Source organism: Streptomyces poriticola (assembly GCF_036689765.1).
Taxonomy (GTDB): Bacteria; Actinomycetota; Actinomycetes; order Streptomycetales; family Streptomycetaceae; genus Streptomyces; species Streptomyces poriticola.
In genome coordinates this window covers 516,977-561,762 of the sequence record NZ_JBAGKH010000003.1, presented here as the reverse complement: position 1 = coordinate 561,762, position 44,786 = coordinate 516,977, and the positions used below count along the sequence as shown (strand labels likewise).

Annotated in this window: 45 protein-coding genes and 1 pseudogene (1 of these 46 cut by a window edge); 31 read left to right on the top strand and 15 right to left on the bottom strand. The window is 72.4% G+C overall.

The window, feature by feature from the left end; genetic code table 11:
• The first annotated feature begins 639 nt into the window (after positions 1 to 639).
• The 7 genes from V5O46_RS07675 (at position 640) to V5O46_RS07645 (ending at position 11,223) form a co-directional block, all read left to right on the top strand.
• A complete protein-coding gene (locus V5O46_RS07675; protein WP_332883673.1) occupies positions 640 to 1,251 on the top strand; it encodes a hypothetical protein in 612 nt (203 codons plus the stop codon).
• 923 nt (positions 1,252 to 2,174) lie between these two features.
• Entirely contained in the window at positions 2,175 to 2,435 is a 261-nt protein-coding gene (locus V5O46_RS07670) for a hypothetical protein (RefSeq protein ID WP_332883672.1), read from the top strand.
• A gap of 16 nt (positions 2,436 to 2,451) precedes the next feature.
• The gene (gene eccD, locus V5O46_RS07665) at positions 2,452 to 3,834 is read left to right on the top strand and encodes a type VII secretion integral membrane protein EccD (protein WP_332883708.1); all 1,383 of its coding nucleotides are present in this window, start codon (positions 2,452 to 2,454) and stop codon (positions 3,832 to 3,834) included.
• Positions 3,835 to 4,273: 439 nt separating this feature from the next.
• Positions 4,274 to 5,236, top strand: coding sequence for a type VII secretion protein (locus tag V5O46_RS07660; protein WP_332883671.1), 963 nt, complete (start codon positions 4,274 to 4,276; stop codon positions 5,234 to 5,236).
• Entirely contained in the window at positions 5,233 to 9,393 is a 4,161-nt protein-coding gene (gene eccCa, locus V5O46_RS07655) for a type VII secretion protein EccCa (RefSeq protein ID WP_332883670.1), read from the top strand. Before V5O46_RS07660 ends, eccCa begins: the two co-directional genes overlap by 4 nt.
• Complete coding sequence (locus tag V5O46_RS07650) at positions 9,390 to 10,715, top strand: DUF6177 family protein (RefSeq protein WP_332883669.1); 1,326 nt, start codon at positions 9,390 to 9,392, stop codon at positions 10,713 to 10,715. The genes eccCa and V5O46_RS07650 overlap by 4 nt, the downstream gene beginning before the upstream one ends.
• Before the next feature lie 124 nt (positions 10,716 to 10,839).
• Complete coding sequence (locus tag V5O46_RS07645) at positions 10,840 to 11,223, top strand: VOC family protein (RefSeq protein WP_332883668.1); 384 nt, start codon at positions 10,840 to 10,842, stop codon at positions 11,221 to 11,223.
• 14 nt (positions 11,224 to 11,237) lie between these two features.
• Here the strand turns inward: V5O46_RS07645 and V5O46_RS07640 are convergent, their stop codons facing one another.
• The 5 genes from V5O46_RS07640 to V5O46_RS07620 form a co-directional block, all read right to left on the bottom strand.
• Positions 11,238 to 12,686, bottom strand: a complete 1,449-nt coding sequence (locus tag V5O46_RS07640) for a sensor histidine kinase (protein ID WP_332883667.1) — start codon at positions 12,684 to 12,686, stop codon at positions 11,238 to 11,240.
• Positions 12,683 to 13,444 (bottom strand): response regulator transcription factor, encoded by a 762-nt coding sequence (locus V5O46_RS07635; RefSeq protein ID WP_332883666.1) that lies wholly within the window; start codon positions 13,442 to 13,444, stop codon positions 12,683 to 12,685. The genes V5O46_RS07640 and V5O46_RS07635 overlap by 4 nt, the downstream gene beginning before the upstream one ends.
• Positions 13,445 to 13,521: 77 nt before the next feature.
• Entirely contained in the window at positions 13,522 to 14,616 is a 1,095-nt protein-coding gene (locus V5O46_RS07630) for a S1C family serine protease (RefSeq protein WP_332883665.1), read from the bottom strand.
• Between the two features lie 173 nt (positions 14,617 to 14,789).
• The gene (locus V5O46_RS07625; protein WP_332883664.1) at positions 14,790 to 15,812 is read right to left on the bottom strand and encodes a LacI family DNA-binding transcriptional regulator; all 1,023 of its coding nucleotides are present in this window, start codon (positions 15,810 to 15,812) and stop codon (positions 14,790 to 14,792) included.
• A 152-nt stretch (positions 15,813 to 15,964) separates the two neighbouring features.
• Positions 15,965 to 16,768, bottom strand: coding sequence for a response regulator transcription factor (locus V5O46_RS07620; RefSeq protein WP_332883663.1), 804 nt, complete (start codon positions 16,766 to 16,768; stop codon positions 15,965 to 15,967).
• Between the two features lie 279 nt (positions 16,769 to 17,047).
• On the opposite strand from V5O46_RS07620, the gene V5O46_RS07615 reads away from it, so the two are divergent.
• From V5O46_RS07615 to V5O46_RS07585, 8 genes are all read left to right on the top strand, one after another.
• Positions 17,048 to 17,962, top strand: a complete 915-nt coding sequence (locus V5O46_RS07615) for an alpha/beta hydrolase family protein (protein ID WP_332883662.1) — start codon at positions 17,048 to 17,050, stop codon at positions 17,960 to 17,962.
• A gap of 65 nt (positions 17,963 to 18,027) precedes the next feature.
• A complete protein-coding gene (locus V5O46_RS07610; protein WP_332883661.1) occupies positions 18,028 to 18,282 on the top strand; it encodes a MoaD/ThiS family protein in 255 nt (84 codons plus the stop codon).
• A gap of 4 nt (positions 18,283 to 18,286) precedes the next feature.
• Complete coding sequence (locus V5O46_RS07605) at positions 18,287 to 19,546, top strand: hypothetical protein (RefSeq protein ID WP_332883660.1); 1,260 nt, start codon at positions 18,287 to 18,289, stop codon at positions 19,544 to 19,546.
• Positions 19,547 to 19,705: 159 nt separating this feature from the next.
• The gene (locus tag V5O46_RS07600) at positions 19,706 to 20,440 is read left to right on the top strand and encodes an LmeA family phospholipid-binding protein (protein WP_332883659.1); all 735 of its coding nucleotides are present in this window, start codon (positions 19,706 to 19,708) and stop codon (positions 20,438 to 20,440) included.
• 165 nt (positions 20,441 to 20,605) lie between these two features.
• Positions 20,606 to 20,758 (top strand): putative leader peptide, encoded by a 153-nt coding sequence (locus V5O46_RS31825; protein ID WP_408648928.1) that lies wholly within the window; start codon positions 20,606 to 20,608, stop codon positions 20,756 to 20,758.
• 139 nt (positions 20,759 to 20,897) lie between these two features.
• Positions 20,898 to 21,743, top strand: coding sequence for a sulfurtransferase (locus tag V5O46_RS07595; protein ID WP_332883658.1), 846 nt, complete (start codon positions 20,898 to 20,900; stop codon positions 21,741 to 21,743).
• A gap of 60 nt (positions 21,744 to 21,803) precedes the next feature.
• Positions 21,804 to 22,091 (top strand): DUF1416 domain-containing protein, encoded by a 288-nt coding sequence (locus tag V5O46_RS07590; protein ID WP_332883657.1) that lies wholly within the window; start codon positions 21,804 to 21,806, stop codon positions 22,089 to 22,091.
• Positions 22,092 to 22,230: 139 nt separating this feature from the next.
• On the top strand, positions 22,231 to 22,491 hold the full coding sequence (locus V5O46_RS07585) for a DUF3099 domain-containing protein (RefSeq protein WP_332883707.1): 261 nt from the start codon (positions 22,231 to 22,233) through the stop codon (positions 22,489 to 22,491).
• A gap of 83 nt (positions 22,492 to 22,574) precedes the next feature.
• Here the strand turns inward: V5O46_RS07585 and V5O46_RS07580 are convergent, their stop codons facing one another.
• Positions 22,575 to 22,937 carry a DsrE family protein gene (locus tag V5O46_RS07580; RefSeq protein ID WP_332883656.1) on the bottom strand — a complete coding sequence of 121 codons (363 nt, stop codon included), beginning with the start codon at positions 22,935 to 22,937 and terminating at the stop codon, positions 22,575 to 22,577.
• Positions 22,938 to 23,041: 104 nt separating this feature from the next.
• Here V5O46_RS07580 and V5O46_RS07575 point away from each other — a divergent pair, with 104 nt between their 5' ends.
• The 6 genes from V5O46_RS07575 to ygfZ all read left to right on the top strand — a co-directional run bounded on the left by V5O46_RS07575 (position 23,042) and on the right by ygfZ (position 27,869).
• Positions 23,042 to 23,947, top strand: a complete 906-nt coding sequence (locus V5O46_RS07575) for a hypothetical protein (RefSeq protein ID WP_332883655.1) — start codon at positions 23,042 to 23,044, stop codon at positions 23,945 to 23,947.
• A complete protein-coding gene (locus tag V5O46_RS07570) occupies positions 23,944 to 24,753 on the top strand; it encodes a hypothetical protein (protein WP_332883654.1) in 810 nt (269 codons plus the stop codon). Before V5O46_RS07575 ends, V5O46_RS07570 begins: the two co-directional genes overlap by 4 nt.
• Before the next feature lie 53 nt (positions 24,754 to 24,806).
• A complete protein-coding gene (locus V5O46_RS07565) occupies positions 24,807 to 25,616 on the top strand; it encodes a hypothetical protein (RefSeq protein ID WP_332883653.1) in 810 nt (269 codons plus the stop codon).
• A 233-nt stretch (positions 25,617 to 25,849) separates the two neighbouring features.
• The gene (locus V5O46_RS07560) at positions 25,850 to 26,425 is read left to right on the top strand and encodes an FABP family protein (RefSeq protein ID WP_332883652.1); all 576 of its coding nucleotides are present in this window, start codon (positions 25,850 to 25,852) and stop codon (positions 26,423 to 26,425) included.
• A gap of 31 nt (positions 26,426 to 26,456) precedes the next feature.
• On the top strand, positions 26,457 to 26,894 hold the full coding sequence (locus tag V5O46_RS07555; RefSeq protein ID WP_332883651.1) for a Fur family transcriptional regulator: 438 nt from the start codon (positions 26,457 to 26,459) through the stop codon (positions 26,892 to 26,894).
• A gap of 9 nt (positions 26,895 to 26,903) precedes the next feature.
• A complete protein-coding gene (gene ygfZ, locus V5O46_RS07550; protein WP_332883650.1) occupies positions 26,904 to 27,869 on the top strand; it encodes a CAF17-like 4Fe-4S cluster assembly/insertion protein YgfZ in 966 nt (321 codons plus the stop codon).
• A 101-nt stretch (positions 27,870 to 27,970) separates the two neighbouring features.
• Here ygfZ and dtd read toward each other — a convergent pair whose 3' ends face one another.
• The gene (dtd, locus tag V5O46_RS07545; protein ID WP_332883649.1) at positions 27,971 to 28,396 is read right to left on the bottom strand and encodes a D-aminoacyl-tRNA deacylase; all 426 of its coding nucleotides are present in this window, start codon (positions 28,394 to 28,396) and stop codon (positions 27,971 to 27,973) included.
• A 169-nt stretch (positions 28,397 to 28,565) separates the two neighbouring features.
• On the opposite strand from dtd, the gene V5O46_RS07540 reads away from it, so the two are divergent.
• The 3 genes from V5O46_RS07540 (at position 28,566) to V5O46_RS07530 (ending at position 31,829) form a co-directional block, all read left to right on the top strand.
• A complete protein-coding gene (locus V5O46_RS07540) occupies positions 28,566 to 29,192 on the top strand; it encodes an RsiG family protein (RefSeq protein WP_332883648.1) in 627 nt (208 codons plus the stop codon).
• 85 nt (positions 29,193 to 29,277) lie between these two features.
• Positions 29,278 to 30,318 (top strand): asparaginase, encoded by a 1,041-nt coding sequence (locus V5O46_RS07535; protein WP_332883647.1) that lies wholly within the window; start codon positions 29,278 to 29,280, stop codon positions 30,316 to 30,318.
• A gap of 254 nt (positions 30,319 to 30,572) precedes the next feature.
• The gene (locus V5O46_RS07530) at positions 30,573 to 31,829 is read left to right on the top strand and encodes a GNAT family N-acetyltransferase (protein WP_332883646.1); all 1,257 of its coding nucleotides are present in this window, start codon (positions 30,573 to 30,575) and stop codon (positions 31,827 to 31,829) included.
• A 256-nt stretch (positions 31,830 to 32,085) separates the two neighbouring features.
• On the opposite strand, the gene V5O46_RS07525 is transcribed toward V5O46_RS07530, so the two are convergent.
• Positions 32,086 to 32,271, bottom strand: a complete 186-nt coding sequence (locus V5O46_RS07525; RefSeq protein WP_332883645.1) for a hypothetical protein — start codon at positions 32,269 to 32,271, stop codon at positions 32,086 to 32,088.
• Between the two features lie 189 nt (positions 32,272 to 32,460).
• On the opposite strand from V5O46_RS07525, the gene V5O46_RS07520 reads away from it, so the two are divergent.
• Positions 32,461 to 33,372, top strand: coding sequence for a FadR/GntR family transcriptional regulator (locus V5O46_RS07520; RefSeq protein ID WP_332883706.1), 912 nt, complete (start codon positions 32,461 to 32,463; stop codon positions 33,370 to 33,372).
• 6 nt (positions 33,373 to 33,378) lie between these two features.
• Here V5O46_RS07520 and V5O46_RS07515 read toward each other — a convergent pair whose 3' ends face one another.
• Positions 33,379 to 33,567 carry a hypothetical protein gene (locus V5O46_RS07515; RefSeq protein ID WP_332883644.1) on the bottom strand — a complete coding sequence of 63 codons (189 nt, stop codon included), beginning with the start codon at positions 33,565 to 33,567 and terminating at the stop codon, positions 33,379 to 33,381.
• Between the two features lie 146 nt (positions 33,568 to 33,713).
• Between V5O46_RS07515 and V5O46_RS07510 the strand changes: the two genes are divergently transcribed.
• The 3 genes from V5O46_RS07510 (at position 33,714) to V5O46_RS07500 (ending at position 37,723) form a co-directional block, all read left to right on the top strand.
• Positions 33,714 to 34,637 carry a GntR family transcriptional regulator gene (locus tag V5O46_RS07510; protein ID WP_408648927.1) on the top strand — a complete coding sequence of 308 codons (924 nt, stop codon included), beginning with the start codon at positions 33,714 to 33,716 and terminating at the stop codon, positions 34,635 to 34,637.
• On the top strand, positions 34,637 to 35,380 hold the full coding sequence (locus V5O46_RS07505; RefSeq protein ID WP_332883643.1) for an HAD family hydrolase: 744 nt from the start codon (positions 34,637 to 34,639) through the stop codon (positions 35,378 to 35,380). Before V5O46_RS07510 ends, V5O46_RS07505 begins: the two co-directional genes overlap by 1 nt.
• A 114-nt stretch (positions 35,381 to 35,494) precedes the next feature.
• The gene (locus V5O46_RS07500; RefSeq protein ID WP_332883642.1) at positions 35,495 to 37,723 is read left to right on the top strand and encodes a phosphotransferase family protein; all 2,229 of its coding nucleotides are present in this window, start codon (positions 35,495 to 35,497) and stop codon (positions 37,721 to 37,723) included.
• A 37-nt stretch (positions 37,724 to 37,760) separates the two neighbouring features.
• Here V5O46_RS07500 and V5O46_RS07495 read toward each other — a convergent pair whose 3' ends face one another.
• Positions 37,761 to 38,654, bottom strand: a complete 894-nt coding sequence (locus V5O46_RS07495; RefSeq protein WP_332883641.1) for an NAD(P)-dependent oxidoreductase — start codon at positions 38,652 to 38,654, stop codon at positions 37,761 to 37,763.
• Positions 38,655 to 38,704: 50 nt separating this feature from the next.
• Between V5O46_RS07495 and V5O46_RS07490 the strand changes: the two genes are divergently transcribed.
• Positions 38,705 to 39,055 carry a winged helix-turn-helix transcriptional regulator gene (locus tag V5O46_RS07490; RefSeq protein WP_332883640.1) on the top strand — a complete coding sequence of 117 codons (351 nt, stop codon included), beginning with the start codon at positions 38,705 to 38,707 and terminating at the stop codon, positions 39,053 to 39,055.
• A 233-nt stretch (positions 39,056 to 39,288) separates the two neighbouring features.
• On the opposite strand, the gene V5O46_RS07485 is transcribed toward V5O46_RS07490, so the two are convergent.
• The 3 genes from V5O46_RS07485 to V5O46_RS07475 form a co-directional block, all read right to left on the bottom strand.
• Positions 39,289 to 40,476: a GDSL-type esterase/lipase family protein gene (locus V5O46_RS07485; RefSeq protein ID WP_332883639.1), complete on the bottom strand. Its 1,188-nt coding sequence runs from the start codon at positions 40,474 to 40,476 to the stop codon at positions 39,289 to 39,291.
• 30 nt (positions 40,477 to 40,506) lie between these two features.
• Entirely contained in the window at positions 40,507 to 41,103 is a 597-nt protein-coding gene (locus V5O46_RS07480; protein WP_332883638.1) for a TetR/AcrR family transcriptional regulator, read from the bottom strand.
• Positions 41,104 to 41,205: 102 nt separating this feature from the next.
• Positions 41,206 to 42,120 (bottom strand): aminoglycoside phosphotransferase family protein, encoded by a 915-nt coding sequence (locus tag V5O46_RS07475; RefSeq protein ID WP_332883637.1) that lies wholly within the window; start codon positions 42,118 to 42,120, stop codon positions 41,206 to 41,208.
• Positions 42,121 to 42,510: 390 nt separating this feature from the next.
• On the opposite strand from V5O46_RS07475, the pseudogene V5O46_RS07470 reads away from it, so the two are divergent.
• Positions 42,511 to 42,991: pseudogene (locus V5O46_RS07470) on the top strand (phosphodiesterase); the annotation flags it as partial.
• A gap of 39 nt (positions 42,992 to 43,030) precedes the next feature.
• On the opposite strand, the gene V5O46_RS07465 reads toward V5O46_RS07470, so the two are convergent.
• A complete protein-coding gene (locus V5O46_RS07465; RefSeq protein WP_332883636.1) occupies positions 43,031 to 43,909 on the bottom strand; it encodes a GNAT family N-acetyltransferase in 879 nt (292 codons plus the stop codon).
• Between the two features lie 232 nt (positions 43,910 to 44,141).
• On the opposite strand from V5O46_RS07465, the gene V5O46_RS07460 reads away from it, so the two are divergent.
• Entirely contained in the window at positions 44,142 to 44,708 is a 567-nt protein-coding gene (locus V5O46_RS07460) for a DUF6817 domain-containing protein (protein WP_332883635.1), read from the top strand.
• Here V5O46_RS07460 and V5O46_RS07455 read toward each other — a convergent pair.
• Positions 44,699 to 44,786: the end of an eCIS core domain-containing protein gene (locus V5O46_RS07455; protein WP_332883634.1), read on the bottom strand. It continues 1,358 nt past the right edge of the window; the window shows 88 of its 1,446 coding nt (coding positions 1,359-1,446); the start codon falls outside the window, past its right edge; its stop codon occupies positions 44,699 to 44,701. The genes V5O46_RS07460 and V5O46_RS07455 overlap by 10 nt on opposite strands.

The window sequence follows — 44,786 nt, the reverse complement described above, 5'->3', positions numbered from 1 at the left end:
AGTGTGGCAGGTGTGCGCAGTCCGGACGTGTTGGATTTGCCCGACGGGTCGAAACTGATCACCGAGAACGGTCGGATTGTCCAAGTGGGCGCCGACCAGCAGGTCATCGGGGACTCGGTGGCCAGGACGCAGTCTGCTACGAGAGAGTCGCAGTTGGCGGGGATCGGATCGACATCGCGTCTCGGGCACCCTGCTGCAAGAACGGATGGAATCAATCCACCCGAGCAACGTGGCCCGACCTACTCCGGGCAAGGTAGTGAACAAGCTTCTCACGCAACCGGGAACGGCCTAGGCGGTGACGTCGGTCGCGGTGCAGATTCACACACGCTCGGTCGGGATACTGAGCAGGCTAGGAACACCCGGACCGGCGGGGCCTCCGCGCAGCCCGGAGATGGAATCCCGTCAACGCCGCACAGCGGAGGAAGTGGCGGCGGTGACGCTGAGACCTTCCACCGGAGAGGTGAGGCCGGTGGCGAGGCGGCGGCAGGCAGCGGTCGGAACGAACCATCCGACGGCACCAATCCACCTTCGCCCTACCAGGGCGGTGGGGCAACAGGCAGACCGTTCACCCCATTCGATGAGATCTCCACGGATCGATATACCCGTGGAGCGGAGACCGCTAGTGCACGGTCCGAGCCGATGCATCCCGAGCAGCGAGATAGCGTCGTTGATGAGCTCGGCAGAGCGAAGATTGCGCCTCAGGACCAAGCTCGTGTAATCAAGACGCTCAGTAAGGAGCCGTTCGGCGCCGACGTTGCAAACTTGATCGCTCGTGGTCATCTCCGAGACGTCGAGAATTACAAAGAAATACTCAGCATGTGTAAGCAGGGGAAAACTGGGTCGAACGACAGCATGATCCCCGCAGCGTACATGGCCCTTCAGCATGCAACCGAACTTCAAGAGCGGGGGTTCTTGAATCTTGCCTTTGAGCTCAAGGATGACGTTACAGGTCTCGATCTGGACGTTGTGACACTCCATGCGGATGGTGCTCCGCACTATGGCTATCAACTCAAGGATGTCAACACGATCGAAGGGATCAAGAGTGCCGCCAGGAAGGCTGCGAAGCAGCTCAAAGGTGGTACAGCTGATGCCAAGATCGCTATCCTTGATGTGCATCAGTCGATGGCAGATCTCAACAGTAAGATGTTCAAGGAGGCGGAGTTCCAGGCCAGAAGGGCAGGAGCTACGTTCCATCTGCGCTTCAGCGACGGGACTGTCACGGTCCCGCCCAATGGCCCTCTCTTTCCGTAAGGAACTATCATGTCGACTTTGATGCGGGCTCCGCGAGAATGCGGCTCGTGGTTCTGGGACCTCGATGACGTGGCTGAACCGGGTCTGGACTCTGCCCTGGAGCTGGCGGCGCGAATGGTAGAGGTCCTTCGGCGGGATGAGCTTCTTATCCCCCACCGGCTCGAATATGACTGGATTGTTCTTGATCGCGGAAGTGTTGGTGTCACCACTGGGTTGGCGCTGACTACACCTCTTGGCGATCCGAAACTTCCCTGCAGGATTCATGACAGTCGGCCTTCAGGGTTTCCGACCGCGGAAGTCGACGACATTCACGTGGTCGGGGTCGGTGTATGGATCGATGCTGAAGGGAGACCGCATCGGGAACCTCGATTGCTGGAGTTGTCCGTTTCCCCAGCTTCTGTCGGTATCTCGGCCGAACTTGCTGTCCATCACGACGTCTGGGCATGGTTTGACTTTTCCGGTCGGCCTCAGCCAGACGTGCACCAGCGCAATGCTCCACGGCTCGCGGCTGCACTGCAAGGCCTCAACTCTGAGCTGGGAGTAAGAGGTGAACCAGGTGAGGTGACATACTTCGGTTTCGCTACGGACCTCGGACTTGGTGTTCCGGACGCTCTTGACGATGGATCCGGTCCGGATGTGACGGACAGACTCTGACGTAGGCTCGGCTTGATCGCCTGAAGCTGGACGGCGGGACCGTTCTTCAGGGCACTACCGGAACGGTCTTCGGCCCGGTGGAGGTCTTCGAAGGGGATGCATCGAGGGTGCTTGCGGGTGAGGAACTGCAGCGATGAGTGCGGGACCGAGGGGGCAATCTGATGGTTGTCGAGCCACGGCGTCGGCGGTGACGGAGTGCAGGAAGGCGCCGGGGTGTTGGAGATTCTTGAGATGATGCTGCATCTGTCCGCTGGAACTGGTGGAGATCTGTGACCGCCCACGACTACGACATCCAACTCCTCGAATCCGTCTCCGTCCGGCGGCGGCGGCTTCGGGATGCCTTGCTGTTCGGGGGGCAGCGGCAGCGGCGGACGTTGGACGAGCGGATGGGGAAGGTGTTCGCCGGGATCGTGATCGCGGCCGTGGTGTGTGCCGGGTGTGTGGGGTGGTCGTTCGTGGAGAACAGGATCATGGGGCGGGATCCGTACGGGGCTTCCCCGTCGCCCTCCGTGGTCGTGCCCTCTCGGTGATAGGTTCGAACGCGTGATGTCCACGGGGTCGTTGAGCCGTTCCGCGGCGTCCGGTCGCACGGTGTTCAGCAGGGTCACCCTGGTCGGTGACCGGCGGCGGGTCGATGTCGTCCTCCCCTCACAGGAACCGGTCGGTGTGCTGCTGCCCGAGGTCATGAGGGTGCTCGACGACCGGGCCGGGGAGCGGCCCGAGTTGCGGCATCTCGTCGCGGCGGACGGGTCGGCTCTCGCGCATGACGGCACGCTGGAGTCCGCGGGCGTCCGGGACGGCGCCGTGCTGCGGCTGGTGCGGGCCGAGGACGCGCCCTCCGCGCCCGTTGTCCACGACGTCACCGATGTCGTCGCCGACGACCTGGGGGTGCGGGCCTGGCGGTGGCGGGCCTCCGTGCGACGCGTTGTCGCCGGGGGCGCGGCTGTCGTTTTCGCGCTGGTGTCCGCGTTCTTCGCCCGGCGGGAGTTCGACAAGTCCGGCGTCGGGCTCGCGCTGCTCGGTGTCGCCGCGGTGGCCGCACTGGCCGGCGCCGTGTGTGCCCGCGCCCGGCGGCAGGCGCTCGCCGCCGCCCTCGTCGTCACCGCCGCGGCCCTCGCCGTACTCGGCGTCTGGACCTGCGCCGACGCCGCCGCATGGTCCGGCGTGCTGCGGCTGGCCGGAGTCGCCGTGGTCGTCGTGGTCGCGCTGCTGCTCGCCGGGTGGGTGACCCCGCTCGGACGGGGGGCGTTGATCGGGGCCGGTGCGGTCGGCGCCTGTCTCGTCGCGTGGGAGGCGGCCCTCGGGCTGCAGGGCGGGGGACGGACACCCGAGGAGCAGAGCCTGGCCGCCGCTCTTGTGGTCGTCGTCTGCGTCGTCGCCCTCGGTGTGCTGCCGCGGCTGGCGCTGATGGCGTCGGGGCTGACGGGGCTCGACGACCGGCGGACCGGCGGGGCGACCGTCGCCCGGTACGACGTGCGCACCGCGCTCGCCGCCACGCATCGCGGGCTGGCGTTCGCCACCGCCGCCCTCGCCGTCTCCGCGGGCGCTGCCGGGGTGCTCGTTCTGCGCACGGTGTCGGTGTGGACGGTGCTGCTCGCCCTCGCCGCGGCCATGGCACTGGCCCTGCGTGCCCGTGCCTTTCCGCTCGCCCCGGAGGTCGTGGTGCTGCTGACCGCGGCGGGAGTGGTCGCCGTACGGCTCGTCGAGGTGTGGGTGGTGGAGCGGGGTGCACCCGCCGGAGGCCTCGGGGCGCTCGTGGTCCTCTCCGTCGTACCGCTGCTCGTGCTCGCCGTCGAGCCGGCCGAGCATGTGCGGGTGCGGCTGCGCCGCGCCGGTGACCTGCTGGAGTCCGTGGCCGTGATCGCCCTGTTCCCCCTCCTCATCGGCGTGTTCGGGGTGTACGGGCGGCTGCTCGGCACCTTCGCCTAGGGAACGGACGGGGCGGGGAATGAGCCGGGGAGCCGACTGGCAGCGCGATCTGCTGCGGGAGTTGACCGACCAGGGGGGTTCTGACCGGGCGGGCGCCGGCCCGACGGATGCGAACGCGTCGGGCGCCATACCGAGCGGCAGCGGTGCGACGGGCTCCGGTCCGGCGCGCCCCGTGTCGAATGTCCCGGGCCCCGCCGGGACCGACGTATCCGGCACCGATCCGGCCGGGGTCGCCCGGTCCGGGACCGACGTATCCGGCACCGATCCGGCCGGGGTCGCCCGGTCCGGGACCGACGCACCGCCGCCGTCAGTCTCTCCGGCGTCTCCGGCCATTCCGAACGCCCCCGAGTCCACACCAGCCCCGCAGCCGACCCCCGCCCCGGCCCCCGAACCGCATTCCACCGCCGAGGCACCGCGCGCTCCCGCGCCGCCCACGCCCATGCCCGCGCCCCGCGCCGACCGCGACCCCCGCCTCCCCACCCCCGTCCCCGAGTCCCTCCCCACCGTCGACCCCCGCCTCGCCCTCGCCCTCGGCCGCCCGCGGCACGGTGACTCCGCGGCCCGGCGCGCCGGGGGCGGGCTGCGCAGGCTCACCGGGTCCGCCAGCGCCGAGGTCGCCGAGCAGACGCGGCTGGCCCAGGAGCTGCAGCAGCCGGTGACGACCGGCCGGGTCGTCGCCGTGACCTCCATCCGCGGTGGCGTCGGCAAGTCCACCGTCGCCGCGCTGCTCGGCCGTACGTTCAACCACTACCGGCACGACCCCGTCCTCACCCTGGAGGCGGACGCCGCACTCGGCACGCTCCCGGTGCGGATGGGCGCGGAGACCGTGCGCTGGTGCGCCGCCGACCTCGCCGGCATCCTCACCCCGGCCATGCAGCTCACGGACGTCACCGGCTATCTGGTGCCGGTCGCCGACGGCGGCTGGCTGCTGCCCGCGGGGCAGGGGCGGGTCGGGGCCCCGCTGGACGTACGGACGTACCGCACGGTGACGCTCGCGCTGCGCCGGTACTTCGCCGTCACCGTCGTCGACTGCGAGACGCTGCCCGGCGACGTGGCCCGTACCGCGATGGACACCGCGCACGCGCGCGTGGTCGTCGCGCCGATGACCGCCGAAGGCATTCACGGCACCCGGCAGGTCCTGGACTGGCTGGGGCAGTTGCCGCACTCGGCGCTCGGCACCACCGTCGTCGCCCTCACCGCCCAGACCCCGGACGCCACCGTCGACGCCGGGACCGCCGCCGCGCATCTGCGCGAGCCCGGTGTGCCCGTGGTCCGGCTCCCCTACGACCGTCACCTCGCCCAGGGAGGCCCCATCCACACCGCCATGCTGGGCCGGAGTACCCGCGACGCGGCCGTCCGGCTGGCCGCCGAGGCGATCCGGCGGGCGGTGCGGGTGCGATGACCCAGCACGTCACGCACCGGCCCGCGCGGTCCACGCGTCCGCTCGCGCCCGTCCATGAACGCACCGTCGAGGCACCGCCCAACCTTCCCGAGGGCAAGGTCGGCAGCGCGGCGACGGCCCTGCTTCCGATGGCGGGCGTGATGAGCTCCGTCGTGCTGATGACCGTGGTCCGCAACAGCCGGTTCGCGGTGATCGGCGCGGTCGTGCTGGTCGCCGCGTTGTTCGGGGCCGTGGCGCTGTTCCTCTCCCAGCGCGGGAAGGCACAGCGCACCCGGCGGGTGCAGCGGGAGCGGTATCTGGAGTACCTGGAGGAACTGCGGGAAGTGCTGGCCGCCGAGGAACGGGAACGTCGGCAGGCCGCCCGCGAGCTGAACCCGCCGCCCGAGGCGCTCTACGACCTGGTGCGCGACCCCGCGCGGCGGTGGGAGCGCCGCCGCCGGGACGCCGACTTCCTGCATCCGCGCGTCGGCACCGGCGACATCCCCGTGCAGAACCTGGGCATCGGCCAGAACGCGGCCGGTGGGGTGCTCACCCCGCCCGATCCGTTCATGCTGAACGAGGCACGGGCGCTGCAGCACCGCTTCCGCACCGCCGCCGACTTCCCGCTCACCGTGCCCCTGGACCGGGCCGGGAACGTCAGCGTCATCGGCGAGCGCGAGGACGTATTGCGCGTCGCCCGCGCGCTGCTGCTGCAGACCGCGGTCACCCATGCGCCCGACGACGTCGCCCTCGCCGTCGCGAGTGCCGACGAGCCCGGCTGGGCCTGGGTCAAGTGGCTGCCGCACATCCTCGACGCGCACACCTACGACGGTCCGGTCCCGGCCCGGCGGATCGCCCCCGACCTCGCCCGCCTCGCCCGGCAGTGCTCACCCGACCTGCGGCAGCGCGCCGCGTACGCGGCCGAGGTGCGCCGGGGGCTGTCCGGCCGGGACGCGCTGCGGCTGACCGGCCGGCTGCTGGTGGTCAGCGACACGCACGGCGACATCGCGGCCGAACTGCCGCTTCCGGACTCGGCCGTGGGGCCCGGGGACATGGGCGTCACCGTGCTGCACCTGCTGCGGGAGCAGGTGCACGAGCCGGGCGAGGTCGCGCTGCGGATCGTCGTCGACGGGGACCGTATCGTCGTGGAGGACCTGCGCGGAGCCGCGCCGCACGGTACGGGCGACGGGCCGGCCCCGACGCAGACGGCGGGCGACCGGGCCACCGCCCACGGCCCCGTCACCCAGGCCGCCGTCATCCAGGCCCCTGTCGTCCGCGGCACCGTCGACCATGTAACCGCCGCCGGTGCCGAGGGCCTCTCCCGCCTGCTGGCGCCGCTGCGGCTGTCCGCCGAGTCGGCCGCCGAGGGCGCCCCGGTGTCGGGGCCGGTCGACTTCCCGGCCCTGCTCGGCATCGACGACCCGGCCGACCTGGACCTGAAGCGGCTGTGGGCGCCGAGGAGCGAGCGGGACTTCCTGCGGGTGCCGATCGGAGTCACCGACCGGCACGAACCCGTGCTGCTGGACCTGAAGGAGTCCGCGCAGCTCGGCATGGGCCCGCACGGGCTGTGCGTGGGCGCCACCGGCTCCGGCAAGAGCGAGTTGCTGCGCACTCTCGTCCTCGCGCTGGCCGCCACCCACTCCCCCGAGGACCTGGCCCTGGTCCTGGTGGACTACAAGGGCGGCGCCACCTTCGCCCCGTTCGCGCGGCTTCCGCATGTCGCCGGTGTGATCACCAACCTGGAGAACCAGGCCGGCCTCGTCGAGCGCGTCCACGCCAGCCTGGCCGGCGAGGTAAAGCGCCGCCAGCAGGTGCTCAAGGACGCCGGGAACGTCGCCGACATCGGCCACTACGCCACGCTGCGCGCCACCGAGCGGCCCGACCTCGAACCGCTGCCGCATCTGTTCGTCGTCATCGACGAGTTCGGCGAACTGCTCACCGCCAGACCCGACTTCATCGACCTGTTCCTGTCCGTCGGCCGGATCGGCCGCTCCATCGGCGTGCATCTGCTGCTGTCCAGTCAGCGGATCGAGGGCGGCAAGCTCAGGGGTCTGGACACCTACCTGTCGTACCGGCTGGGGCTGCGCACCTTCTCCGCCGACGAGTCGCGCACCGTCCTGGACACCACCGACGCCTTCCATCTGCCGCCGCTGCCAGGCTTCGGCTTCCTGAAGGTCGACACCTCCACCTACGAGCGGTTCAAGGCGGGTTATGTCTCCGGCGCCCACCGGGGACCGGCCCGTCGGGACGAGACCGACGACGAGCCGCTCGCCCGGCCCTACCCGACGTACCACGCGTCGCAGGAGACGAGGGCTGTCTCCGAGCTGTCGGGGCCGTCGGGGCCGTCCGGGCTGTCGGGGCCGTCCGGGCCGTCGGATCCGGAGCCGGAGCCGGAGCCGCAGCCCGCGGCGACCCGTCCGGAGACCGGACCGACCGTACTGTCCGTGATGGTCGGCCAACTCGCCGACGCCGCCCCGCCCGTGCGGCGGATCTGGCTGCCCCCGCTGCCCGAGGCCACCACCCTGGACCGGGCCGCGGGCCCGCTGCGCGCCGACGCCGACGGCGTCCGCCTCGACCGGCGCGACGGGCCGCTGCGCATACCGATGGGCGTCCTCGACGACCCGGCCCGGCAGTGGCAGCAGCCCTGGCTGCTGGACCTCACCGTCGCCGGCGGCCACGCCGCGCTCATCGGCGGTCCGCAGTCCGGCAAGACCACCCTGCTGCGCACGCTCACCCTCTCCCTGGCGCTCACCCACCGCCCGCACGACGTCGCCGTGTACGGCCTGGACCTCGCGGGTGGCGGTCTGTCGGCGCTGGCCGGGCTGCCGCACGTGGGCGGCATCGCCTCCCGCGCCGACCACGAGCGGGCCGCCCGCACCGTCGCCGAGGTGCGCGGCATGCTGGCCCGGCGGGAGGAACTCTTCCGCGAGCACGGCATCGACTCCGTAGACCGGCTGCGGCAGTTGCGGACCCAGGGGCGGTTGCCGGAGCTGGGAGCCACCGAGGTCGTTCTGCTGGTCGACGGATTCGGCGCGCTGCGCGACGAGTTCGCCGAACTGGAGGACGCCGTCACCGACCTGCTCAAGCGGGGCGGCGGTTACGGCGTCCACGTCGTTGCCGGGATGCTGCGGTGGAACGACGTCCGGATCGCGGCGCAGTCGATGTTCGGCACCCGTGTGGAGCTGCGGTTGAACGACCCGGCCGACTCCTCCGTCGACCGCAAGCTGTCCGAGACCCTCGCTCCGGACACGCCCGGTCGGGTGCTGACCGGCAGCAGGCTGTTCGCCCAGGCCGCGCTGCCGCGTATCGACGGACGGGCCGCGACGGACGACCTGGGGCCCGCCCTCGAGCGCGCCGTCCGTACCGTCCGGGCCGCCTGGCACGGCGATGTCGCCCCGCCCGTCCGGGTCCTGCCCACGCTCTTGCCCGCCACCGCGCTGCCCTCGCCCGACGCGGAGCCGACCCGGCTGCCGATCGGCGTCGACCAGGACGCCCTCGCCCCCGTCCTGCTGGACCTCTTCGACCAGGACCAGCACCTGCTGATCCTCGGCGACAACGAGTGCGGCAAGACCAACCTGCTGCGGCTGATCGCGGCGGGACTGGTCGAGCGCCACTCGGACGAGGCACTCGTCTTCGGCGTCTACGACCCTCGCCGAGGACTGCGCGGCACCGTCCCCGAGCCCTATCGCGGCGGCTACGCGCACAACGCCAAGCTCGCCTCTGCCCTGTCCACCGGCATCGCCGCCGAACTGGACAAACGCCTGCCGGAGAGCGTGGACCCGGATGCCGACCCCGCCACCGAGGCGGCCTTCACCGGTCCCCGCATCGTGATCCTCGTCGACGACTACGACATCCTCACCACCGCGGGCCAGCAGCCCCTGGCCCCCTTCCTGCCGTACGTCTCGTCCGCTCAGGACATCGGTCTGCACTTCGTCGTCGCCCGGCGCGCCGCCGGGGCCTCCCGAGCCCTGTACGAACCGCTGCTGACCACCCTGCGGGAGACCGGTACCGCCGGGCTCGTCATGACCGGCGAACGCGGCGAGGGCCAGCTCTTCCCCGGCCTGTACCCGTCCGCACAACCGCCGGGCCGGGGGACGCTCGTGCGCCGGGGCCGCCCCCGTCAGCTGATCCAGACCGCCCTCCTGACCGAGCAGCCCGAGACTCAGGGGATGGTGTGACCAAGGACGTCGTCGCCCTCACCCCCACCATGCCCGACCTGCACACCCTGCTGGCAGGCCTGTTCGCCGGCGGCCCGGACCTCGGCGTGGGCACCCTCGCCGACGGAGCCGTGGTGCAGCTCTGCGCGCCCGACGGCCGACCGCTCGTCTCCGTGGAGGCGCCCGTACTGGTGCAGGTGCCCGGCGAGACGGCCCGGCTGCTGGGCGTCGGAGCCGGGGCCGGCGGATCCGGCGGAGGCGTCTGGTGGACCGAGGCCCGCGCCTCCACGGCGGTGGCCGAGGCCGGGCGGATCGCGGGCTCCTTCGCCGGGCGGCTGGCCACCGTGCTCGGCGGCACCGTGTGGCCGCCGCAGGCCGCCACCACCGAGGTCGTGCCGCTGACCACCGACCTCTCCGCGGTGCCGGTCCCGGCCACGGCAGCACCCGCCGTGGACGTCCTCACATCCGCCGCGGCCGTGGTCATCCAGGACCGCCCGCTCGTCCCCCTGACCAGCTGGCTGTCCGACGCCCTGCGCAGCGCCGCCGAGCAGGACCGCGCCCTGCAGATCGTCACCCCGCCCGGCGCCCGCCTCACCCTGCCCACCCGCACCGCCCTGCGCGGCCTGCCCAACCGCTGGGTCGTCCAGGACCCCCGGCACGGCTACTACGACGGCCTGTCCGGCGCCGTACTCCACTGGAGGGACGGCACCTTCACTCCGGCGCGCGACGACAGCGGGGTCACCCCGGTCGCCGAGGTCTTCGGCACGGGCGCCGAAGGCGACACCGGCGAACGCCAGCTGATCCTCACCCTGCGCACCCGCCACGCACCCGACGCGGAACTGGTCCTCGGCGGCGCCCTCGAGGCGGCCTTCCGGCGGCTGACCGGTTCCCCGCCCGCCGGGTGGAGCACCGCCGAGCCGGTCAACCTGCCCTGGTCCCCCCGGGAGCTGACCGAGCTGGCCCGTGCCCGGGCACCCCGGCCCACCTGGCTCGTCGCTGTCGGCCACCCCGACCGCCCGGCGCTGGCCACGGTGCGGGTGCTGCGCACCCCGGCGGGAGTGGAGGAGGACATCACCCTCGCCGTCGGCTACGGCGCGGGCGAGTCGGTGCCGCTCGACGCCACCGATGACCTCACCGCCGGGTACGGGCTGGTCAGCGCGCTCACGTCGCTCCGCACCGCCCGCCGGGACCTCACCGTCCCCGCCCACCTCGAGGCCCCGCCGAACCCGGTCACCTTCACGCGGGGACGGCACCACCACCGCCTCGGCGACGGGACCGATCCCGGCGCCTGGGACCGGCTGCGGGAACTGCTGCGCCGGGTCCGTCCGGAGGAGGACCGGTGACGGCACGAGGAAGGCGGCCCGGGCCGCCCGCCCCGACTGCGACCGGCACTGGAAGCGGGCCATCGCCGTGCTGCTTCTGATCGTCTGATCACGCCTGACGGGGTGTCTGCATACACTGCCGGTCATGGCATGCCGCATCAGTGAGCTGGTCATCGACTGCGCCGACGCCGAACGGCTCGCCGTGTTCTGGAGCGAGGTCCTCGGCTACGTCGAACTCGGCCGGGAGGACGACGGAAGCATCGAGATCGGACCGCCCGGCGCCGGCTTCGGCGGCCCGCAGCCCACCCTGATCCTCAGCCCCAGCGGTGATCCGCGGACCGGGAAGCTCCGGCTGCACATCGACGTCAGTCCCACCGACCGCGACCAGGACGCCGAGCTGGAGCGGCTGTTCGCGCTCGGTGCCAGGACCGTCGACGTCGGTCAGACCGGCGCCGAGAGCTGGCACGTCCTGGCCGATCCGGAGGGCAACGAGTTCTGCCTGCTGCGCGCCCGGATCCAGACCCTCTGACCACGTCCGGCTCGCTACCCCGCCACGCCGTCCAGCCCGGTCGCGTCCGGTGGCGGAACCGGTGCCCCCGGCAGTCGTACCGTCGCGACCGTTCCGCCGGCGCCGTCCGGGGCCGGGGAGAGGATGACCTGGCCGCCCGCCTGCTGGATGGTGCGGGCCACGATGGACAGGCCGAGGCCGGAGCCGGGGAGGGAGCGGGCGGACGGGGAGCGCCAGAAGCGGTCGAAGACGTGGGGGAGTTCGTCGGCGGGGATACCGGGGCCGTGGTCGCGGACGGTGAGGACGCCGTCGGCCAGCCGTACGTCGACGGTGCCGCCCTCGGGGCTGAACTTGACCGCGTTGTCCAAGATGTTGACCACCGCCCGCTCCAGGGCGGCGGGTTCGCCGCGGACGTACCAGGGGCGGACGTCCGCGTGGATCGTCAGCTCGGGGCCGCGCAGGCGGGCCCGGCGCAGCGCCGACTCGACGATGTCCTGCCAGGCGATGATCCGGGTGCGGCCGGAGTACTGGCCGATGTCCGGGCGGGACAGCTCCTGCAGGTCGCCGATGAGCGCGGCCAGCTCGGACATCTGCGCCTTCACCGAGGCGAGCAGCGCCTTGCGGTCGGCCTCCGGGATCGGGCGGCCGGTCTCCTCGCTGCGGGTGAGGAGTTCGATGTTGGTGCGCAGGGAGGTGAGCGGGGTGCGCAGTTCGTGGCCCGCGTCCGCGATCAGCTGCTGTTGGAGGTCGCGGGAGCTGGCCAGGGACGACGTCATCGAGTTGAAGGAGCGGGAGAGGCGGGCGATCTCGTCGTCGCTGTCGTCGTCCACGGGGATGCGGACCGCCAGATCCTCGGTGCGGGCGACGTGCTCGACGGCCTCGGTCAGCCTGTCGACGGGGCGCAGGCCGGTACGGGCGACCCAGAGGCCGGCCGCACCGGCACCGACGACTCCGGCTCCGGCGACGAAGACGAGCACCAGCGCGAGATTGCTGAGCGAGCTGTTGACCTCGCTCAGCGGCCGTGCGGCGGAGACCGCGACACCTCGCAGGCCCGGCACGGTGTACGTGTAGACGCGGTACTTGGTGCCGTCGTCACCCGTGGCGTTGTGCAGCGCGTCGGGGGCGTCGCCCTCGGCCACGGCGTGGTCGGCGTCGGTGAGCGTCAGCTCCTCCGTGCCGATGATGAGGCAGCTCTGACCCTGCCGGTCCAGCAGCTGCACGCTCGAGCCGAACGGGTTCTGCTCGCGCGGGCTGGACTCGCGGGCACACAGCCCGGTCTCCAGGTCGACGTAGCGTGCGACCTGCGGCAGGCTCATGCGGTTCGCCTGCAACGCGCTGTCCAGCGAGTCCACCAGCACGTTCCGCACCACGAACCAGCACGCCACCGCGGCAGTGGTGACCGCGCACGCCACCGCCACCGCCACCAGCAGTGCCAGGCGCGAGCGGATCGGCAGGGTGCGGAGCCGGCGCAGCGCCTCTCTCACTCCGCGCCACCCTGCCGGAGGACGTAGCCCACCCCGCGGACCGTGTGCACCACCCGCGGTTCGCCGCCGGCCTCCGTCTTGCGGCGCAGGTACATCACGTACACGTCGAGGGAGTTGGAGGTCGGCTCGAAGTCGAAGCCCCACACCGCCTTGAGGATCTGCTCCCTGGTGAGGACCTGGCGCGGGTGGGCCATGAACATCTCCAGCAGGGTGAACTCGGTGCGGGTCAGCTCCACCGGCCGCCCGCCCCGGGCCACCTCCCGGGTCGCCAGGTCCATCCGCAGGTCGCCGAAGACCAGCGCCTCGTCCTCCTCGCTGGCGTCCGCGACCTGTGCCGCGTAGGAGCTGCGGCGCAGCAGTGCGCGGATGCGGGCGAACAGCTCGTCCAGTTCGAAGGGCTTGACGAGGTAGTCGTCCGCACCCGCGTCCAGGCCGGTCACCCGGTCGCCGACGGTGTCGCGGGCGGTCAGCATCAGGATCGGCGTGGTGTCGCCGCCGGCCCGGATGCGCCGGGCGGCGGTCAGGCCGTCCATGCGGGGCATCTGGATGTCGAGGACGAGCAGGTCGGGACGGTAGGCCGCGGCCTTCTCCAGGGCGTCCGCGCCGTCGACGGCGACCTCGGTGTCGTACCCCTCGAAGGCGAGGCTGCGCTGGAGCGCCTCGCGCACCGCCGGTTCGTCGTCGACGATCAGGATGCGCTGGGTGTCACGGTCGCCTTCGGCGGGGCCTGCGGTGCCTTGGGTGCCTGCGGGGCTCATGGGGGGCGTCGGTCCTCGGTCTCTGGAGTGGTACGGCTGACGCTCTTCAGCGTCGCATGTTCGGCGTGGGCTCCGCCTCAGCCGTCCGCGCCGGCCCGCAGCTCCGGCAGGTCGGCCTTGACGGTGTTGATCGGGATGGCGAAGCCCAGACCGACGCTGCCCGCGCTCGCGGAGGACTGGGCCGACGAGTACATCGCGGAGTTGATGCCGATGATGTTGCCGTTCATGTCGATCAGCGCGCCGCCGGAGTTGCCGGGGTTGAGGGAGGCGTCCGTCTGGATCGCCTTGTACGTCGTCGTGGACGACCCGGTGTCGCCGTTGAACTCCTGGCCGCCGAACTCGAACGGCCAGCCGCCGCCCCGCTGCCGCTGTTGCTGCTGCTGGTCCCCCTCCGTGGAGACGGTCACGTCGCGGTCGAGGGCGGAGACGATTCCGCTGGTCACCGTGCCGGTCAGGCCCTCGGGGGAGCCGATCGCCACCACCTCGTCGCCGACCTGCACACCGTCGGAGTCGCCGAGGGTCGCCGCCGTCAGGCCGGAGGCGTCGTCCAGCTTGATCAGCGCCAGGTCCTTGCTGCTGTCGGTGCCGACGACCTGAGCGGTGTACTGCGTGCCGTCGCTGGTCGTGACCTTGACGGAGGAGGCGCCGGAGACGACGTGGTTGTTGGTGATGATCTCACCGTCCTCGGTGATGATCACGCCGGAACCGGTGGACGACCCGGTGTTCGAGGCCGCGCTGATCTCGACGATGCTCGGGCTGACCGCCTCGGCGACCCCGGCGACCGTGCCCTTCTGGCTGGAGGGGACCACGTTCGTGCTGGTCGAGCTGGATGCGGTGGTGTCGCTGCCGGTCAGTTCCTGGATGCCGTACGCGGTGCCGCCGCCGACGGCCGCCGCGACGATCGCCACCGCCGCGAGCAGGGCGACCGGGCCGCGCCGGGCGCTCCTCCGCGCGGGCGCCGCCGCGGGGGCCGCGTGTGCGTCGGCCGCGGCGGGGGCCGGGGGCCGGGCCGGCGGGGGCGGCCACTCGGGATTCACCGGAGAGGTCGCCTCCTGGGGAGAGGACGTCTCCTGGTACGGGCTGGGGTACGGGCTCGGATACGTGTTGCCGGGGCCGTGCTGGGCGCCGTACGTGCCGTCGTACTCGCCACTGGGGCGGATGCTCTCGGTCATGTCCACGAGCATCGGAGGCAACGATGAGAACACTCTGAGTGCCGCCTGAGAAGCCCGGCAGAACCTCGTATGCCCGATATAAAAACCTGCGGAACAAAGCCTGCGGTCGGCGGGCAGGATGGCGCTCCCCGAGTCCCCGGAGTCCTCCGAGCCCGCCGAGCGCGGTCAGTCGGTCACGCGCAGCCGCAGGAGCTGCGTACCACCAGGTGGGACGGGAACAGCCGCAGCCGTTCCCGGCGCGTGCCCGCGACCCGCAGCCCGTCGTCGAGGACGAGGTCCACCGCGGCCCGGGCCATCGCCGGGCGGTCCGAGGCGACCGTGGTCAGCGGCGGGTCGGCCAGCGCCGCCTCCTTGATGTCGTCGAACCCGGCGACCGCCAGCTCCCCGGGGACGTCTATGCGCAGCTCGCGGGCCGCGCGCAGCAGGCCGATCGCCTGGTCGTCGGTGGAGCAGAAGACCGCGGGCGGGCGCTGCGGCCCGGAGAGGATCTCCAGGGCGACCCGGTAGGCGTCGTAACGGTTGTAGGGCGCCTCGAAGAGCCGGCCCTCGGTGGACAGCCCGGCCTCCTTCATCGCCCGCTTCCAGCCCTCTACGTGGTCGGAGACCGGGTCGCCGACCGCGGGGGTCTCGGCGGTGCCGCCCATACAGGCCACGTACGCATGGCCGTGCTCCAGCAGATGGCGTACGGCGAGCTGGGCGCCGCCCAGGTCGTCGGTGACGACGGCGACGTCGTCGATGGCCTCGGGGCGCTCGTGCAGCAGGACGACCCGGGCGTCCCAGGCGTCTATCTCGGCGGCGGCCAGGTCGTTCAGGGCGTGGCTGACCAGGATCAGGCCGGAGACCCGCATCCCGAGGAACGCGCGCAGGTAGTGGACCTCGCGCTCGCCGACGTAGTCGGTGTTGCCGACGAGGACCATCTTTCCGCGCTCGGACGCGGCCTGCTCGACGGCGTGGGCCATCTCCCCGAAGAAGGGCTGGCGGGCGTCCGGGATGATCAGGCCTATGAGATCGGTGCGCCGCGAGGCCATCGCCTGGGCGACCCGGTCGGGCCGGTAGCCCAGTTCCTTGATCGCGGCGAGGACACGCTCGCGCGTGGCCGGGGCGACCGGCCGGGGTCCGTTGTTGATGACATAGCTGACGACGGCAGTGGAGGTCCCTGCCAGCCGCGCCACATCATCCCGAGTCACCTTGGCCACGCGCGGAGTCTACGCGGATGGACCCGCCCTGGGCAGGGCGTACCACCCCTCGATCGCCCCGGGTGACGAACAGGTCTCGGCCGCCGGGTCTCGGCCGCCGGGTCTCGGCCGCGTGGAGACCTGTGAGGCTCCCGTCGCCCGCGGGGCACCCCTCAGGCCTCGGCGCGGGCCTCCGCCGCGGCACCGGCCTGCTTCGCCTCGTCGGCCTGCTTCGCCTCGCTCGCCGCCGCCGTGGCCTTGGCCTTCGCCTTGGCCTCCTCCGTGGCGCGGCCCGCCTTCTCCGGCTTCTCCGGCGTGACGAAGCGGTAGCCGACGTTGCGCACGGTGCCGATCAGCGACTCGTGCTCGGGTCCGAGCTTGGCGCGCAGCCGCCGTACGTGCACATCGACCGTCCGGGTGCCGCCGAAGTAGTCGTAGCCCCACACCTCCTGCAGCAGCTGGGCGCGGGTGAAGACCCGGCCCGGGTGCTGCGCGAGGTACTTCAGCAGCTCGAACTCCTTGAAGGTCAGGTCCAGCACCCGGCCCTTGAGCTTGGCGGAGTACGTCGCCTCGTCCACCGACAGGTCGCCGTTGCGGATCTCCATGGGGGAGTCGTCGCTGACGATCTGCTGGCGGCCCATGGCCAGCCGCAGCCGGGCCTCGACCTCCGCCGGTCCGGCGGTGTCCAGGAGCACGTCGTCGATGCCCCAGTCGGCGGTGACGGCGGCCAGGCCGCCCTCGGTGACGACCAGGACGAGCGGGCAGCCGGGTCCGGTGGAGCGCAGCAGCTGGCACAGGCTGCGCACCTGCGGCAGATCGCGGCGGCCGTCGACGAGGATGACGTCGGCACCGGGTGTGTCGACGAGGGCGGGGCCCTCCGCCGGCGCCACGCGTACGTTGTGGAGCAGCAGGCCGAGAGCGGGGAGCACCTCGGTCGACGGCTGGAGAGCGTTGGTCAGGAGCAGCAGAGAACTCATCGCGCCCCACCTGCCTGGGTCGTCGTCCTACGTTTGTGCACGGTTCGCTCGCCCATAACGTCTTGGTTCCTCCTCGGTCCCTCGAGGACGTTTGCGGCACTGCTTCGTACGGTGCGGGTCCCGCGCCCTGGGATCCGCCGTGCGGCCCGGGGAGAGCCGCCTGTACGTCCGGCGGCCCCGTACACCCGCGGTCTCCCGCGTCGTATACAACGCTCCCGAAAGCACGAAAGGACCCGGGGGCTACGCTGCCCGAGTCCTCTGCCCAGCAGAATAGCCGACATGAGCGACGGTCCGGCAGGCCATGTGGCGCGTTCCACCCATCGTCCGTATGCCGAGACACCCCTGCGGGTGCCCACACGGAGGTTTCTGCGCACGTCCGACGGGGTGCGCGTCGATGCCGTATACGACCCGGGCGCGGCCGTATACGACCCGGGCGCGGCCGTATACGACCCGGGTGCAGTCGTATACGAGACCGGCCGGGCGCCGCACGAGACCGGCCGGGCCTCGTCCCGCGACCTGGTGTTCGTGCTCGCACATGGCTTCACCGGCGACGCGGACCGCCCGCACGTCCGCCGGATCGCGGCGTCCCTCGCCCGTCACGGCGCGGTGGTGTCCTTCTCCTTCCGCGGCCACGGGGCGTCCGGCGGCCGGTCCACGGTCGGCGACCGCGAGGTGCTCGACCTGGCGGCGGCGGTCGGCTGGGCCCGCGGCTTCGGGCACGCGCGCGTGGCCACCGTCGGATTCTCCATGGGCGGCTCGGTCGTGCTGCGGCACGCCGCGCTGCACGGCGAGGACGACGCCGCCGGCACCGACGCGGTGGTGTCGGTGAGCGCCCCGGCGCGCTGGTACTACCGCGGCACCGCCCCGATGCGCCGGCTGCACTGGCTGGTCACCCGCCCCGAGGGCCGCATCGTCGGCCGCTACGGCCTCCGCACCCGTATCCACCACCGGGACTGGGACCCGGTGCCGCTCTCCCCGGTGGAGGCGGTGCCCCGGATCGCGCCGACGCCGCTGCTCGTCGTGCACGGCGACAGCGACGGCTACTTCCCCCTCGACCACCCGCTGATGCTCGCCGAGGCCGCCGGCCGGCACGGCGAACTCTGGCTGGAGCCCGGCATGGGGCACGCCGAGCACGCGGCCGGTGAGGAACTGCTGCGCCGGATCGGCGACTGGGTGGCGGCGCGGGCGGGCTAGCCTGGCCGTGTCCACCGTCGAACCCGATCCCGGCGGTGCTCGCAGCCGACTGATTGAGGAACGAGATGGCAAAGGTCACGGTGCGCTACTGGGCCGCCGCGAAGGCCGCCGCGGGGACGGCCGAGGAGCCGTACGAGGCGGCCACGCTCGCCGAGGCGCTCGACGCGGTGCGCGAGCGGCACCCCGGCGAACTCTCGCGCGTGCTGCAGCGCTGCTCGTTCCTCGTCGACGGCGACCCCGTGGGCACCCGCGGGCACGAGACGGTACGGCTGGCCGACGGCGGGGCGGTCGAGGTGCTCCCGCCGTTCGCAGGAGGGTGACCCGATGACCGACCAGCCGTACGAGGGGTACGGGGCCCAGGACCCCTACCACCGGCAGCGGAACCCCCAGCAGCAGACGCCGCAGCCCGTCTGGCCCGGACAGCCGGCGCACGACGACCCGTATGCCGCGCAGCAGCACACCCAGCAGCACACCCAGCAGTGGCAGGGACAGACCTGGGAGACGAGCGTGCAGCCTCCCGCCTCCGCGGACGAGACGGCGTACCTGCCGCCGCAGGCCTACCAGCAGTCACCGCAGCAGTACGCCCAGCCCCAGCCCCAGCAGTACGCCCAGCCCCAGCCCCAGCCGCAGCAGTACGCCCAGCCGCAGACCCAGCAGTACGCCCAGCATCAGTACGTGCAGCCCCAGCAGTACCCGGAGTCCCAGCAGTACCCGGAGCACCGGTCCGGGTCCCACCCGTCCGCGAACGAGCCGCCCGCACCGCCGGAGGCGACCCGCTCCGAGCCCGTCGGCGCCCCGGACTACGGCCCCGCCACCCTCGCCGGGAACACCCGCGTCACCGATGCACAGCGGGCACGCGCCGAGGGGCGGTCACCGATCATCGAGCCGGGGATGCAGCCGGCCGGGCTCACGGCGCTGCTCGGGCTGCTGCTGGCCGGCGCCGCTGCCGTCGGCTCGTACGCCCTGCTGCTCCCGCTCGTCGTCCTGCAGGCCCTCACCGCCGCGGGCTGGTTCCGGCTGAACGGCATGTGGCCCGCCCGGCAGGGCATCGCCCTGGGCTTCCTGGGCGCGCTCGTCGCGGACGCCGCGATGCTGGCCTCGGGCCGCTCGCCGGCGGCGATCCTGGGCGCGCTCGGTGTGTGGGTGCTGCTCGCCCTGGTGCTGCAGCTGCGCTCGCACGCCGACCCGGACGAGCGGATGTACGGCCTGATGGCGACGGTGGCCGCGGCGGCGCTGGCGATCCTCGCCGGCGGCTATCTCGCGGCCGGGGCGGACGCGGTGACCGTCGGCGGGACCGCCGTCGCGGTCGCCGTGGTGGCCCGGGCGCTGCCGCTGCCCACGGCCGCCTCGGTGGTCGTCGCGCTGCTGGCGGCGGCCGGCGCGGGCATCGCGGCCGGTGCGCTGACGGACTTCGGGACGTCGGGTGCGCTGCTCGGCGCGGGCGCCGCGGTCTGCGCCCTGATCGGCCACCGGGTCGCGAGCTACGACTATCCCTCCCGGTTCGTCCATTTCACCGCGGGCGTGGCCCTGCCGCTGAGCGCCGCGGCACCGGCGGTGTGGGTGCTGGGACGGGCCCTGGGCTGACCGATCCGGGCCACCCGGGCCACCCGGGTAGGTCGAGCCGGCTCACGGGCCGGGCTGCACAGGCTCCGCCTGTCACAGCTGATCGACAATTTCCCGGGAGGACTCGCGGCCAGGGTTACCGTGGCCCGGAGTCCGTCGAGTCCGCCTGGGTGGGGAAACATGCGCGTACTGCGAATACTGCTGATCGTCGTCGTGATCCTGGGCGCCCTCTTCGTGGCCGCGGACCGGCTCGCGGTGAACCTCGCGGAGGGCGAGGCGGCGGACAAGCTCAGAGCCACCGAGAACCTCCCCAGCACCCCGGACGTGTCGATCAACGGCTTCCCCTTCCTCACCCAGATGGCCGACCGCGAGCTGGACGACGTCGAGGTCCGCATCGACGACTACGAGGCGGCCTCGGGCGGCGGCGAGCGGATCCGCATCGCCGAACTGCGGGCCGACATGAAGGGTGTGAAGTTCTCCGGCGACTACAGCTCCGCCACCGCGGCCACCGCCACCGGCACCGCGACCATCGCCTACGACGAGCTGCTGAAGACCGCGCGGTCCGAGCCGACCGACGTCGCCCCCGGTGTCACCGCCCGCGTCGTCGGCCTCTCCGACGGCGGCAACGGCAAGATCAAGGTGGAGGTCGAGGCGACGGTGCTGGGCACCAAGCTGCCCCGGCCGGTCTCCGTGCTCAGCTCGGTCCGGGTCAGCGACAACCAGGTCGAGGTGGAGGCCGACGCCCTGCCGTCGTTCGGCGGTGTGGAGCTGGCCGAGTCGCGGGTGCGGCGGATCACCGACTTCCAGCAGACCATCGACAGGCTGCCGGGCGGTATCGAGCTCGACAAGGTCGAGGCGGCCGAGGACGGCGTGGAGATCACGGTGAAGGGCACCGACGTCCGGCTGGCCGGATAGCCCACCGGGCCGGTCGGGGGTGGCTTCCCCGGGGCCGTGCCCGACAGCCTGTACCGCACCGCCCGTCCGAAAGGCGAGACGCCACCGTCCGCACGGCAGCGGTCCCGATGCCCGCACCCCTTCCGGAACGGTGCCGCGGGCGCGCCGAGGGCGTGATCATTCCGTATGACGGACGATCGTGTCTCAACATTCGACACGCCGGTGACACGCCTCCGATCCCTCCCTACGATCGAGCGCATGAAGCGACAGGCGGATCTCACGAAGCGGCGGGCAGTAGACCTGTGCCGCGTTGCCGCCATGCTCTGTCGCACGTTCTGAGCGGAAGCTCCGTCTTCCGCGGTTTTCCCACCCCGCCGCCCTGCCCAGGGCACGCGTGCGTCCCGCCCGTACGCCATGAGCGCGCGCACGCACCTCTCACTCGCACGCCCCGCCGCAACTGCCCCGGAGGAGAAAGAGCATGAGCCGCAGCGACGTCCTGGTCGACGCCGACTGGCTTCAGGAGCACCTGGACGACCCCAGCATCGCGATCGTCGAGGTGGACGAGGACACGTCCGCGTACGACCAGAACCACATCAAGAACGCGATCCGGATCGACTGGACGCAGGACCTGCAGGATCCCGTCCGCCGTGACTTCATCGACCAGGAGGGCTTCGAGCAGCTCCTGTCGAAGAAGGGCATCGCCAACGAGCACACCGTGGTCCTCTACGGCGGCAACAACAACTGGTTCGCCTCCTACGCCTACTGGTACTTCAAGCTGTACGGCCACGAGAACGTCAAGCTGCTCGACGGCGGCCGCAAGAAGTGGGAGCTGGACGCCCGCGAGCTGGTGGCCGGCGACGAGGTGCCCGAGCGGCCGCAGACCGACTACAAGGCGAAGGCCCAGGACACCTCGATCCGCGCCTTCCGCGACGACGTGGTCGCCGCGATCGGCTCGCAGAACCTGGTCGACGTCCGCTCGCCCGACGAGTTCTCCGGCAAGCTGCTCGCCCCGGCCCACCTGCCGCAGGAGCAGTCGCAGCGCCCCGGCCACGTCCCGAGCGCCCGCAACATCCCGTGGTCGAAGAACGCCAACGACGACGGCACGTTCAAGTCCGACGACGAGCTGAAGGCCCTCTACGCCGAGGAGAGCGTCGACCTCGCCAAGGACACGATCGCCTACTGCCGCATCGGTGAGCGCTCGGCCCTGACCTGGTTCGTCCTGCACGAGCTGCTCGGTGTGGAGAACGTCAAGAACTACGACGGCTCCTGGACCGAGTACGGCTCCCTCGTCGGCGTGCCGATCGAGCTCGGCGCCAACAAGTAAGCCACCCGGAAGCCCTCCCCTCCCAGTAGACCCGGCTCCCCAACCCCTCAGGAGAACGACATGTGCGGTGCGAAGGCCGGTGGCCCGGACGCCTCGACGATCAAGCCCGGTGAGACCACGATCCAGGGTCAGGTGACCCGCGACGGCGAGCCGGTGACCGGTTACGTCCGGCTGCTGGACGAGACCGGCGAGTTCACGGCGGAGGTGCCCACCTCCGCGACCGGTCAGTTCCGCTTCTACGCGGCCGAGGGCACCTGGACCGTGCGCGCCCTCGTCCCGGGCGCCACGGCCGACCGCAAGGTCGTCGCCCAGAAGGGCGGTCTTGCGGAGGTCGCGATCGCCGTCTGACGGCACGCCCTGACGGCGCAGGGGCCGCTCCCCACGGGTTGGACGCCTGGGGAGCGGCCCCTTCGTCATGTCCGGCGGCATGCGCGACGACCTGCACGGCGCCGTGTCCGTGCGACGCACCCGGACCTACGCTGGAGCCATGTACGCGCAGCGGCGCCACCGCTACTTCGTCCTGATGGGGACGTGCCTCGCGCTCTTCGTCCTGGCGTGGGCCGTGGTGCGCCACTGGTCCGTGCCGGCGGCCGTCGCCATGTGCGTGGTCGCGATGGTCATCCCGCCGCTCGCCGCCGTGGTCGCCAACCGGCGCGGCCCCGACGACCGCTGGTGGGACGACCCCTCCGGCGACCCGCAGTCCGACGAGTGGTGGGACGAGCTGGACGGCAAGAAGCGCCCGCGCTGACCCGGGCGGCGGCCGTCACTGACCCGTGGCCGTCGGCGGACCGGGGCCGTCGCTGACCCGTGGCCGTCGGCAGACCGCCGCCGTCAGTAGACCAGCGCCTGCGTGTCCTCCGCCAGCGCCTCCTGCACGAACACCTGGGCACCCGCGATCCGTACCCCCTCGATCACGTCCTTCTCCGTGATCTCCCGCCGGGCCGCGCACTGCGTGCACAGCGTCAGCCGGCCGCCGCTCAGCAGGGAGTCGATCAGGTCGGGCAGCGGAGCGGCGTGCGGGAGCTCGAACTCGGCGGCCCGGCCGGGCAGGGCGAACCAGGAGGACTCGCCGGTCAGCCACACGGAGACGTCGACCCCGCTGGCCACGGCCACCGCCGCCACCGTGAACGCCTGCGAACAGCGCTCGGGGGCGTCGGCCCCCGCGGTCACCTTGATCACGAGCTTCTTCGCCATGGCCGAATCGTAATCAACTCCCCTGCAACCCCATGCATTGGCCAACGGTCACCTCGGCGTACGCGGTAACGGAACGCGTGCGTCAAGTTCTGTGTGGGGGCGTTGTGGACGAACCGGAGAGAGCACACGAGCCGGAGGGAACGGAGACGGCGGAGCGGAAGGACGCGCCGGAGGCGGACGAGGCGCCGGAGGCGGGCGCGGCGGCGGATGCGCCCGGCGGGCCGGACGCGTGGAGAGGGACAGAAGAACCGCAGGGAGCCGAACCCGGGGACCGGCCCGAGGAGCGGGTACCGGTCCCTGGGCCGAGGCGCCGGGGGCGCACCGCACTGCTGGTCGGGACCGCGGCCGTGCTCGGGCTCGTCGCCGGCACCTGCACCGGCTATCTCGTGCAGGCCGACCGGGAACCGACGAGGCTTCCGTCACTGTCCCAGCCCGTGCTGCCACGGGCGGAGGGCCCCGCTCCCGCCCCGCTGCCGGCCGCGCAGGACCGCAGGATCCGGACCGACGGTGATCTGTTCGAGCTGCTGCTGGAACGGCCGCGCGGAGCGCGGGAGAGCGAATGGCTGGGAGGTGAGGGCTGGATGGACCTCGTCGAGTACGCCTCGACGTACGAATCACCCGCCGACGCCTTCGGCCACAGTGCGGACCTGGAGTTCCGTCGCGCGGCCATCACCGCGTGGGAGCAGGGCGACAGATTGGTGGAGATCCGGCTGGTGCAGTACCGGCAGGAGGAGCAGCTGGGCGCCCGCGACGACGTCGACAACCTCCTCTACTGGACCGACGAGGAGCGGCACAACGACAGCTGGCCGCTTCCCGGCACGGGGGACGGGGTCGGGAGGGCCTACACCGGCACCCGGCCGGTCACCCAGCCCGGCTTCGAGCCCTACTACGAGGCCAAGGCTTTCGCCTGGCGCGGTGACATCGCCATGCACCTGTGGATCGCCGACAGCGAGGCGATCCCGAGAAAGGCAATCATGGACCTGGCCGAGCGGCAGTTGGAGCGGCTGTGAGCGAGAGACCGGAAGAGGCCGTGCAGAGCTCCCCGGCGGATCCCGTGCCCGACGCCGCGGCCGAACCCCGCCGCCGTGGCCGTCGGAGGGCCACCGTCGTCGCATCGGTACTGGTGGCCGCAGCGGTGGTGGCCGGCGCCGGATACACGGTCGTGACCGTGCGCCAGGCCGACCGGGACGCCGGGGCGCCCGTGTGGAAGTTCCCGAAGGCGGCGGACGGGGCCGACGCCGGTGAGGCGACGGGACTCGCCGGGATGCTGGTCCCCTATGACGACTTCAGCTGGCTCCGCGGGCCGGACATCAGGGGCCTCGGCTCGGATGCCTCGCTGAGCGGATGGAGCGCCGCGGAGTTCCGCAAGGAAGAACTGCGGGACATGCCGAGAACCGCTCGGCGGAAGCTGGAGGAGCGGATCGACGGGCAGGCCATCAAGGGCATGGCGGTACGCAGCTACCGGAGCACGCGCTACGGGACCGTGACCCGCGAACCCGCCACCACCGTGAACATGCAGCTGGTCCAGATGGACCGGCGGGCTGCCAGAAGCGGTGTCGCGGCGGCCAAGGAACTCGTCGAGGTCCTCGACGCCTTCCGCAAGGGACCGAAGATCGAGGGCCACGAGGAGGCGTACTGCTTCCTGCCGCCCAAGCAGGAGGAGACGGACCTGGAGATGATGGTCTGCTCCGCTGCCAGCGGGGACGTGCTCGTGTCCGTCACCGCCCACGGCACCGAGCCGCTGGACACCGAGGGAGTGGCGAGTCTGCTCGGCGAGCAGCTGGACCGCATCGGCGGCTCCGGGGAGGCGGTGTGACCGAGCAGCGGCAAGCCCCAGACCCCACGGGCGAGCGGTCCGTCGTACCGCCTGTGCCCGAGACGCCGGCCGACACGCGTCCGGCCGCGCCGCGCAGCGACCGGCGGGCGCTGCGCACCGTCCTGAGGTGGACCTGCGCCGCGCTGGTGTTCCTGGCGGTCGGCACGGCGACGGCGTACGGCATCACCGGCATGGAACGCACCGACGTACCCGGACTCGCCACCGAGCCGGACGGCCGCTGGTCCTACCCGGAGCTGACCATGCCGCCACTGCCGTCGGGCAGCCCGGCGCCGTTCGCCGAGGGGAACACGGCGGGTGCCCACCATGCGGATCTGCGCGAGCTGCTGCTGCCCGCGCCGAGGGGGTCGGAGCCCGACCCGGCGCTGCGCGGCGAGGACGGCTGGCTGGCGACGGAGGACTTCGCAGCCGAGTACGAGGGGGAGCGGGACCGCGAGCGACTCGTGCAGCTGCTCGAGGACCACGGCGTGCGGCACATCGCCGCTCGCGGCTGGACCGCGCAGGACGGCACCCGCAGCCGCGTCTACCTGCTGCACTTCGACACCGCAGCGGTCGCCGACGAGGTCTACTCCGAGGAACTGACCCGTCGTCGCTCCGTCCAGTACGAGCTGCGCGGCGTCGACGACGGCGCGGGGTACGACGCCGCGTTCCCGACCGACCACGAGCTGTACGAACTGGAGATCAACCCGTTCGTCGAGGACAGACCCCACGGGGCCGAGCAGGTCCGGCACGCGTACGTCCTCGCGGGCGACGTCCTGGCGGTGATCGTCCAGTCCAGGAAGGGTACGGCACCGGCCCTCCCCTTCCAGCAGACCGTGATCCTGCAGAGCCAGCTGCTCGGCTGACCCCCGGAGGAGTACCTCGGCGGGAGGGCCGGACCCCGGCCGCGTAAGCTGGGGCCCGGCCCTGTGCACATCCGCGTCCGCCCAAGGAGCACCCGTGATCATCTTCTTCGAAGCTCTGCTGGTCCTGGTCTGCGTCGGCGTCCTCGCCTTCACCGGACTGGCCGTGAAGAAGCTGTACCAGGGCCAGCGCTGACCGCCCGACCGCACCGACGTACGAGACTGCTGAGCCGCACATGATCGAGATCCCGTCCGACCTCCACAAGGACCTCGTCCCGCTCGCCTTCCTGCTCGGGAACTGGGCCGGCGCGGGCGTCCACGACTTTCCCGGCGCCGAGAAGTGCAACTTCGGCCAGGAGGTCACCTTCACCCACGACGGCCGGGACTTCCTCGAGTACCACTCCCACACCTGGGTGCTGGACAAGGACGGCAACAAGGTCCGGCCGCTGGAGACCGAGTACGGCTTCTGGCGCATCGACGACCGGCGCCGGGTCGAGGTCACCCTCACCCGCGACGACGGAGTCATCGAGATCTGGTACGGCGAGATGGCCGACCAGAAGCCGCAGATCGACCTGGTCACGGACGCGGTGGCCCGCACACCCGCCGCCCGCCCGTACAGCGGCGGCAAGCGGCTGTACGGCTACGTCAAGAGCGATCTGATGTGGGTCGGCGAGAAGCAGACCCCCGAGGTCGAGCTGCGCCCCTACATGTCGGCACACCTGAAGAAGGTCGTCACCCCCGAGGACGTCGAGCGCTGGGCCAAGGCCCTCCCGGACGATATGCCCGACGACGGAATCGCCTTCTTCAAGTAGGCGGCCGGTCCGGTCGGCCTAGACTTGGCGTGTGGTGAGCACCGACTGGAAGAGCGACCTGAGGCAGCGCGGCTACCGGCTGACCCCGCAGCGGCAGCTCGTCCTCGAAGCCGTCGACACCCTCGAGCACGCGACCCCCGACGACATCCTCTCCGAGGTGCGCAAGACCGCGTCGGGGGTGAACATCTCCACCGTCTACCGCACGCTGGAGCTGCTGGAGGAGCTGGGGCTGGTCAGCCACGCCCACCTCGGGCACGGCGCCCCCACCTACCACCTGGCCGACCGCCACCACCACATCCACCTGGTCTGCCGGGACTGCACCACCGTGATCGAGGCCGATCTGTCGGTGGCCGCCGAGTTCACCGCGAAGCTGCGCGAGGAGTTCGGGTTCGACACGGACATGAAGCACTTCGCGATCTTCGGTCGGTGCCAGGACTGTTCCCTGAAGGGTTCAAGTACCGGGTCGTAGGCTAGGCGTATGAAGAGCCCCCTGCTGTCCCTGCCCGGCGCCGTCCCCGCCGAGGGCGCGGACGAAGGCGTCGCCGCCCACTACGGCGATCTGTTCCGCGAACAGCGCGCCCTCGCCGACGGCACCGGCTTCGTCGACCTCTCCCACCGCGGTGTCGTCACGGTCACCGGCGAGGACCGGCTGAGCTGGCTGCACCTGCTGCTCACCCAGCATGTCAGCGACCTGCCGGCCGGCCGTGCCACCGAGGCGCTGATCCTCTCCGCCAACGGCCACATCGAGCACGCGCTGTATCTCGTCGACGACGGCGCGACCGTCTGGGCGCACGTGGAGCCCGGCACCCGGGAAGCGCTGATCACGTACCTGGAGTCGATGAAGTTCTTCTACCAGGTCGAGGTCGCCGACCGCACCGCGGACACCGCGGTCGTGCATCTGCCCGCCGGCTCCATCGCCGAGGCGCCCGAGGGCGCCGTCGTCCGCGAGACCCCGTACGGCCGTGACCTGTTCCTGCCCCGCGCCGACCTGGAGTCCTTCGCCGACCGGGCCGGGCCCCCGGCCGGGCTCCTCGCCCACGAGGCGCTGCGCGTCGAGCAGCACCGGCCGCGGCTCGGCTTCGAGACCGACCACCGCACGATCCCGCACGAGCTGGGCTGGATCGGCACCGCGGTGCATCTGCAGAAGGGCTGCTACCGCGGTCAGGAGACCGTGGCCCGGGTGCAGAACCTCGGCAAACCGCCGCGCCGGCTGGTCTTCCTGCACCTGGACGGCAGCGAGGTCCATCTGCCGGCGCCGGGCACGGAGGTCCGGCTCGCGGACGACGGCCCCGACGGTCGCAAGATCGGTTTCGTCACCACGTCGGTACGCCACCACGAGCTGGGGCCGGTCGCCCTGGCCCTGGTGAAGCGCAGCGTCCCGGTGGACGCGCGACTGCTGGCCGGGGAGACGGCCGCCGCCCAGGAGACCGTCGTCGAGCCGTAGGGCCCGGTCACCGCGGCCGGATCTGCAGCGGGACCAGGTGTCCACCGGGGCCTGGTCTGCAGCGGGACCAGGTGTCCACCGGGGCCTGGTCCGCAGCGGGACTAGATGTCCAGCAGGACCGTGAACGGGCCGTCGTTGGTCAGCCCCACCCGCATCCGGGCACCGAACCGGCCCGTCGCCACGGTCGCGCCCAGCGAGCGCAGCTGCGCCACCACCTCGTCGACCAGCGGTTCGGCGACATCGCCGGGCGCCGCGGCGTTCCAGGTGGGCCGGCGGCCCTTGCGGGCGTCGCCGTACAGCGTGAACTGGCTGATCACCAGCAGCGGCGCGTCGACGTCGCTGCACGACCTCTCGTCGTGCAGCATGCGCAGGGACCACAGCTTGCGGGCCAGCTGGGCCGCCTTCTGCTCGGTGTCCTCGTGGGTGACCCCGACCAGGACGCACAGCCCTTCGCCGTCGATCTCGCCGACCGTCTCGCCGTCCACGACGACGCTCGCGCCGTCCACCCTCTGTACCACTGCACGCATACGGCCATGATGCCGTGCGCCCCCCGGGCGCCCTCTTGCGACCCCGTACGGGGTTTGTTTTCGCTCTCTAACCCCCCATCTGGGGCGGATCGGGGGCACTCGGTCACATAGTGGCCACAAGTGGTGGCACGATGCTCTCAGACGCCGGTCGAGGGGACGGTAGAGGCACATGAGCACACCGAGCACCGGGCAGCCACCCGGACTCGTCTCGTTGACGTACCCGGGTGGCTGCGAGAGCATCCGGCCACCCGTGCAGCGCACGGACAGCCCCGAGCTGCCCGCCGGGCCTCCGGGGCGCGATCTCACCGCGCTGAGCCTGCCCGAGGTGCGCACACTGCGCCGGGACGCCCAGCGCGAGGAGGCCGACCTGAGCTATGTCCGGCGGCTGCTGCAGGGCCGGATCGACATCCTCCGGGCGGAGCAGACCCGGCGCGGGCCCGATCCCGTCCCGAGCCCCGCGACGCCGGAGCCGGCGTCCGTGGTCGACCGGCTCCCGGAGATCCTCACCGACGGCCCGGCCCGGCACCGCTCCTCGGCCCGCCATGTGACGCTGGGCACCCCGCACGGCGAGGAGTACCGGCGGCTGGCCGACGAGATGCTCGGCGAGGTGGAGCTGTCCGACCTGACGGCCCGCACCGGGCCGGAGCTGACGGCGGCGATGGGGCGGCTGGTGCGCTATGAACAGCAGGTGTCCCGGCGTCGCCAGCGGCTGCAGCGTACGGCCGACGACTGCAGTGCCGAGATCGCCCGCCGGTACCGTGAAGGGGAAGCACAAGTCGACGACCTGCTTGCGTGACGTGCGGGCCCGGTGATCCGGGCCCGGCTGCCGACGGGGGCAGGTTCTCACCCCCGTCGGAAGGCCACCGCCGATGCCACCGCCGATGCCCGCGTCCGCCGTGCCACCCGCAGAGCCACCCGCAGGACCGCCTGCCGCACCGTCCGCCGTGTCCTCGTCCGCACGGAGCGCCGGGGAGCCGTCCGGCGCGGCACCCGTTCTCGCCGAAGTGGTGCGGTCCGGCTTCGTCGAGGGACGGCACCGCGGCAGCCTGGTGACGCTGGATGCCGACGGGAGGGTGGAGCTCGCACTCGGCGACGTGACGGTGCCGGTCTTCCCGCGCTCCTCGAACAAGCCGATGCAGGCGGCGGCGGTGCTGCGGGCCGGCCTCGACCTCGCCGGGGAGCGGCTGGCGCTGGCCGCCGCGAGTCACTCGGGGGAGCCCTTCCACCGCGATCTGGTGCGCAAGATGCTCGCCGAGCACGGCCTGGACACGGCCCGGCTGCAGTGCCCGCCCGACCTGCCGCTGGACGCGCGGGAACGCGAGACGTACCTGGCCTCGGGCGCGGCACGCGACCGGGTCACCATGAACTGCTCCGGCAAGCACACCGCGATGCTCGCCGCGTGCACGGTGCGCGACTGGCCCCTGGACAGCTACCTCGACCCGGGCCATCCGCTGCAGCGGCTCGTCCACAGGGTTGTGGAGGAGTCGGCGGGTGAGGAGGTCGCCGCCGTCGGGACGGACGGCTGCGGGGCACCGCTCATGGCGATCAGCCTCACCGGGCTGGCCCGCGCCTACCGCTCCTTCGTCCTCGCCGAGCCCGGCTCCGCCGAGCGCAGGGTCGCCGACGCGATGCGCGCCCACCCCGAGTACGTCGCCGGCAGCCGCCGGGCCGACACCCTGCTGATGCGCGAGGTGCCGGGCGCGCTGTCCAAGATGGGTGCGGAGGCCGTGCAGGCGGTGGCGCTGCCGGACGGCCGTGCCCTGGCCTTCAAGATCGACGACGGGGCGTCCCGCGCCCTGGGCCCGGTACTGGCCCGCGCGCTGACCCTGATGGGAGTCGGCACCCGGGTGGCCGCGCGCATCGGCCGGTCACCGCTGCTGGGCGGCGGCCGCGAGGTGGGGGAGATCCGCGGGGTGTTCTGAGGTCCGCGGGGTGTTCTGAGGTCCGCGGGGTGTTCTGAGGTCCGTGGGATGTTCTGGGGTCCGTGAGTGTTCTGGGGTTCGCGGGATGTGCTGGGGGCCGTAGGTGTGCTGGGGTCCGTGGGGGTGCGCTGGGGTCCGCGGGTGTTCTCGGGTCCCGTGGGATGTTCTGACGCAGGAGGGGCGAGACGTCCGCGAGCGCGGGTGGCGGGGAAAACGGCGCGACGGCGGCGAGGCCGGATGTCTACGGTGGGCGTATGACCCGCCGCACCGACATCGACGTCCGTCCCGTCACCGAGGCCGAACTGCCCGCCTGGGACCGGGCCCTGAACACCGGGTTCCTGCAGGCACCCACCTCCCCGGACGAGGTGCTCCGGGCCCGCCGCCGCCTGTTCGTGCCCGGGCGCCTCCTCGGCGCCTTCGACGGCGACCGCTGCGTGGCCACGTTCCGCTCCTTCGACCAGGAGGTCACCGCCGTCGGCGGCACCCCGGTGCCGTCGGACGCGATATCCAACGTCACCGTCAGCCCGACCCACCGCCGCCGCGGCCTGCTCACTCGCATGATGGCCCAGGACCTGGCGGCGGCGAAGGAGCGGGGGGACGTCGTCGCGACGCTGATCGCGGCGGAGTACCCGATCTACGGCCGGTACGGCTTCGGCCCCGCCACCACGATGGCCGAGTGGACCGTGGACGTGCCGCGCGCCGGTCTCGACCCGCGCTGGGCAGGACCGGAGGACGGCGGCCGGATCGACCTGGTGGACGGCGAGGAGGTCCGCAAGCTCGGCCCCGAGCTGTTCGAGCGGCTGCGCCTGGCCCAGCCCGGCGCCGTCAGCAAGCCCCCTGCGTGGTGGCAGGCGCGCACCGGGGAGCTGCGGTTCGAGTCGCCCTGGACGGAGCCCTTCTTCGCCGTGTACCGCACGGCGGGCGGCGAGGTCGAGGGCATGACGGCCTACACGGCGGACGACCGATGGGGCGACGCCAAGCAGCCGCTGAACACCGCGTCCGTCAAGTGGCTGATCGGGGCGACCCCGGCCGCCGACCGCGCGCTGTGGCGCTATCTGTGCTCGATCGACTGGGTCACCACCGTCAAGAGCGGCTGGCGCGCCCCCGACGATCTGCTCCCGCACTTCCTGCCGGACCCCCGGGCCGCGCACATCACCTCGCAGGCGGACTGGCTGTGGGTGCGGATCCTCGACGTCGTACGGGCCCTGGAGGCGCGGACGTACGAGGCGGCGGGCTCGCTGGTGCTGGAGGTGGCCGACGCCGCCGGGCTGACCGGTGGGCGGTGGCGGCTGGAGGCCGCGGCGGGCGGGAAGGGATCCTGCACGGCGACCACCGAGAGTGCCGAACTCGTCCTCGACGTACGGGACCTGGCGACGCTCTGGCTGGGCGACGAGTCGGCCGTGCGGCTGGCGGCGCTCGGCCGGGTGCGGGAAGAACGAGCGGGCGCCGCCCGTGAGGCCGACGCCCTGCTGCGTACGTCCAGGCGGCCTTGGTGCCCGGACATGTTCTGAGGCCGCTCCCGCTCCCTCCTGCCGACGACGGGTGTGTGCATCCGTAGCGTGCTCTTCGGTTGTCGGTGTGTGGTTGTGGCTGTGCTGTGTGCAGATGTGGCTGTGATCTGCGGTTGTGGCTGTATCTGTAGTTGTGCGTGCTATCTGCGGTTGTGGCTGTGATCTGTGGTTGTGGCTGTGCGGGTGTTTCCGTGCCGATCGGGCTCCCGGCTCCCCTCCGGAAGGGAGCCCGGCCGGCCGACGGGTCGGATACGGCCTAGCCGGACTGGGCGAGCAGCATCACGAGGATCACCGCACCGATCCCGCCGATCGTGGCGTTCTTCGCCTTGATGCCGATGGACAGCGCGACGAACGCGATGATGCCCATCGGCCCGTACTTCCACTGCACGAGCTGCTCGAACCCGATGACGAGTGCGGCGACGACGATGGCGATGAGCGGCATGGTGTTCCCCCTTCGGGACGCGCCCCCGAGGGGACGTGGTTCCCAGCTGTCACCCTGCTGGCCAACCTCCATGAGGATTGACCATGTTGCTCAAGTTGGCTGCCAACTTCACTGTACTTATCTCCACTTGGAAGCGACTCATAACCACCTACTTTTGAACTGCCATAAGATGGCGGGAAGTTGTACTGTTTGGTCGTGGACCCGGAACACGCCTCCGTCAATGGGCGGACGAGGCCACAGCGGTCACAGCGGACACCTCGCGAGGTGGCCGACGAGCTGCGCGCCCGGATCAGGTCCGGGGTGCTGCGGCCGGGCCAGCGCATGCCCACGCAGGCCCGGCTGGCCGCGGAGTTCGGTGTCGAGCGCGGAGTGGTCCGGCAGGCCCTGCGCATCCTGCAGTCCGACCAGCTGCTCACCGATGTGACCAAGGGCAGTCCGGCCACCGTCGCCCCCGACCCCGACAGGGCGCTGACCGGCCCTTCGGCGCTGCCGCAGCCCACCACCGTGTACCTGGCGTCCCGGGTCGCCGACGCCTTCGCCGCCCAGCACGTCGAGATCGACGCCCTGTGCCTGACCGCGGTCTCCCTCAACCTCGCGCTCGGTGAACCGCTGCGCGAGATCCATGCCGGGCGGCTGAAACCGGCCAAGATCGACGTCCGGGTGCTGCTGCCCTCCCGCGCCATCGACCTTGCCTTCCCGGTCCCGGTCCGGGGGCGTCGCGGGGACGGCCCGGTGCACGAGCGGTGGGTGGCCCAGCGCAACGCACAGGGGCAGGTGCTCCAGCACAACCTGCTGGCGCTGCGGGCCACCCACGCCATGGATGTACAGGTCTCCTTCCGTGCGCTGCCGTTCACGCCTCCCGTGAAGCTGTACCTGCTCAACGGCGCGGAGGCGCTGTTCGCGTACTACACGCTCACCCGGAGCAGGCAGGAGATCGACCACGAGAGCCTGGAGATGTACGACGCCGAGGGAACCCGGTCCATGCTGTTCGCGTTCAGCCAGGGGACCGGGGCGCGGGACGCGACGTTCGTGGAGCAGTCGCATCTGTGGTTCGACGCGCTGTGGGGGACGATCAGTTCGGATCTGGTGCTGACGGCCTGATTCCGGTCACAGGGCGGGGCCCGCGACCAGCAGGGCGAGCAGCACCGCACCGGCGGAGCTGAGGGACGGACTCTTCACCTTGATGCCGATGGTGAGCAGGAGCAGGCCGACGAGGCCGGCGGCGCCGTACCGCCACTGGACGAGCTGCTCGAAGGCGATGACGAGAACTGCGGAGACGAGGGCGAGGACGGGCACGGTGGTTCCCCCCTTCGGAAGCAAAACTTCCGCCAACTTGGACGAGTTGGTAACCAACTCTGCTTAGGTTGTCCCCACTTGGCTCTAATCTATAAACAACTTCTCAACAACTCCTCATAGATGGATCGGAGTTGTACCGTTTGGTCGTGACCACCACCCAGGAGAGCGCGGACGTGAACGGCAGCAGCAGGCACTCGTCCCAGGAGATCGCCGACGTCCTGCGCGAGCGCATCCGCGTGGGCGAGCTCAAGCCCGGTGACCGGCTGCCCACCCAGGCCGAGCTCGCCGAGGAGTTCGGCGTCGAGCGCGGCACGGTCCGCCAGGCCCTGCGGGCGCTCCAGGAGGACGGGCTGCTCAGCAACGTCAGCAAGGGCAGCCCTCCGCGCATCGCCGCGCCGGCACCCGTCCACGGGGAGCCACAGCCGGCCATGGTCGGCCTGGCGTCCCGGCTCAGGGACGCCTTCGCGGTGCCCCGGGTGCGGATCGACGCCGTGTGCCTGACCGCCGAGACGCTGATGCTCGGCCTCAGCGAGCCGCTCCGCCTGATCCACGAGGGCAGGGTCCGGCCGGACTCGATCGACGTGCGGGTGCTGATGCCCTCGCGGGACATCAATCTCGCCTTCCCGGTCTCGGTCGGCAGCCACGGCACCGCCACGGCCCCCGCCGGTGCAGGCCCCGCCCCGGCCGGCAGCGACGACGACCCCGTGCACCAGCGCTGGCTGCAGATGCGCAACGCCCAGGCGCAGGTCCTGCGGCACAACCTGCAGGCGGTCCGCGCCACCCACGGCATCACCGTCCAGGTCCGCTTCCGCGCCCTGCCCTTCACCCCGCCGGTGAAGATGTACCTGCTCAACGGCGAGGAGGCGCTCATGGGGTACTACACCCCCGAACGGCGCGAGGAGGAGTGGGGAAGCCTCACCCTGGAGATGTACGACGCGCTCGGCTCGCAGGCGCTGCTGTTCTCCTTCCTCCGGCGCACGGGCCACCGGGACGCGGCCTTCGTGGCGGAGACCGAGAAGTGGTTCGACGCCCTCTGGGAAACCATCACGTCCGACCTGACACTCTCCTAGTGACTTCTGATGCGACGCAGACCGAACGGGTGGCGAGGGAGAGGGAGAGAGTACGCCCCCTCGTGGCCCGTGCCCGGGTCGTCCTCTGGGACTTCGACGGTCCGATCTGCCGGCTGTTCGCGGGCCACAAGGCCCATCAGGTGGCGGAGGACCTGATCGAGTGGCTCGGGGCGCAGGGCCTGCGCGGTCTGCTGACCCCGGAGGAACAGCGGACCGCCGATCCCCATGTGGTCCTGCACGCCGTCGACCGCATGCACCCGCGCAGCGATCTGGTCGCCGCGCTGGAGGAGCGGCTGACCGAGGCGGAGCTCACCGCGGCGGCCTCCGCCTGGCCCACCCCCTACGCCGATCCGCTGATACGGACCCTGGTGGCCACCGGCGTGCGGCTCGCCATCGCGACGAACAACTCCCCCAGGACCGCCCGCGCCTATCTGAGCGGCCGGAACCTGGAAGCCTGCTTCGCGCCCCACGTCTACGGCCGGACCACGAACCTGGCGCTGCTCAAGCCGCACCCGTACTGCCTCGACCGCGCCCTCACCGCGACCGGGGCCACCCGGGAGGCCACCCTGATGATCGGGGACACGCCGTCCGACCTGATCGCCGCCCGCCGGGCGGGCATCGGGTTCCTCGGCTACGCCCGTGACGAGCGGAAGCGGAAACTGCTGCACGAGGCCGGTGCCGGTGCCGGCGACGTGGTGACCTCGCTGGAGTCGGTGCTCCAGGTGGCGCGGGACCGTCCCTGAACCGGGCCCGGCGCCCGCGCGTACCCCGTTGGGCCCACGGATCGCCCCGGTCCGTGTGTGCGCGGAGGGCACCGACGCTAGGGTGTGCTCACCTTCCCTTCCCAGGAGTGTTCCGTGGGCGCACCTCCTGCCTCCGTGCGCGAGTTCTGGGGGCGATGTGCCGCCGATCCCGTCTACGACGAGTTCGTCCGGCAGGCTGTGCAGGACGGAGTGATGACCGGTGGTCATCACCACCGCACCTATGTGCTGCCGCTCTCCGAGCCGATGGCCGCGCGCCTGGGGCGCGCTCCCGGCGGCCCGGTCGTGGTGCGGGTGCGCAGGACGGACGCCCTGCCGCTGGTGGTCCGGACCTGGGAACGGGAACCCGAGCTCCTGCGGGCCGTCGGCCGGGTCGTCCCCGGTGTGCCCGAAGTCCTCGCCGACCGCGGCCGCTCCGCCGTCCACAGTTTTGCGGCAGGCGTGCCGCTGTCCGCGCGGATCCCGTACGGCGAGCCGGTGCCCGCGCCGAGAATCCGGCAGCTGACCGGGTTCCTCGCCGGGCTGACGCGCGTACGCAGGGAGCAGCTCCCGCCGCTGCCGTCGGCCTGGCCCCGCAGCGACCGGGACGGCCAGGGCTTCCTGCGGACGCTCGCGCGGACGGCGGACCGGTCCGTCCGGCAGCCCAACTGGGCGTCATTCGGCGGGCTGTTCGTGATGCTGGGCGTGCCCGAGGGCGCCCTGGCCGACTTCGCCGCGCGGGTGCCCGTCCTGGCCCGCCGCCCCTACGGTCTGCTCCACGGGGACCTGCACCGGGACAACGTGATCGTGCCGGACGACGTGATCGTGCCGGACACCGCCGCAGCGGCGCCGCCGAGCTGGCTGGACTGGGAACTGGCGACGTACGGGGATCCCCTGCACGATCTCGCCGTGCATCTGGTGCGGATGCGGTACCCGCAGCGGCAGTGGGCCGAGGTGGTCGGCGCCTGGGCCGATGCGATGACGGCGGTCAGACCGGCGGCCGTGCACGGGCTCGCCCGGGACCTGCGGCACTACGTGGCGTTCGAACGGGCGCAGTCCGTCTTCCCGGACGTGGTGCGGGCTGCGGTGTCCCTGACGGAGTCGTGGGACGAGGCGGGTCTGGCGGCGGCGACGGCGGCCGTGCGGCGGAGCCTGGCGGGGGCCGAGGAACCGCTGCGGCTGCCCCGCGTGCCGGACACCGCCGAGATCGAGCGCGCGCTGCTGCGCTGGCAGCGGGCCCGGCACGGCCGGTCCGGACCGGGCGGGGCCGCCGCGCGCACGGGCGAGTGGCAGCCGGACGACCGGGTGCCCGAGGACCCCTCCTTCCCGCGGCATCTGGTGAGCCGCGCCCTGGTGGCCGAGGCGCAGGCGCCCGCGGAACGGGTGTTCCAGGGCACCGCGCACCTCAACACCGTGGTGTCGGTGCCCGGCGCCGCCTTCCCCGTGGTGGTGCGGCGCAGGGTCGCCGCAGCGGTACGGCGCGAACGCGCCCTGGGATTTCTGAGCGAGCACTCGGTCCTGGACGCCATCGAGCGGGCGGACGCGGCGGTACGGGCACCGCGCGTACTGGCGCTGGGGGTGAGCCACGGCGACCGGTTCGCGATCCACACCTATGTCGGACCGGCCGACCCCGGACAGCGGCCCGGGCACCCGGTGCACGGGCTGCTGCCGCACGAGGCCGACGACCTGGTCGACCAGCTGTGCGCGCTGACCGGCGTCGACTGCCGCCGGCTGGACCCGGCCGCGGGCGATCTGCCGTTCTTCCACTGGCTGACCGAGCAGCTCGTCGCGATCGTGGCGGGGCTGCCGGACAGGACCCAGCAGACGGCACGGCTCTTCGGGCTGCCCGACGCGCGCCGGCTGCACGAGATCCTGTCCCGCCACCGGATGACGGCACGCGCCCCGAGCCTGCTGCACGGCGACCTCAACCCGTGGAACCTGGTGCGCGGCGAGCGGCCCGGGTCCGCCCTGACCGTCATCGACTGGGAGATGGCCATGGTCGGCGACCCGCTGTACGACCTGGTACGGCACATGCATCTGACGCCGACCCGCCCGGAGATCCGGGACCGGATGTTCCGCCGCTGGGAGAGGAACGTTCCCTCCGACTGCTCCCGGGACTGGGAGCGGGACTGGCGGATCTACCGCCGGCTGGAGACGATCCGCTCGGCCTACGTCGACCTCGACCGCCTGGTCACCGGCGTCGGACTGGACGCCCCGAACGTACGCCGCGCCGTCGACTCGTACGCGATGACGCTCTCCGCCGCCACCGCCTGCCTGGGCCTGTCCGCCAGAGCCCCCTCCGGCCCAGCCCTCCCCCTGCCCCCCGGCCGCCCCACCACCCGCTGACCCGGCGGTCCGTACGCTCACCACAGCACGCGCCGGCTCACCGGGGGGCGAGCACCTCCGCCACCCGGGAGAAGCCGTCCGTTCCGTGGCCGAGGGCGATCACCCGGCGGGCCTGGCCCTCGATCACGCGCACCACGCTCGCGTCGATCCCGTGCGCCTCGGAGGCGTGGACGATGTGGGCCAGGGTCGAGGCCGCCGAGGTGATCGGGTTGAGCTCGCCCGAGTACGTGCCCGTGTCGGTGTCCTCGGCGAACTCCGTGAACAGCTCCGGCAGGATCGCGGCGATGCCCTGGGCGAAGGGGGCGAGCTCCCGGGCGGTGACGCCCTCCGCGCGGGCCACGGCGAGGGCATGGGTGTAGCCGGCCGCCGCCGTCCAGAAGATGTCCAGCAGCGCGATGTCGTACACCGCCGCCCGGCCGATCTCCTCGCCGAGACGGGTATGGGTGCCGCCGAGCGCCGCCAGCACCGGCCGCTGCTCGGCGTACAGCTCCTCCGGGCCGCTGTACAGGAACACCGCGTCGGGCGTGCCGATGGTCGGCGCCGGGGTCATGATCGCGCCGTCCAGGTAGCGGATGCCGTGCCGGGCGGCCCAGTCGGCCGTGTCCCGGGCCCGGCCGGGGGTGTCGGCGCTCAGGTTCAGCACCGTACGGCCCTTGAGGGCGGCGGTGACCGCGTCCTGTCGCAGGACGGCGTCGGAGGCGTCGTAGTTCACCAGGCAGACGACGGTCAGGTCACTCGCGGCCACCGCCTCCTCGGCCGTGGCCGCCGGGTGCGCGCCCCTGGCGGCCGGCTCGGCGTCCCGGCCCGGCGTGCGGTTCCAGACGGTGGTGCGCAGACCGGCGGCCAGGAAGGCCCCGGCCAGCGCCCGGCCCATCGGCCCGAGCCCCAGGACGGTCACGGTGGCGGCAGACTGATCGGTGGGCACAGACATGGTTCAACTCCCGTAACATGGCTGACAGACGCTGACAAAGGGGGCACGGCATGACGCGGCGACGCCATGATCCGGACGTCTGCGGGGTGACGGCCGCGATCGCCGTGATCGAGGGCAAGTGGAAGACCGCGCTGCTCTGGCTGCTGGAGAGCGGCCCGCAGCGCCCGGCGGAGCTGCGGCGGCAGCTGCCGGGCCTCAGCGAGAAGGTGCTCACGCAGGCGCTGCGCGAGATGGAGGCGGACGGACTGGTGCACCGGGAGGTGCACGACGTGCTGCCGCTGAAGACGGTGTACTCACTGACCGCCTTCGGCCGTGAGCTCGCCGAGGCCCTCGGCCCCTTGTCCGACTGGGGCCACCGCCGCCTGGAGCGGCTGGCCGCCGGGGCCCGCCCGGCCTCCTGAGGAGTCCGGCCTCCTGAGGAGTTTGGCCTCCCATGGGGCGCCCGGCCTCCCGGGGTCTCCTGCCACCCGGGCGTCCCGCCTCCGCGGTGTCCTGCCTCCTGAGGCGCCCGTACCTCCGTTCTCCTGTGCCCCACGACCAGCTTCCGTCGGTGGCCGCCACCTGCCAAGTACCCACAAAAAAGTGGGTGCTCGGACGGGCCGCGGAGGACGGTGCGCCGGGGTCGCCGGGGGTGTCAGGCGGTACGGGCGCCGAACGGGCCGTCCGGGGCGAAGGCCAGGTCGGTGAAGCGGTCGCCGATGCGCAGGTGGGTGGCGGCGTCCGGGTGGAGGCCGTCGGGCAGCGGGAGTTCGGCGTGGTCGGACGCACCGTAGAGTTCGAGGCCGTCGAGGTAGTGCAGCCGCGGGTCGTCGGCGGCGCGCTCCCGCACGATGCGGACCAGTTCCTCGCGGATGACGGTGAGCGTCAGCTTTCCGGCGGCGCGCTCGGCGGGATCGCCGGTGGCGAGAAAGCCGAGCCGGCCCTCGGCGAGCGCGGCGAGGTCGAAGGTGCCGGGGCCCGGGGTGTCCTCGTGGATCGGGCAGTACAGCGGCGAGACGACGAGCAGCGGGGCGGTGGGGTGGCCCTCGCGCAGCGTGTCGAGGAAGCCGTGCACGGCCGGGCCGAATGCGCGCAGCCGCATCAGATCGAGGTTGACCAGATTGATCCCGATCTTGACGCTGAGCAGGTCGGCGGGGGTGTCCCGCATGGCACGGGCGGTGAACGGGTCGAGCAGGGCGCTACCGCCCAGGCCCAGGTTGATCAGTTCCACCCCGGCGCGCGAGGCGGCGCGGGCCGGCCAGGTGCCGGTGGGGGCCGCGGCCTCGGAGCCGTGGCTGATGGAGCTCCCGTGGTGCAGCCAGACCCGGCGGCCCCGGTCGGGCACGGGGGCGACGGGGGCGTCCGTGCGCAGGGCGACCAGCTCGGTGGTCTCGTTGTGCGGCAGCCAGATCTCGACGTCCTTGTCGCGGTCCGGGAGTCCGGTGAAGCGGAGGGTGCCGGGCGGACCCGTGCGGTGCTCGGCGGCACCGGTGGACAGGTCGACGGTGAGAGTGTGACCGCCGCTCGCGGTGGCCCTGCCGTGCGGGCGGCCGCCCACGAGGAGTTCGTAGACACCGTCCGGGCGGGGCGGGGCGCCGGTGTAGGTCCGCCTGGTGGGCAGCGTGTCCAGCTCGACGACGGTGGCCCGGGTGCGCAGGGCCAGCCGTACGCCCGAGGGCTGGGCCTCGACCAGCGCGAGCTGCGGGTCGGCGCACTGTGCCCGGGCCCGGGCGGGCAGCCGGTGCGGCAGCAGGCCCCGCTCGGTGCGTTCCAGTTCGAGGGCGCCGCGGATCAGGTCGGCGGTGAGCGGCGTGGTGATCAGGTCGGGATGCTCGGGGTGCATGGGGTGGCCTGTCGGTCGGGGGGCGGGCGGTCAGTGGGCGTCGTCGCTCAGGGGGGCGGTGGGCGCGGGCCAGTTGCGCAGCAGGGCGTCCAGGGCGTCCAGGATCCGGTCCCAGGTCTCCTGGGTGTCGGGGGCGCTGTGGCTGAACCCGCCGCCCATCTCCAGGCTGACGTAGCCGTGGAAGGTGCTGCCCAGCAGCCGTACCGCGTGCGTCTGGTCCGGTTCGCCCAGCTCGTAGCCGCGCAGCAGTGCCCGGGTCAGCCGGGCGTGCCGGACACCCGCGCTCGCGGCGGCGGTCGCGGGGTCGAGGCGCAGCTGGGCGGCGGCGTAGCGGCCGGGGTGTTCGCGGGCGTAGTCGCGGTACACGTCGGCGAGGGCGGTCAGCGCGTCCTTGCCGGCCCGCCCGGCCAGGGCGTCGGCGGCCCGGTCGGCCAGCTCCTCCAGGGCGAGCAGGGCGATGCGCGTCCTGAGGTCCTGGGAGTTCTCCAGATGCGAGTACAGGCTCGCGGCCTTGACGTCGAAGCGCCGGGCCAGCGCCGAGACGGTGACCTGGTCGAACCCCACCTCGTCGGCGAGCTCGGCTCCCGCGCGGGTGAGCCGCTCGGCGGTGAGTCCTGCGCGTGCCATGGGTTCCTGCCCGCTCCGTCCCTCGCGCCTGCCGCCGGTCGACGACCACTTCCATCGCCGAGCATGAATCTGCCTACAGCCTTTAGGCAAACACCGGATGCTTTAGGTTCTGCCGGCGGCGTCGCTGAGGACGGACCGGAGCCGGGCCCGGCACTCGGCGACGAAGGCGGGGAAGGTGCCGTCGTAGTAGGAGATTCCGGAGACACCCACGGCGACCGCCCAGGCGCGGGCCCGGGTCCAGGTCGCCTCGTCGAGGCCGGCGGCGTCCCAGTAGGCCTGGCGGGCCTGGTGCGGCAGGTCCCAGACGGTGGAGTGCTCGGCGTCGGGAAGGCCGACCGAGAGCGCCCCGAAGTCGATGACCGCGTGGAGTCCGCCGTCCCGGACCAGGAGGTTGGTCGGCTTGAGATCGCCGTGCAGCCACACATGGGGCGCGCGGGACCCGGGTAGGGCAAGCGCCGCACGCCACAGCTGCTCCAGGGTGTCGAAGTCGAGGCCGGCGCCGCCGGCGGCGGTCCGGCAGTCCCGGAAGGATCTGCCGATCCAGTCGTCGCAGGCCCGCAGCCCGCCCCCGCGGTACCAGCTGAGGTCGCCGGTGCGCGTTGCCCCCATGAGGCCGATGCCGTGCAGTTCCCGCACGACCGCCGCCAGGTCGGTCCCGAACGCGGCCCAGTCCCGGACGGTGTCCGGACCGGCCACGTCGCCCTCGATCCAGCGGTAGACCGACCACGCGAGCGGGAAGGCGCCGGTCGGTGCCCCCGTGTGCACGGGCTCGGGTACGGAGCAGGTGAGCAGCGGTGCCAGGCGGGGGAGCCATTTCTGCTCCTTCCGCAGGGATCCGCTGTGCCCGGCGGTGCGCGGCAGCCGTACCAACAGCTCCTCGCCCAGCCGGTACATGGTGTTGTCGGTACCCGCTCCGGCGGGCGCCAGCGGCAGTCCCGCCCAGTCCGGGCACTGTGCCTCCAGCAGTGAGCGGACCAGCGTCTCGTCGACCGGAATCTCGTTCTCGTGAAGCATCACGCCGAAAGTCTGGGCGTGTGGCGCACCGCGGGGCCAGTGACTTTCCGCCGGGACCGGTGCGCCCGGGCGTGCGCCGGGTCCGGGGGCCGCGAAGCGGCCGCCTCAGGGACGGCTGTGTGAGACTCGGCCCGTGTGACCACCCTGGGCCGGCTGCGCAAGGCCGCGCTCGCCCTTCCGGAGGCGAGGGAGGGCACCCACGGCGGCATGCCCGCCCTTCTCTGTACGGGGCAGGGGCTTCGCCTCGGCGACCGAGGACGGCACGACCGGGTCCGGCTCTCGCGTCCGCGGGACGAGACCGAGTCCGCCGTGGCCACGCACCCGGGAGGAGGGCGCCTGGTCCGCGGGGGCGGGCCGGACGGCCCCGGCGCCGACCTGCCCGCCGGTATCGGCAGGCCGGCGACCCGGGCACTGCTCGGCGCGGGTCTGACGACGCTGGAGCAGGCGGCACAGCGCATGTGCGACTCCACCATCCCCGCCCGCGACGAGGGCCGCCTCGACGCCGAGACGCTCGACTGGATCGGCACCCGTCTCCCCGCACTGCCGCGGGACACTCCGGCACTGATCGCCTTCCACCAGCCGCCGGTCGAACTCCACCATCCCCTGCCCGACTCCGGGATGCTCGAACAGCCCGGCCGGCTGCCCTGCTGGACGTGCCCCCGCAGTCGTCGCCTTGCTGACCGGCCACGCCCACACGGCGGCGGCCCCGGCCTTCGCCGCCCGTCCGCTGATCGTCGGCCCGGCCGTCACCCGGACCCTGCGCAGGCCCTGGGAGGGCGACCGCCCCGCGGACCGCGACCAGCCGCCCGGCCCGGCCTTCCACGTACTGGGTGACGACCACCGCCTGACGACCCATTACCGCGTGGTGCTCTGACCCGCGCGCCCGCGCCTCGCACCCTTGTGCAGGCGCGTCTCAGGAGAAGTCGTACACCGCCCAGTCGGCGAGCGAGCGATAGCCGAGGCGCTGGTAGAGGGCGTTGCTGGTGGGGTTGGACAGATCCGCGAACAGCACGACCTCCCGCGCGCCCGCGGCCAGCGCGGCCCGGCTCACCTCCGCGGTCACCGCCCCCGCGTAACCGCGGCCGCGCAGCCGGGCCGGAGTGTGGACGACGTCCACCTGGATCTGGCCGCCGATCATCGGGTTCATGCCCGCGATGGACACGGGGGTGCCGTCCGGGGTCTCCCAGAGTGTGTAGCGCTTGTCGGCGAAGCGAGTGCCGGCCCAGGAGCCGGCATCGACGACGACGGCCTCCCCGACCGCCTTGGCGAACTCCCCGCACCAGAACATGACGTGGTCGAGATCCTGCTCGCCCAGGACGCGGCCCCGGCCCGCCGGCGGCGGCTCCGGTGGGGTGAGCGTGCCGAGGCGGTACAGGCGCAGCCGTGTGCCACGGAGGTTCGGCGTTGCGCCGGTGTGCCGCTGCCAGGCCTCGGCGAAGGCGGTGGCGGTGCGGTGGTCCGCGCTGACGTAGGGAAGACGGTGCCCGAGGGCGGCCAGGCGGGCGGCGAGGGCGTCGGCCTGCTCGACGGTGAGCGGGGTGGCGCCCAGACCGCGGGACGGGAGGCGGAAGAAGGCGGCGCGGATCTCGCCCGCTCGGTCCTGGCCCGCTCGGTCCAGCATGCCGAACAGAGGGGCTTCGCCGTCGCCGAACGCGTCGGCCCTGCGCGCCCGCAGTCTTGCGGTCCACGTCAGCGGCATGACGTGCAGGCCGGGCCGAGAGCGCAGGAAGTCCCCGGCTCGGGCGAGAAAGTCGTCGACGTCTTCGGTGAGGTGCCAGTCGCCCGGGAGCATGCGTCAGCTTTTCATGAGGATCGGAAAGCCGGCCCATGGGTGTGGATCCAAGCCAATGCTTGGCGTGGAGTGAGAAATCCCTGGGATTGACCGGTGTTGTCGCCGCCCGCGATGATCAGCGCACGGCCCAGGCGGCACCCCGTCCGGCACTCCCGCGGGGCCGCTTCTCCAGCGCGTCAGCCCGGGCGGAAGCACGGACGGGTGCCGACCGAGCGACGGAGGGACCCCACCCATGCCTGCCACCCCCGCCGATTCCCGCAAGGCCCGGGCCATCGCGCTGCTGCGCGAGCTCGGTGCAGCGGAGACCGCCCATCCGGGCGGCACTCTCCTCGCCCACCTCCAACGCGTCCAGGACCAGCTCGCCGCATGGGGTGCACGCCCCGCCCTCCAACATGCGGGCCTGTGCCACGCGTTCTACGGCACCGACGGATTTCCTGCCGCACTGCTGCCCCCGGACCGCCGGGCCGTGCTCGCGGCGGTGATCGGCACCGAAGCCGAGGCCGTCGTCCATCTCTACGCCTCCTGCGACCGGGAGGCCACCTATCCGGCACTCGCCGACGCGGACGCCCCCTTCCACGACCGGTTCACCGGCCGCGCCCGGATCCCCGGGCCGCAGCTGCGCCGCGACTTCGCCGAGCTGTCCGCCGCCAACGAACTCGACCTCGCCCGCATCGACCCGGCGTTCCGCGAGAGGTGGGGAGCTGATCTCCTCGCCCTGTTCACCCGCCTGCGCCCGCTGCTGAGCCGACCGGCCTGGACGGACTGCCGCGCGGTGCTGGCGCAGGGCGGTCAGTCCTGAAACAGCTCCTTCTTGTACCCGGCGATCTTCCTGGCCTGCTCCAGCTTCTGCGGCCCCTGGAACCGGTTCATATGGGCG

Bases quoted from the DNA above. Each gene is read 5' to 3' on its own strand.
- V5O46_RS07485 (WP_332883639.1), bottom strand. From the start codon at position 40,476: ATGCACCCCGAGCATCCCGACCTGATCACCACGCCGCTCACCGCCGAC.
- V5O46_RS07465 (WP_332883636.1), bottom strand. From the start codon at position 43,909: ATGCTCCCGGGCGACTGGCACCTCACCGAAGACGTCGACGACTTTCTC.
- V5O46_RS07675 (WP_332883673.1), top strand. From the start codon at position 640: ATGCATCCCGAGCAGCGAGATAGCGTCGTTGATGAGCTCGGCAGAGCG.
- V5O46_RS07590 (WP_332883657.1), top strand. From the start codon at position 21,804: ATGTGCGGTGCGAAGGCCGGTGGCCCGGACGCCTCGACGATCAAGCCC.
- V5O46_RS31825 (WP_408648928.1), top strand. From the start codon at position 20,606: ATGACGGACGATCGTGTCTCAACATTCGACACGCCGGTGACACGCCTC.
- V5O46_RS07605 (WP_332883660.1), top strand. From the start codon at position 18,287: ATGACCGACCAGCCGTACGAGGGGTACGGGGCCCAGGACCCCTACCAC.
- ygfZ (WP_332883650.1), top strand. From the start codon at position 26,904: ATGAAGAGCCCCCTGCTGTCCCTGCCCGGCGCCGTCCCCGCCGAGGGC.
- V5O46_RS07580 (WP_332883656.1), bottom strand. From the start codon at position 22,937: ATGGCGAAGAAGCTCGTGATCAAGGTGACCGCGGGGGCCGACGCCCCC.
- V5O46_RS07600 (WP_332883659.1), top strand. From the start codon at position 19,706: ATGCGCGTACTGCGAATACTGCTGATCGTCGTCGTGATCCTGGGCGCC.
- dtd (WP_332883649.1), bottom strand. From the start codon at position 28,396: ATGCGTGCAGTGGTACAGAGGGTGGACGGCGCGAGCGTCGTCGTGGAC.
- V5O46_RS07490 (WP_332883640.1), top strand. From the start codon at position 38,705: ATGACGCGGCGACGCCATGATCCGGACGTCTGCGGGGTGACGGCCGCG.
- eccCa (WP_332883670.1), top strand. From the start codon at position 5,233: ATGACCCAGCACGTCACGCACCGGCCCGCGCGGTCCACGCGTCCGCTC.
- V5O46_RS07610 (WP_332883661.1), top strand. From the start codon at position 18,028: ATGGCAAAGGTCACGGTGCGCTACTGGGCCGCCGCGAAGGCCGCCGCG.
- V5O46_RS07540 (WP_332883648.1), top strand. From the start codon at position 28,566: ATGAGCACACCGAGCACCGGGCAGCCACCCGGACTCGTCTCGTTGACG.
- V5O46_RS07495 (WP_332883641.1), bottom strand. From the start codon at position 38,654: ATGTCTGTGCCCACCGATCAGTCTGCCGCCACCGTGACCGTCCTGGGG.
- V5O46_RS07530 (WP_332883646.1), top strand. From the start codon at position 30,573: ATGACCCGCCGCACCGACATCGACGTCCGTCCCGTCACCGAGGCCGAA.
- eccD (WP_332883708.1), top strand. From the start codon at position 2,452: ATGTCCACGGGGTCGTTGAGCCGTTCCGCGGCGTCCGGTCGCACGGTG.
- V5O46_RS07585 (WP_332883707.1), top strand. From the start codon at position 22,231: ATGTACGCGCAGCGGCGCCACCGCTACTTCGTCCTGATGGGGACGTGC.
- V5O46_RS07525 (WP_332883645.1), bottom strand. From the start codon at position 32,271: ATGCCGCTCATCGCCATCGTCGTCGCCGCACTCGTCATCGGGTTCGAG.
- V5O46_RS07635 (WP_332883666.1), bottom strand. From the start codon at position 13,444: ATGAGCCCCGCAGGCACCCAAGGCACCGCAGGCCCCGCCGAAGGCGAC.
- V5O46_RS07645 (WP_332883668.1), top strand. From the start codon at position 10,840: ATGGCATGCCGCATCAGTGAGCTGGTCATCGACTGCGCCGACGCCGAA.
- V5O46_RS07480 (WP_332883638.1), bottom strand. From the start codon at position 41,103: ATGGCACGCGCAGGACTCACCGCCGAGCGGCTCACCCGCGCGGGAGCC.
- V5O46_RS07615 (WP_332883662.1), top strand. From the start codon at position 17,048: ATGAGCGACGGTCCGGCAGGCCATGTGGCGCGTTCCACCCATCGTCCG.
- V5O46_RS07620 (WP_332883663.1), bottom strand. From the start codon at position 16,768: ATGAGTTCTCTGCTGCTCCTGACCAACGCTCTCCAGCCGTCGACCGAG.
- V5O46_RS07535 (WP_332883647.1), top strand. From the start codon at position 29,278: ATGCCCGCGTCCGCCGTGCCACCCGCAGAGCCACCCGCAGGACCGCCT.
- V5O46_RS07630 (WP_332883665.1), bottom strand. From the start codon at position 14,616: ATGACCGAGAGCATCCGCCCCAGTGGCGAGTACGACGGCACGTACGGC.
- V5O46_RS07460 (WP_332883635.1), top strand. From the start codon at position 44,142: ATGCCTGCCACCCCCGCCGATTCCCGCAAGGCCCGGGCCATCGCGCTG.
- V5O46_RS07595 (WP_332883658.1), top strand. From the start codon at position 20,898: ATGAGCCGCAGCGACGTCCTGGTCGACGCCGACTGGCTTCAGGAGCAC.
- V5O46_RS07660 (WP_332883671.1), top strand. From the start codon at position 4,274: ATGCCCGCGCCCCGCGCCGACCGCGACCCCCGCCTCCCCACCCCCGTC.
- V5O46_RS07560 (WP_332883652.1), top strand. From the start codon at position 25,850: ATGATCGAGATCCCGTCCGACCTCCACAAGGACCTCGTCCCGCTCGCC.